This window comes from Blautia sp. MCC269 (genome assembly GCF_018785655.1).
In the GTDB taxonomy this organism is placed as follows: Bacteria; Bacillota; Clostridia; order Lachnospirales; family Lachnospiraceae; genus Blautia_A.
Window position 1 is genome coordinate 1 of the sequence record NZ_WQQE01000016.1, and the last position, 57671, is coordinate 57671.

55 protein-coding genes, 5 pseudogenes and 1 riboswitch (1 of these 61 running past the window's edge) are annotated in these 57671 nt (G+C 42.0%); of the genes and pseudogenes, 47 read left to right on the forward strand and 13 right to left on the reverse strand.

Annotation, left to right across the window (positions count from 1 at the left end; genetic code table 11):
* Both GPK88_RS06165 and GPK88_RS06170 read left to right on the forward strand, forming a co-directional pair.
* On the forward strand, positions 1–5896 hold a 5896-nt coding region (locus tag GPK88_RS06165), incomplete at its 5' end, for a SpaA isopeptide-forming pilin-related protein (RefSeq protein ID WP_215707605.1).
* Between the two features lie 503 nt (positions 5897–6399).
* Positions 6400–6684 carry a hypothetical protein gene (locus GPK88_RS06170; RefSeq protein ID WP_173792511.1) on the forward strand — a complete coding sequence of 95 codons (285 nt, stop codon included), beginning with the start codon at positions 6400–6402 and terminating at the stop codon, positions 6682–6684.
* A 45-nt stretch (positions 6685–6729) separates the two neighbouring features.
* Here the strand turns inward: GPK88_RS06170 and GPK88_RS06175 are convergent, their stop codons facing one another.
* From GPK88_RS06175 to GPK88_RS06200, 6 genes are read right to left on the reverse strand one after another with little or no spacing between them, the layout of a single operon-like run.
* The gene (locus GPK88_RS06175) at positions 6730–7008 is read right to left on the reverse strand and encodes a helix-turn-helix domain-containing protein (RefSeq protein ID WP_092072478.1); all 279 of its coding nucleotides are present in this window, start codon (positions 7006–7008) and stop codon (positions 6730–6732) included.
* A gap of 4 nt (positions 7009–7012) precedes the next feature.
* Complete coding sequence (locus tag GPK88_RS06180; protein WP_173690255.1) at positions 7013–7426, reverse strand: dUTP diphosphatase; 414 nt, start codon at positions 7424–7426, stop codon at positions 7013–7015.
* Positions 7416–8195, reverse strand: a complete 780-nt coding sequence (locus GPK88_RS06185; RefSeq protein WP_173690214.1) for an FAD-dependent thymidylate synthase — start codon at positions 8193–8195, stop codon at positions 7416–7418. Before GPK88_RS06185 ends, GPK88_RS06180 begins: the two co-directional genes overlap by 11 nt.
* Positions 8182–8508 carry a hypothetical protein gene (locus GPK88_RS06190; RefSeq protein WP_029471619.1) on the reverse strand — a complete coding sequence of 109 codons (327 nt, stop codon included), beginning with the start codon at positions 8506–8508 and terminating at the stop codon, positions 8182–8184. Before GPK88_RS06190 ends, GPK88_RS06185 begins: the two co-directional genes overlap by 14 nt.
* A gap of 29 nt (positions 8509–8537) precedes the next feature.
* Positions 8538–10091 (reverse strand): relaxase/mobilization nuclease domain-containing protein, encoded by a 1554-nt coding sequence (locus GPK88_RS06195; RefSeq protein ID WP_215707606.1) that lies wholly within the window; start codon positions 10089–10091, stop codon positions 8538–8540.
* Positions 10069–10455 (reverse strand): plasmid mobilization protein, encoded by a 387-nt coding sequence (locus tag GPK88_RS06200; RefSeq protein WP_173690212.1) that lies wholly within the window; start codon positions 10453–10455, stop codon positions 10069–10071. Before GPK88_RS06200 ends, GPK88_RS06195 begins: the two co-directional genes overlap by 23 nt.
* 627 nt (positions 10456–11082) lie before the next feature.
* Between GPK88_RS06200 and GPK88_RS06205 the strand changes: the two genes are divergently transcribed.
* The 15 genes and pseudogenes from GPK88_RS06205 (at position 11083) to GPK88_RS19580 (ending at position 20719) form a co-directional block, all read left to right on the forward strand.
* Complete coding sequence (locus tag GPK88_RS06205) at positions 11083–11307, forward strand: DUF6462 family protein (protein WP_009245419.1); 225 nt, start codon at positions 11083–11085, stop codon at positions 11305–11307.
* Positions 11308–11397: 90 nt separating this feature from the next.
* Positions 11398–11574 (forward strand): hypothetical protein, encoded by a 177-nt coding sequence (locus GPK88_RS06210; protein ID WP_004843915.1) that lies wholly within the window; start codon positions 11398–11400, stop codon positions 11572–11574.
* A 30-nt stretch (positions 11575–11604) separates the two neighbouring features.
* A complete protein-coding gene (locus GPK88_RS06215; protein WP_173690211.1) occupies positions 11605–12831 on the forward strand; it encodes a site-specific integrase in 1227 nt (408 codons plus the stop codon).
* Between the two features lie 173 nt (positions 12832–13004).
* Positions 13005–13481, forward strand: a pseudogene (locus GPK88_RS06220) (lysine--tRNA ligase); the annotation flags it as partial.
* A gap of 237 nt (positions 13482–13718) precedes the next feature.
* A complete protein-coding gene (locus GPK88_RS06225; RefSeq protein ID WP_195566835.1) occupies positions 13719–13988 on the forward strand; it encodes a DUF6462 family protein in 270 nt (89 codons plus the stop codon).
* Positions 13978–14205, forward strand: coding sequence for a DUF6462 family protein (locus GPK88_RS06230; RefSeq protein WP_195566834.1), 228 nt, complete (start codon positions 13978–13980; stop codon positions 14203–14205). The genes GPK88_RS06225 and GPK88_RS06230 overlap by 11 nt, the downstream gene beginning before the upstream one ends.
* Positions 14206–14219: 14 nt before the next feature.
* A complete protein-coding gene (locus GPK88_RS06235) occupies positions 14220–14570 on the forward strand; it encodes a TnpV protein (protein WP_195566833.1) in 351 nt (116 codons plus the stop codon).
* A gap of 42 nt (positions 14571–14612) precedes the next feature.
* The gene (locus GPK88_RS06240) at positions 14613–14792 is read left to right on the forward strand and encodes a hypothetical protein (RefSeq protein WP_055225720.1); all 180 of its coding nucleotides are present in this window, start codon (positions 14613–14615) and stop codon (positions 14790–14792) included.
* A gap of 48 nt (positions 14793–14840) precedes the next feature.
* Positions 14841–15173, forward strand: coding sequence for a single-stranded DNA-binding protein (locus GPK88_RS06245; protein ID WP_243279001.1), 333 nt, complete (start codon positions 14841–14843; stop codon positions 15171–15173).
* Between the two features lie 176 nt (positions 15174–15349).
* Positions 15350–15526 (forward strand): helix-turn-helix domain-containing protein, encoded by a 177-nt coding sequence (locus GPK88_RS06250; RefSeq protein WP_330418902.1) that lies wholly within the window; start codon positions 15350–15352, stop codon positions 15524–15526.
* Positions 15527–15541: 15 nt separating this feature from the next.
* Complete coding sequence (locus GPK88_RS06255; RefSeq protein ID WP_195566832.1) at positions 15542–18352, forward strand: DNA methyltransferase; 2811 nt, start codon at positions 15542–15544, stop codon at positions 18350–18352.
* 228 nt (positions 18353–18580) lie between these two features.
* Positions 18581–19477 carry a DUF6414 family protein gene (locus GPK88_RS06260; protein WP_059086431.1) on the forward strand — a complete coding sequence of 299 codons (897 nt, stop codon included), beginning with the start codon at positions 18581–18583 and terminating at the stop codon, positions 19475–19477.
* A 7-nt stretch (positions 19478–19484) separates the two neighbouring features.
* A pseudogene (locus GPK88_RS19750) lies at positions 19485–19670 on the forward strand (hypothetical protein); the annotation flags it as partial.
* 405 nt (positions 19671–20075) lie between these two features.
* Positions 20076–20384, forward strand: a complete 309-nt coding sequence (locus GPK88_RS06265) for a type II toxin-antitoxin system RelB/DinJ family antitoxin (protein WP_195566831.1) — start codon at positions 20076–20078, stop codon at positions 20382–20384.
* Positions 20385–20455: 71 nt separating this feature from the next.
* Positions 20456–20719, forward strand: a pseudogene (locus tag GPK88_RS19580) (type II toxin-antitoxin system RelE/ParE family toxin).
* Positions 20720–20912: 193 nt separating this feature from the next.
* Here GPK88_RS19580 and GPK88_RS06275 read toward each other — a convergent pair.
* Both GPK88_RS06275 and GPK88_RS06280 read right to left on the reverse strand, forming a co-directional pair.
* The gene (locus tag GPK88_RS06275) at positions 20913–21494 is read right to left on the reverse strand and encodes a TetR/AcrR family transcriptional regulator (protein WP_195566830.1); all 582 of its coding nucleotides are present in this window, start codon (positions 21492–21494) and stop codon (positions 20913–20915) included.
* The gene (locus GPK88_RS06280) at positions 21491–21964 is read right to left on the reverse strand and encodes a DUF3786 domain-containing protein (RefSeq protein WP_195566829.1); all 474 of its coding nucleotides are present in this window, start codon (positions 21962–21964) and stop codon (positions 21491–21493) included. Before GPK88_RS06280 ends, GPK88_RS06275 begins: the two co-directional genes overlap by 4 nt.
* A gap of 238 nt (positions 21965–22202) precedes the next feature.
* On the opposite strand from GPK88_RS06280, the gene GPK88_RS06285 reads away from it, so the two are divergent.
* The 11 genes from GPK88_RS06285 to GPK88_RS06335 all read left to right on the forward strand — a co-directional run bounded on the left by GPK88_RS06285 (position 22203) and on the right by GPK88_RS06335 (position 32625).
* On the forward strand, positions 22203–22577 hold the full coding sequence (locus tag GPK88_RS06285) for a GntR family transcriptional regulator (protein ID WP_015526677.1): 375 nt from the start codon (positions 22203–22205) through the stop codon (positions 22575–22577).
* A gap of 2 nt (positions 22578–22579) precedes the next feature.
* On the forward strand, positions 22580–23428 hold the full coding sequence (locus GPK88_RS06290) for an ABC transporter ATP-binding protein (RefSeq protein ID WP_044961130.1): 849 nt from the start codon (positions 22580–22582) through the stop codon (positions 23426–23428).
* On the forward strand, positions 23425–24099 hold the full coding sequence (locus GPK88_RS06295) for an ABC-2 transporter permease (protein WP_021650922.1): 675 nt from the start codon (positions 23425–23427) through the stop codon (positions 24097–24099). The genes GPK88_RS06290 and GPK88_RS06295 overlap by 4 nt, the downstream gene beginning before the upstream one ends.
* A 155-nt stretch (positions 24100–24254) precedes the next feature.
* Entirely contained in the window at positions 24255–25613 is a 1359-nt protein-coding gene (locus GPK88_RS06300; protein ID WP_021650923.1) for an MATE family efflux transporter, read from the forward strand.
* Positions 25614–25681: 68 nt separating this feature from the next.
* Positions 25682–25855: riboswitch (cobalamin riboswitch) on the forward strand.
* Positions 25856–25991: 136 nt separating this feature from the next.
* Positions 25992–26921 (forward strand): ABC transporter permease, encoded by a 930-nt coding sequence (locus tag GPK88_RS06305; RefSeq protein WP_195566828.1) that lies wholly within the window; start codon positions 25992–25994, stop codon positions 26919–26921.
* 15 nt (positions 26922–26936) lie between these two features.
* A complete protein-coding gene (gene nikC / locus GPK88_RS06310; protein WP_243279000.1) occupies positions 26937–27800 on the forward strand; it encodes a nickel transporter permease in 864 nt (287 codons plus the stop codon).
* Positions 27781–28572: an ABC transporter ATP-binding protein gene (locus GPK88_RS06315; RefSeq protein ID WP_195566827.1), complete on the forward strand. Its 792-nt coding sequence runs from the start codon at positions 27781–27783 to the stop codon at positions 28570–28572. Before nikC ends, GPK88_RS06315 begins: the two co-directional genes overlap by 20 nt.
* Before the next feature lie 9 nt (positions 28573–28581).
* Positions 28582–29520 carry an oligopeptide/dipeptide ABC transporter ATP-binding protein gene (locus GPK88_RS06320; RefSeq protein ID WP_195566826.1) on the forward strand — a complete coding sequence of 313 codons (939 nt, stop codon included), beginning with the start codon at positions 28582–28584 and terminating at the stop codon, positions 29518–29520.
* A 31-nt stretch (positions 29521–29551) separates the two neighbouring features.
* Entirely contained in the window at positions 29552–31120 is a 1569-nt protein-coding gene (locus GPK88_RS06325) for a nickel ABC transporter substrate-binding protein (RefSeq protein WP_195566825.1), read from the forward strand.
* A gap of 4 nt (positions 31121–31124) precedes the next feature.
* Entirely contained in the window at positions 31125–31877 is a 753-nt protein-coding gene (locus tag GPK88_RS06330) for a class I SAM-dependent methyltransferase (protein ID WP_195566824.1), read from the forward strand.
* Position 31878: 1 nt separating this feature from the next.
* Positions 31879–32625 (forward strand): class I SAM-dependent methyltransferase, encoded by a 747-nt coding sequence (locus GPK88_RS06335; protein ID WP_195566823.1) that lies wholly within the window; start codon positions 31879–31881, stop codon positions 32623–32625.
* 11 nt (positions 32626–32636) lie between these two features.
* Here GPK88_RS06335 and GPK88_RS06340 read toward each other — a convergent pair whose 3' ends face one another.
* The gene (locus GPK88_RS06340; RefSeq protein ID WP_195566822.1) at positions 32637–33410 is read right to left on the reverse strand and encodes an alpha/beta hydrolase; all 774 of its coding nucleotides are present in this window, start codon (positions 33408–33410) and stop codon (positions 32637–32639) included.
* Between the two features lie 134 nt (positions 33411–33544).
* Here GPK88_RS06340 and GPK88_RS06345 point away from each other — a divergent pair, with 134 nt between their 5' ends.
* The 13 genes from GPK88_RS06345 (at position 33545) to GPK88_RS06405 (ending at position 46576) form a co-directional block, all read left to right on the forward strand.
* Positions 33545–33760 (forward strand): hypothetical protein, encoded by a 216-nt coding sequence (locus GPK88_RS06345; RefSeq protein ID WP_195566821.1) that lies wholly within the window; start codon positions 33545–33547, stop codon positions 33758–33760.
* Between the two features lie 183 nt (positions 33761–33943).
* Positions 33944–34645, forward strand: a complete 702-nt coding sequence (locus GPK88_RS06350; RefSeq protein ID WP_173771716.1) for a FadR/GntR family transcriptional regulator — start codon at positions 33944–33946, stop codon at positions 34643–34645.
* Positions 34646–34830: 185 nt separating this feature from the next.
* The gene (locus GPK88_RS06355) at positions 34831–35688 is read left to right on the forward strand and encodes a polysaccharide deacetylase family protein (protein WP_174095823.1); all 858 of its coding nucleotides are present in this window, start codon (positions 34831–34833) and stop codon (positions 35686–35688) included.
* A gap of 2 nt (positions 35689–35690) precedes the next feature.
* A complete protein-coding gene (locus GPK88_RS06360; RefSeq protein WP_174095822.1) occupies positions 35691–36530 on the forward strand; it encodes a polysaccharide deacetylase family protein in 840 nt (279 codons plus the stop codon).
* Between the two features lie 39 nt (positions 36531–36569).
* Complete coding sequence (locus GPK88_RS06365; protein WP_252197696.1) at positions 36570–38123, forward strand: alanine/glycine:cation symporter family protein; 1554 nt, start codon at positions 36570–36572, stop codon at positions 38121–38123.
* Positions 38124–38126: 3 nt separating this feature from the next.
* A complete protein-coding gene (locus GPK88_RS06370) occupies positions 38127–38846 on the forward strand; it encodes an aspartate/glutamate racemase family protein (protein WP_144093952.1) in 720 nt (239 codons plus the stop codon).
* Between the two features lie 142 nt (positions 38847–38988).
* Complete coding sequence (locus tag GPK88_RS06375; RefSeq protein WP_215707607.1) at positions 38989–40518, forward strand: glycerophosphodiester phosphodiesterase family protein; 1530 nt, start codon at positions 38989–38991, stop codon at positions 40516–40518.
* 27 nt (positions 40519–40545) lie between these two features.
* Positions 40546–41271, forward strand: coding sequence for a metallophosphoesterase family protein (locus GPK88_RS06380; RefSeq protein ID WP_215707608.1), 726 nt, complete (start codon positions 40546–40548; stop codon positions 41269–41271).
* A gap of 72 nt (positions 41272–41343) precedes the next feature.
* On the forward strand, positions 41344–42216 hold the full coding sequence (locus tag GPK88_RS06385; protein WP_021975855.1) for a NifB/NifX family molybdenum-iron cluster-binding protein: 873 nt from the start codon (positions 41344–41346) through the stop codon (positions 42214–42216).
* Positions 42217–42302: 86 nt separating this feature from the next.
* Positions 42303–43682 (forward strand): hypothetical protein, encoded by a 1380-nt coding sequence (locus tag GPK88_RS06390; RefSeq protein WP_215707609.1) that lies wholly within the window; start codon positions 42303–42305, stop codon positions 43680–43682.
* Positions 43683–43698: 16 nt separating this feature from the next.
* Positions 43699–44703 carry a U32 family peptidase gene (locus GPK88_RS06395; protein ID WP_195566810.1) on the forward strand — a complete coding sequence of 335 codons (1005 nt, stop codon included), beginning with the start codon at positions 43699–43701 and terminating at the stop codon, positions 44701–44703.
* A gap of 96 nt (positions 44704–44799) precedes the next feature.
* Complete coding sequence (locus GPK88_RS06400; protein WP_195566809.1) at positions 44800–46104, forward strand: MATE family efflux transporter; 1305 nt, start codon at positions 44800–44802, stop codon at positions 46102–46104.
* Positions 46094–46576: a GNAT family N-acetyltransferase gene (locus GPK88_RS06405; RefSeq protein WP_195566807.1), complete on the forward strand. Its 483-nt coding sequence runs from the start codon at positions 46094–46096 to the stop codon at positions 46574–46576. Before GPK88_RS06400 ends, GPK88_RS06405 begins: the two co-directional genes overlap by 11 nt.
* A 131-nt stretch (positions 46577–46707) precedes the next feature.
* On the opposite strand, the gene GPK88_RS06410 is transcribed toward GPK88_RS06405, so the two are convergent.
* A complete protein-coding gene (locus GPK88_RS06410) occupies positions 46708–47727 on the reverse strand; it encodes a LacI family DNA-binding transcriptional regulator (RefSeq protein WP_195566804.1) in 1020 nt (339 codons plus the stop codon).
* Positions 47728–48122: 395 nt separating this feature from the next.
* On the opposite strand from GPK88_RS06410, the gene malQ reads away from it, so the two are divergent.
* Positions 48123–49631, forward strand: a complete 1509-nt coding sequence (gene malQ / locus GPK88_RS06415) for a 4-alpha-glucanotransferase (protein WP_173762910.1) — start codon at positions 48123–48125, stop codon at positions 49629–49631.
* A 193-nt stretch (positions 49632–49824) separates the two neighbouring features.
* On the forward strand, positions 49825–50454 hold the full coding sequence (locus GPK88_RS06420) for a metal-dependent hydrolase (protein ID WP_173762911.1): 630 nt from the start codon (positions 49825–49827) through the stop codon (positions 50452–50454).
* A 121-nt stretch (positions 50455–50575) separates the two neighbouring features.
* Here GPK88_RS06420 and sstT read toward each other — a convergent pair whose 3' ends face one another.
* The 3 genes from sstT to GPK88_RS06435 form a co-directional block, all read right to left on the reverse strand.
* Positions 50576–51784, reverse strand: coding sequence for a serine/threonine transporter SstT (sstT, locus tag GPK88_RS06425; RefSeq protein ID WP_173762912.1), 1209 nt, complete (start codon positions 51782–51784; stop codon positions 50576–50578).
* A gap of 154 nt (positions 51785–51938) precedes the next feature.
* Positions 51939–54458, reverse strand: a complete 2520-nt coding sequence (locus GPK88_RS06430) for a YfhO family protein (RefSeq protein ID WP_215707610.1) — start codon at positions 54456–54458, stop codon at positions 51939–51941.
* Between the two features lie 49 nt (positions 54459–54507).
* On the reverse strand, positions 54508–55863 hold the full coding sequence (locus tag GPK88_RS06435) for an MATE family efflux transporter (RefSeq protein ID WP_173762914.1): 1356 nt from the start codon (positions 55861–55863) through the stop codon (positions 54508–54510).
* A 202-nt stretch (positions 55864–56065) separates the two neighbouring features.
* Here GPK88_RS06435 and GPK88_RS06440 point away from each other — a divergent pair, with 202 nt between their 5' ends.
* The 4 genes and pseudogenes from GPK88_RS06440 to GPK88_RS06450 all read left to right on the forward strand — a co-directional run.
* Positions 56066–57154, forward strand: coding sequence for a hypothetical protein (locus GPK88_RS06440; protein ID WP_174095809.1), 1089 nt, complete (start codon positions 56066–56068; stop codon positions 57152–57154).
* Between the two features lie 127 nt (positions 57155–57281).
* Positions 57282–57338, forward strand: a pseudogene (locus tag GPK88_RS19755) (nucleotidyltransferase domain-containing protein); the annotation flags it as partial.
* 15 nt (positions 57339–57353) lie between these two features.
* Complete coding sequence (locus GPK88_RS06445; protein ID WP_243278999.1) at positions 57354–57542, forward strand: hypothetical protein; 189 nt, start codon at positions 57354–57356, stop codon at positions 57540–57542.
* 31 nt (positions 57543–57573) lie between these two features.
* Positions 57574–57671: pseudogene (locus tag GPK88_RS06450) on the forward strand (FprA family A-type flavoprotein) (its annotated part continues 1057 nt past the right edge of the window); the annotation flags it as partial.

The following is a 57671-nucleotide window of genomic DNA, read 5'->3' on the forward strand; positions in this document are numbered from 1 at the left end:
AGAAGAGACTCCTGGAGAGGAAATCACCCCGCCATTAGAAGAGACTCCTGGAGAGGAAATCACCCCGCCATTAGAAGAGATTCCGGAGGAAGAAATTACTCCATCCCAGGGAGAGCTTTCAGAAGAAGAAAAAGCCTTCGAGGAGCAGATTGCACAAGAGGAATCACCGAAACTTCAGGAGATTTCCGAAGGATTTGATATTGATTTTTATGTCATTATTGATGGAAACAAGGTAAAGCTTCAGCATAATGACATTACCGGCATTGCAACATGGAAAGACGGAAGAACTACCTACTATGGTGTTTCCATCGAGGACCTGCTCCTGATATATGAAGAATTTGGATTTGTGAAAAATGGTGAGAATCAGAATCCGGATGCAAATAATAAGTTTGTATCTGCATACCGGGGAAAAAGCGGGATAGAATACGGAAAAGTTTATACAGACACAGAATCCGGAAAGACATATGTTTCTTACAATTATGGACAGAATAAACAAGGGGAAGCGATAGATGTTTACTACCTTCCAAATGGAAAAGGCGTTGCATTAAATTTAAAAGATTCTGTAAAAAAGGACAACTCGTTTTATTCCGTAGAGGTAAAGGGAGAAGGGCAGGATCGGATTCGTTATGCATTAACAGGAACTGTAGTGGAAGAAGCTGTGGCTGATTTTAATCCCCAATTGTCGGACCAGACAGACCAGATCGAATGGACCTGTATGGGAACAGATGATAAGGTGATAGATGGTATACGGGAATCAGGGAACCAGACGAGGTTCACAATCGGAAAGATCACACAGTCTTATGTGATCCAGAGAGCGGATCAGACAGCCTTTGACATTCAGTTTTATATATATGCAGACAATGAGGTTCGAAAGCTGCCGGCTGATTCTCTGAAAAAGGTGTATAAATGGAACCGTCAGGGCAGATGCTATTTATCTGTCAGTGATCTTGCTGAGATTTATAGAGAGTTCGGCTTGAATGCAGAGGAAACACAGTCCGGAAATTATTTTCCATATACAGTCCGTGGTGAGAAGACATTAGCACAGGCGACAGTGGTAACTTATAAAGGACAGCAATATGTATCTTATAACCTGGACAAGCAGGAAACAACTGTACCAACAGACGTTTATTATATGCCAAAAGGAGCATCTGATGGCGAAAAAATTCCGGATAATTATTCAGACCAGATGAAGCAGAATAAGAACAGTTTCTATTCGGTTACAGTGATCAATCCGGATGGAAATCGAACGGTGAGTTACTATAAGAAAGATTCTGCGGTCACAATTTCCGTTGATCCAGGAGATACGAAGGAAAGCGACTGGCTTTGTGCCAGTGAGGATGAAAATGAAACAATTTTTCCGGTGAAACAGGGCGATAAACTAACCTTTTCTATTGGGAAGATAGAGCAACCATATACGGTTGCATGCAGCACTTTTGCACCAGCAACCTTGAACATTAAATTCTATACTTTTGTAAATTATGAGAGATATAATGTTCTAAACGAAGAAATTCCTGTTATAAAAGATACTACAACAAAGCCGGGAACAGTTTATTATTATATTTCTAATGATGAGTTAAAAAAGCATTTTGAAAAATTTCATTACGATGGTTCTATTCAAAATGGAGCAAAAGAGCATTTTTATTATTCCAAGAGAGATTACGATACAATCCATAATGCAGGGAAATACACGATAGAAGGTCATGAATGTATTTATATAGGAAAGTCCGGAGAGCCGATGGATGTGTATTACCTGCCAGACGGACAGAATATTGCCACAATGAGTGCAAAGACCTTACTCGAACACGACGATGATAGATATAACGGTTTTTACAGTGTGACAGTACAGGATGACGATGGACAGGTTTACAGCCAAACAGCTTTGCGTGATCTTCCGGCAATTGATTTTGTTGCAAGAAAGTCAACACTTACAAGAACAGTTAGTACAAAGCCGCGTGTAGAAGAACAAACGCAGGATATAAACTGGGAATGCAGAGAGGAAGATGGTACTCTTTCAGCAGTTACATGGAGTAAAAATGAAGAAGAGCATACCATGAGCTTTACTATTAAGCCAGATGATGCAGTACGTCCATATGTGATTGTTCCTGATAATACAGAAAAACCGGCAGCAACAAAAGAAGCAAATATCAGTTTTTATGTATTTATCGATGGACATTATAAGCTGATAAAGAACCTCAATGCTGAGCAGCATTACATAATCAAAGCAAACAGTGGCCGAGCCAGTCGTTATTATTTGCGAGCTAAACCAGATGATACGATTTCTAAAATTTACAGTGAGTTTGGTTTCACTCCGAGCAAGCTGGAGCCCGGTGCAGATCAGAAAGAGAAGATTCTGTTTGGTTATGCGACAGACAGCCGTGTGTTTGTACAGCACCCTTATAAGGACAACGATGGTACATGGTATATTCCTGTCCTGAAAAACGGGAAAGATGTATCTGTCTATTATTTCTCACAGCCAAACCCACTGAATCCAGACAGAATCGAAAATTATTTTGATCGTTTGACAGGACTTTCTTCTCAGGTTGGGCTGGCAGGAAGACATTTCAGTGTAGAGGGAAGTTTTCATCTGATTGAAGTGTTGGATCCACTGAACCTGACCAAAAGAGAGGCGATTAAGAGACAGTATGTAGGCCATGGGGAAGCATATACTGTGGAAGTACCAAAGAGGGCAAGTTTAGAAGGTGAGTATTATGGCAAGGAGATTGTCTGGAGTTGTACATCTAATGACAGGGACGAAAATGAGGTTCTTCCGGAACCGTCCGGAGATGATAAGGTAAAATTTGAAATTCCGAATGTTAACTCATCTTATGAGGTGATCGCAGACAAACCGCTGGAGTCTGGGGCAGTCAGGGTTATCTATAATACAACTCGTTATATGAAGAAACTTCCTAAGGAAGCTAAGTTGACCCCTCAGGTTGAGAATAAGACAAGACATACAGATGATTATGAGAATGAAATAGAAGCTGGAAAACATAACGTTAAGTCACCATATCCTCTGGTTTATGATCATGAAGATAATGACAGCAAAGAGTTGGAACAGTATGAATTCGATCATTGGGATTACAGAAACAAAGACGGAAAGTGGCAGGAATGCGGTGCAGGGGATTCTATTTCTGATCTTATAAATAATAATGCAAGACAGCCAATCACCCTCTATGCAGCGTGGCGTAAGGTGAGTAACCAAAATCGAAAACAGGTACAGTTTTATATCTGTAAGTCAGCGATGCCGGAAGATGGTTCGGTAGCATTACCAACCACGAATGTAGACGATTATACAAGTGCGGTTGCCGTGGCAAACTGTAATGTGAAGGCAAGTATATTGCATGATGTTCCAGTTCTTGGAAATAAGAATCCATCTACGTGGGAACAGTATGCGGATGGAAATAAGAGAGTGCAAGAACTTTTGCAGGGAACTAAACCAGATGAGGGATATATTGGAAATGGAGACTATATCTACAAGATAGATAGAATTCCTTCCGATGAAGAGGTATTCCAGACAATTCGTGAAAGCGGACGTATGATTCGTATCGGAGACAGGGAGATTCCGCCATCGAAATTAGATACCGAATTCTTCACCATTTATTGGTATTCTTTCAAAAGTGAAATGTCCGATGGGTGGCATATTGACGGACGTATTGTAGCAAAAAATGGTTACCTGACAGTAAAGAAAGATTTTGTCGGAATGCCGGAAGCAATAGAGAAAGTCAAGAAAGATTATTATATCCAGGTAGATATGGATGAAAAGCTTTTAGATGGAAAACCTCAGCCACCTGCATTTCATGAGCATATGAAACTTGTGCTTCCTTCAGAAGATAGCCAGAAACCGGATGCAGAAGCTCCGCAAGCGGAGGATGCTCCAATAGAAGTTGTAGGTACATGGACAGATGATACACATACAAGCTGTACGTGGATCGTTAAGGCGGACTCATTCTGGAAATACACATTAAAAGAGTACAACTATAAGCCAAAAGATTCGAATGTGAAATTTTCAGGTTGGTACAATGTTCGCAATTCTCATGAACAAGGAGATAATGTAAATTCATGGGAAGCATATCCAGAAAGTGGAATTCAATTCACAGGACGTGGAATTGGACGCGGTGGTGAGACTCTTACTATTGAATTGGAGAACCGTTATCAGAAAGAGGGAATACTCACACTGAACAAATTTGATGAGTCTACCGGACGGGGAATGGAGAAGATCAATTTTGCTGTCAGTAAGAACGGTGTTGAGGAGGAAACGGTAACAACTGATAAATACGGAATCGCACAACTTCACATTCCGTTACAAGATGAAAACAAACAGAACAGAACAGTAACTGAGACGTATTTGTTGCGAGAGACAAACTTACCGACTGGATATGTAGACACAGGAGATATACAGATCACAGTTGAGATTGCCAATGGAGCATTCAAAATCACTGATGCAAAACTGGTGGATAGGGAGGCTAACGAAAATCAGGAGGCTGTTAAGGCACCAGTTGATGGTAAGATAGACGGAAAATCTGTTCTGCTTCAGCGAGGAGATACCAGCCTTAATATCCGAAATTTTGCTAAAACAGGCACTCTGCATATCAAAAAGACATGGGAAAATCCAAATGATGCACTGACGGAAAAACAGGTGAAAATCAGATTGTATCAGAATGGAATTTCTACAGGACAGGAATTCTTGCTGAATGAAGAGAACGGATGGGAACACACAGTCGACAATGTTCCACTATTCCAGGACAGAAATCCGGTGGAATATAAGGTGGAAGAAATCGAGATAGGAAAGACACATTATTCTTCGGACTACGGGGATGGTTTCCTATATTATGAAGTTATTTATCCAGAGATTCAGTATTTCGATTCAAATGGACAACAAATATTCCCGAAGGATGAGAATGAGTTCAAGGATGTTTCCAAGATGGAACTGGAAGTGCAGAATCTGCATTTCAATCTTGCTGAACGAAGTTTCTTAAAGACGGATGATCTTCCAAGAAACCGACTTGCTGGTGCAGGTTTTCTGTTCTACAAAGTACCGTATGATGATGTTACGAAAGAATATGCGGATGATACAGGATATACAGTAGATTATGACAATACACAGAGCAAGGACGATATCGTTCTGAAAAAGGATGGAAAAACGTGTACGACGTATCGTTCCTTAGAAACAGATGAAAATGGAATGCTTCAATTACCGGAGGACTTTGAGAACGGACGATACTGGATGGTAGAATCTGTTACTCCAAACAAAAAGGACAAAGCAGATAAAACCAAAACACAGTATCAGGATAATTTTAATTTATATATGGTCGATGTAGAATCCGATATTTTATTCCTATATGAGAAATCACCGATGACAAATACCTGGAGAACTATTTCGGACAGACATATCGTCAATCATCCGCAAAAAGGCGGGGTGACGGTTGAGATTACAAAGGAAGTCACTGGTCCACTTGGAAACCGCAAGAAGCCATTTGATATGGAAATTCTCTATTGGGAAGATGGTCAAAAGCTGCGTAGCAAGACAATTAGAACTTCTTTGAAACATGGAGATAAAGTTACATTAAAAAATGTAGATATATCTTCGGATATCATAATAACAGAAACTGTTGATACATCAAAATACGCTGTTTCGATTTCTAAAAAAGAAGAGAATGATAAGTATTCAAATCCAGTGCAGGCAACATCGAATGGAAATACAGCTGTCATGAAACAGCGGATTGAGGCTGCACGAGGAGATGTGATCGAGTTAAAAATCACAAACGAAAACACACAATTAATACCGGAAACAGGGGTTCGTCTGGGAACAAGCAGGCATGTATGGCTATTACTCGCTATAAGTATCGTTAGTCTTGGTTTGATTGTAGGATTATATAAAAAGAGAAAAATGAAGTAGCCATTATTTAAAGAAAACTGATCCATTGCGGTGGAATCAGTTTTCTTGTGTTATACGGTTTAAAACGTTTCTGATATTAGTGTTGAAGTGGTGGTGCAACGGTACGATTGATATCGTTGTTTGATATATGAGGAGCATTGAGTAGTACTGTGAAATTCTGCTGGATGATATCTAGTGTTTTCTGTTTTTTCTGCAATTCCTGTTTTTCTCGGACAGTAGCAGCTTGTTCAGATTCAAGATGTTCAATCCGCTTCTGAATTTTATTAGAGCTTGGGATTTTGGTAATACCGAGATCTTGCAGCTCTTTTTTTAGTGAATCGTGGAGCTAGTATTCTGCCTGATGCTTGGTACGGTAAGCTTTTGGATTTTTTGCAGATTTGCAATCTTCAATCACTTTACGGCAGAGCCGGTAAGAATCGCAGTGTTTTTGAATGACTTTCTGTGTACTCAGCTCACTGGTGATTTGAGCTATTCTCTGATCAGTCGCTTTAACAGAAGAAGCAATGAATCCGGAAGAAGATATAACTAATACTATTATGTATAAGGGTAATAGAAATTTTCTGATGCAATTTTTAGTAACAAGTTGCAAAAAAATGAAGGTGTATCATGTTGGTGACTCCCAGAATCGGGAAATGATTTTAGATAAATTCAGATTAGCTCTTTTAAATGAAGAGTATATTATTTCCACGGATATTCAGGAAATATTAGGACGTGGTTCTGTCTTGTCATTCCGGCAATCATTGCTGTATAAATTTTCTAAATCAAAGTTAGAGAAAATGTCTGCATAAAACAAATTCGTTTTACGCAGACGTTTTTTAGCTAGCGGGGAAAAATCAACCCAACTCTGCCCCAAGTTCATACCTCCAATACTCCGCGGCCTCATACTCTCTGGGTTCTGAGAGTACCGGTACGGTAAAGAGTTCAACCGGAACACCGAGTGTTGATGCGAAGAGTTTCATAAGATCCTCTTTCGGTGTTCGGACATCGCTTTCGTACTGAGCAATCCGGACATCGGCACAGCTGTCGGGAAAGCCAACAGCCATGCCAAGTTCTTTCTGAGTAAGATGATTTTTCTGTCTTAAGTGTTTTAATTTTCTTCCAAATGTAATCATAGTATTATTCTCCTGTACTTCCAAATGCCCCAGTTCCTCGTCCTTCACCAAGGTCCAGGACAAAGTCTGCGATCACGACTGGTGTGATTACCAGCTGACCGACGCGTGTGTCTTTATGAATGGTCTGAGAAGATGTGCTCACGTTACTGATAATGGCATGGATCTCACCACGGTAACCGGAGTCAATCGGTGGAAGTTCGCATACCAGTCCTTTTGCTGCCATGCTGCTTCGAGGAAAGACATATCCGGCAAATCCATCCGGGATGATGAGACCGAATCCAAGCGGAATTCTTGCAATCTCACCTGGTTTTAATACGCAATCATAAGGCATGAATACATCAGCACCGGCATCATTTTCATGTGGCCGGAAGGGATGATGATCTGCTTTCAGACCAAAGTCAATCAGTTTAATCTTTATAGCTGCTCACCTCCCTTCTGATGAGCAATGGATAATCTGCTTTTAAGATATCTGATGGCATCCAAAGTTTTGAAATAGGATTCTGGCAGGACATCTGTTTTTCCATGCAACTTCCTCTCTGACAGAATGGACCGGTCAGATCCGGTGCAAAAAGGATCGGGCTTAATTTGTACAATCTTTGCCAGATATAGAGCATCACAATCCTGGTTTCATCCGTATTCCTTCTGCAGGTTCTCTGGCCGATCATATGCTTCCACTGGTAAGGTGTCGCACTGATGATCAGTACGTTTCGAAGTCCCTGAGGTGTAGCATATCCGGCTGAATCATGATCAATGCCTAATTCACAAAGTTCTGCATAGTGATCCAGATCTGACTGACAGCTTTCCTTGTAAATATCCTGGATTTCTTTATCTGCTTTCATGATTCCATATGGAATAGCAAATGCAGCATGACCGGAATAATTGCTGTACTGCAGAGATGCACTCATGTACTTTACTTCGTTTTGATGCCTTGTGATCTGTGCCAGGAAGCGTCTGCTTGCACCAACAACAGCCACGGTAATGACCATGAATTTCTGTACTGTTGGATGGGGAAGTCCTGCAATGTTTTCTACGGTCTTCTGACTGTAGGATTGATGGTAAAGATCCATCAGATCTGCCATGTTCTGGATCGTATGTCCGTGTTGTGTGAGCCTGGCAGCAAAGACCATATTCTGTTCTGCTTCTCGGATCCCATAGCAGTTTAAGATAGCTGTTTCAATGTGATCCATAGGCCTGTTCCTCCTTTACCAGAGCTTTTAAAAGAATCAGATAATTGATGCAGTCTGTGATCTTTTCATCCCACTGTTCCATGTCAAAATGTAACAGAGTGGAATAACACATATCGTAAAGGGATACGACATGTTTCGACATCATACCGGCCAGTGCTGCTTTTGGATCGCAGTTTTGTAAAGCGGCAGCAATCTTGAATGCACTGAGGCGGTCAATATTGTCACCGGTATATTCTTTCTTTTTATGTGCCAGGATATCAGCACATTTCCTCATTTGAAGTTCAAATACAACATTAAATTCTTCTTGTGTCATGTAATAGTTCCTCCTTCGTTTTGTGATAGTTATCGTTCGAGATCTTTGGTTTTTGATCTCTCTGCTTCTGGAATCTGCATCTGAAGAATGGCATCAACATTCTGATCGGCAGTATCCAGATCTTTTAATTTTTCTTTCAAGCTGCTTATTGCTTCTTCTTCGGAAGCTATCTGCTGTTGCAGTTTTTCTTTTTGCAAAGTCAAGGCTTTTAGGCTTGTCATCTTTCCATCCTGATAAAAGGATCTCAGCCAATTTCTGGCTTCTTCATATTTCTGAATTTCCTTCGCATGTTCTTTTCGGTACTTTCCTTTGTACTTTGATTTTGAAAACTGGGAATAAACTTCTTTATTTGCATAGTACTGTCCGGTATAACGGATCTGATCGTTGAGGATCCTTAGATTGGACCGATGCTGAGCAACCTGTGTCTGCATTTCTTTTAGTTCTTGCTTTGATGCAAGCAGTGTGTTTTTCAAATCTGACTGCGTATCAAATCCATGTTCCTGCACATAGATAATGGTATTTGCCATTTGCTGCAGATTAGAAAGTTTTACCCGATGAGCATAAGCCGGGCTCTGCATTGCTTTCACATTTGTCTGAAGATTTACAACCAGGCACAGGTGAGATCTGACGTAGAGAATGGCCAATGGATCCTTGCGTAAGAAGGTCTGTTCCAGGTGTTCTTTTCCATATCGTGTTCCAAGTGCACGTTCAGAAATCCGCTTCTGTCGATCAGGATGAAGATAGCTGTATCTGCCACGATGCTCAATCACAGAGATCTGAAATAGTTCCAGAAGTTTAGATTGGAATTCATCAAAATTACTGGAAGTGACAGCACATTCATCAATCGCTTGTCGCAAATATTCTTTCTGCGTAAGGAATACGGTGGATGTTGGTTTGAGACCATCTTCGATAATTTTCCGATTGATCTCATCTATTGTTTGCTGGCCGTGTTTCTGTGCCATATACTCTTTCTGAGTGATTTTTCTTTCAGCCGGAGCAAGAAGATCTATCTGGTGAAGTCCTTCCTGTAGGCAACGATCCATGACAGTTTTCTTAAAAGTGTTCATGAATTTATCCGTGGAACGATGCTTGTATCCGGCAACTTCTTCATGTGGTTTATCCATATAAGGTTGCCTTTCCACTGCAGTCTTCCTCACACTGTTGATGACGATGTGAGTATGGATATTTCCGGATTCATTGTGGCCATCGGTGTGAGTAACTACCAGTGCCTGATATCCGGGAAACATCTGCTTTGCAAGTTCCAAACTGATTGTCTGTGCTCTCTCACCGGTAAGTCCATTTTCTGTAACATCGGCTGGATCATAGCTGATAATGTAGTGGTGACTTTTGATATCTTCACGTTTCTTGTTTTTGTGAAAATGAGCATTTGTCAGTTCACATTCCTTGTCAAAAGACATCGGATCACAGTTCAGACCATCCATATAAAACTCTTTTCGCAGGATGCTTCGACCGGATTCATCTACAATCTTTTTTCCGGTTTTTTCATCATGTTCAAACAGAAGGTAATTAATAGCAGCCGAGTAATTTGCATTTCTGCTTTTAATGTGTTTTACGATTGCCATTCATACCACCTGCCAGTTTCAGTACCTCTTTTCTCAATAGGAATAAGTCCGTGATACACTGATGGATTTCATTTTCTATAGCACGAGACTGACTGCCACCACTGTTAAAATGCTTGGCAATCTGATTGAGATTCGATCCGATTTTTCCATATTCACTGACCAGTTTTCTGAGATCGTTCATGTCTGCAACAACTTCAATTTGGTGATTGATTTGCTTTTCAAGCAGGAGTTTTCTCACATATTCAGAACGAGAAAGTCCTGTAACGTCAACGGCTTCATTTAATACTGCCAATTCAATATCCGTTAATTTTAATGTGATGATGTTACTCCTCTTGAGATTCTTTTCTTTCTTCTTTGGTGCCATAGTCCTCCTTCTTTTTTGATAAGACATCTTGGATGTGCGATTACACTTTTTAACCGGCTGTCCCTTCCGGTTATATAAAGTGCTGCGACTATCTTTGATAGAGAGCCAACAGATATCTTTGATGTCTGTACGAGGGTATGGGGAATCGGAATCCCCATCAAGAGGTTTACCCGGAGGTATGCCGTAGCCATAAAATGGCGATACGGTAATACCTGGGTGGATCTTGCTCTAATCTACGAACCCTCTTACATATACAAAAGATGGAGGGGGAAAATACAGGGTGTGAGAGAAAAGAATTTTAGAAAAATCAAAATAACTCAAAAACTTGACTTTTAACATCACTAAAGTTAAAACGAAAGTAAATGAGTTAAAAGGAGAACGAGAAATATGTTTACAAGCGTATTCGGGATTTCTATAAAATATGAAGCATGGAATCATCAGGATTCTTTGCCTGTTTATATTGCAGGGAGAAATGAAGAATTACCGTTTCGTGCTACAATTTGAACGATAATACATAAATTTTCTCTAAAGCCAAAAAAATTTCATATTAGAGGCTGTATTTTCACCCTCCTTCTTTTGTATATATGAAAGATATTTTTTTTATGTACGAAGGAAGGAGGTTTTTTCATGCCTAAAGTCAGAAAAGAAATTCCAGAATTGGAAAAGCTGGTGCAGGTCGGAAGAAAGAAATTTGTCCGTTATGAGGAAGGGGCACAATTATATTCTATGGGGTTGCATACATTTCAGGAATTAGCGAAAGATGCGAAAGCAGTCTATCATGTGAAGAGAGTTGTTCTGGTCAATACAGAGATTGTGGATGAATATCTTGAAAATTTCAGAGATGAATTATAAAAAATAAAATGTAATACATGAGGAGCAAAATACGTTTGACTTGTTGTCGGACATAAAGTATAATAGTGTTGTAAGGAAGGAGGAAATAGTATGGCAAAGATGGGAAGACCAAAGAGTGATGATCCCATGAATTATCGTTTCACCATCCGTTTCTCCAATGCTGAGCAGAAGCAATTGGAAGCTTATGCTGAAAAGTACGATCTTACAAAAGGGCAGGTGCTTAAGAAAGGATTGGAACTATTATACCGACAGGATAAGCACAGCTAAGATGCTCCTCACGATTAGTGAGGTGAGAGGATGGCAAAATCAAGAAAAGACAGCCGGGGGTATGTGTTGCGAACCGGTGAGAGTCAGAGAAAAGACGGTCGCTATTCTTATTCTTATACAGATTTAGATAAAAATAGACGAACTGTTTACGCAAAAACATTGGTTGAACTCAGAGCAAAAGAAAGAAAAATCATCCGCGACAAAGAAGATGGACTGAATCCGCAGCTGGCTGACAGGATGACGCTGAATGAACTGTATGATCGGTTTATCGAACAGAAATATGATTTGAAACCATCAACAAAAGTGAATTATCTCTATATGTATAATCACTTTGTCAGACCAACATTTGGAAAAAGACTGATTGGTAAGATCAAATATTCTGATGTGAAAAAATTCTATTATCGTATTATCCTGGATGAAGAAATGAAAGCAAATACGCTGGATAGTATACATACACAGTTGCATCCGGCATTCCAGATGGCTGTAAGGGATGGACTGCTCAGACAAAATCCGACAGACGGATTAATGGCAGAAATCAAAAAGAGCCATATCTGGGAAGATAATCCGAGACATGCGCTTACGATTCCACAGCAGAAAGCTTTTATGGATTACTTAAAAGCCCATCGGGAATATCAAGGATGGGTACCTATTATAACGGTCCTTCTTGGAACAGGAATGCGAATTGGTGAATGCATCGGTCTTCGATGGGATGACCTGGATTTTGAAAAGCGCATTATCAGTGTGAATCATACTTTTATCTACAGACCTGATGAAAACAGAAAATCGGTCAAGCATATTTCTACACCAAAGACGATTTCAGGACGGAGAACCATTCCGATGATCGATGAAGTGTTCAATGCTTTTTTGGATGAGTATGAGATCCAAAAGTGCATTGGCTTTTCCTCAGAAGAGATTGATGGATATTCAAATTTCGTTTTTGTAACGGCAACCGGAACGGTATATTTACCAAATGCAGTTAATCGAGCGATTGAAAGGGCAAGAGTTGCATATAACAAAGAAGAAATAGAAAAAGCAGAGAAAGAGGATAGAGAACCACTCATTATCCCTCATTTTTCAGCCCATCATTTGAGGCACACATTCTGCACAAGACTGTGTGAGAATGAATCGAATTTGAAGGTGATCCAAAGTATCATGGGTCACTCAGATATTACAACAACCATGGATGTTTATGCGGAAGCGACACAGGAGAAAAAGCAGGAAATTGTTGCAAATCTCCAGGGAAAGATTATAATATAAGTAGAGAATTGTCTTGTTACTTGAAGAGACAATCTATATATCAAAACAATTTGTACAACACGAATGACACAGCCGACTTGTGGCTCTATGGACCTCAGTGGAAGACCAAAAAAATCGGTTTTTGGATGTGTACGGTGCCTGACGGAGCTCGGTGGACAAGGGTGGAAGGAATCGTTCAATTAATCCCGACAATGAAGTCACTGGACGCTGATAAGAAATCTGCGAAGTCAGAAAACAGCACTTCCACAGCAGCACCGGAGAAAGAAGAAGTTATCGACTTCTCCAAGGTAAAGGTAGAGCCTTTATTTGAGGAATTTGTTGATTTCGATACTTTCAGCAAGTCAGATTTCAGAGCTGTAAAGGTAAAAGCTTGTGAAGCAGTTAAGAAATCCAAGAAGCTGTTACAGTTTACTCTGGATGACGGAACAGGCACAGATCGTACGATTTTAAGCGGTATTCACGCTTATTACGAACCAGAAGAACTGGTTGGAAAGACGCTTATCGCTATCACTAACCTGCCGCCGAGAGCCATGATGGGAATTGAATCCTGTGGAATGCTTCTCAGTGCAATCCATGAGGAAGAGGGCGAAGAAAAACTTCATCTTCTGATGGTTGATAACCATATTCCGGCTGGTGCAAAGCTGTACTAAAATTAAATATAAAATGTCTAAAACCATGATGTCAGACCGCATTTGACAACAAAATTTGGGAGAATGATGAATCGTTATGAAGCATGACGAATTTCAGGTGAAAGGGCACAGGTTTGGGCAATGAAGTAAGAGCACTTCTTAGAGTTAATCTAAGAGGTGCTTTTTTCGTCCTTGGAAAGTCACATCCCAGCGGTCAGCTTCTGTAAAACAGTAAATCTAATTTTGGAGGAAAACATCATGGGTAAAAGTTATAAACCAATTACAAGTATGAAAGAAGTACCAGAGCAGCTTAGAAAATTACGCCGACAGTATCTGCGCTATCAACAGGCAGAAATCATTTACAGTATCTCCCATAAGAAACTTTTGGAACTTGCAAGTGATGCAGGTGCGATTTACAGAATAGATGGAACGGTACTGATTAACAAGGATATTTTTGATACTTATCTGGAACGATTCCATGAACCGGCGACAGGAAAAGGTAAGGAGGAAATGTCAGATGAGCGGTAATGTATGGATGTTTTCAGATGAGATTGACGACGAAGATCTGGAATTTATGAGCCATGACTATATGACCTACAATATGGCATGTGAATATTACAGGCTGGGAATCAAACCAGTAGTCCGTATGGCACATGAAGCTGGGGCAGTATATAAGATTGGGAAGAAAGTACTGATTCGTAGAAGTATATTTGAAGCGTATCTGCGAGAGCAGAGGAAGATTTGATAGAGGAGAAGAACATGAGTGAACAGAGAAAAATAATACACGATGATAACAATGGACTAGATTATGTGCTGGTAGGAGATTATTACATACCGATGTTAGCCTTGCCGGAGGAAAACCGACCGATTGGTTACTGGGGAATACTTCGGAAACAATATCTGAAAAAACATAAATCAGGGATGTATTCTTATCTTTTGTTGACCGGAAAACTGGATCGCTATCTGGCAGATCTTAACGAACAGGCACAGGAACGGTATGAGCTGATTGAAGCACAAATGAGAATTGCGGATGGAGTTACCGAGAAACTGAAGAGTCAGAATCCTATGGAATGGGTGCGACAGTGTAACAACATCAGGAATCGTGTGTAGGAAATTGTATTGAGTGAATTGGTATATGTATAGGAGGAGCGTATGAGATACAGGATTGAATATGCAGATGGAAGATGCTGCAATTTTGCAAACAGCAGAAAAGATTTACTGGATTGGTTGAAATTGCTGAAAGATGAACAGATTGTTGATATTCGTAAAATATATAAAAGTGGTGTTACTGATTCAGTTCTAGATAGTTACCGGAGTTATCTGAAACAGTGAGATAACATGGAAAGGGCAGGTGTAAATCTATGAAATTGACAGAGGAGATTGAAGAATTATACTCTGGCAGTGAACAGAAGATATAAACGTGACGGAGAACAGGAAGCAGATTTTATTTCGTGTATCACGTTTGGTAAGAGTGCAGAGTTCGCACAGAAATATCTTCACAAAGGAATGAGGATTGTGATTGGCGGTCGTATCAGTACCGATAGTTATAAGGATAAGGACGGGAAAACAATTTATACTACAGATGTGATTGTGGAAGAACATGAATTTGCCCAGAACAAGGACAGCGGTGCTGGGGTAGATTCATCAGAAACATCGAAAACAGATAAGGACGGATTTATGGAAGCATCTGAAGGAGAAATTCCATTTAATTAATTTAGAATAAATGGTTGGAGAGGATGCCTAGACAAAATGCATCCTCTTTTCCATTTTTACAGAAGATATCAAAAACACAGATATTCAACCTAACGAAATCGTGATATAATCAAAATATGTTTGAACGAAAAATACGGAGGTAGCTTATGGGCGTAAGTTATAACAGATTATGGAAAATGCTCATAGATAAAAATATGAAGCGGATAGAAATGCAGTACCTTACTGGGATCAGCGGAAACATTCTTGCACGGATGGGGAAAAACCAATATGTATCAATGGAGACGATTGAGAAAATTTGCAAGAAACTGGACTGCACCGTGGATGAGATGATGGAATTTACAGATGATGAATAATAGGAGGTTGCTGCAATGACAGATACACAACAAAGAGTAGCTGCGAAAGCATTTGCGAAAAACTGGAAAGACCGTGGATATGAAAAAGGCGACAGCCAGATTTTCTGGGTGGAGCTTCTCACAACGGTATTTGGTGTGACGGAAATATCACAGTTTATTTCTTTTGAAGATCAGGTACACCTTGACCATACCAGTTTTATTGACGGGTATATCGAGAAAACCCATGTCATGATTGAACAGAAAAGTATCAACAAGAGCCTGACAGCTGCTATCCGACAGTCCGATGGATCTATGCTGACACCATTTGAACAGGCAAAAAGATATTCTTCTGAATTGCCGTATTCAAAAAGACCAAGATGGATTGTTACCAGTAATTTCCAGTCGTTCTATATTTATGACATGGAAAAGCCGGGCGGTGATCCGGAGATTATCCAGTTGGAGAATCTGGAAAAAGAATATTATCGGTTACAGTTCCTTGTGGACGAGGGAAACACAAATCTTCAGAAAGAAATGGAAGTTTCCATTGCCGCAGGTGAAATTGTAGGGTTGCTGTATGATGCACTGGCAAAACAATATGCCGATCCAACAACAGAGCGTGCAATGAAAAGTCTGAATATCCTTTGTGTTAGGATGGTATTCTGCCTGTATGCAGAGGATGCCGGCATTTTCGGACAGCATGGTATGTTCCATGATTATCTGGAAGAATTTGATGCAAGAAAAATGAGAAAAGCAATGATTGAACTTTTCCAGATCCTTGATACAAAGCCGGAGGATAGAGATCCTTATTTGAAAGATGATAACCCACAGCTTGCAGCTTTTCCGTATGTAAATGGTGGACTTTTTGCAAATGAAGATATTGAGATTCCGCCTTTTACGGATGAAATCAGAAATCTTTTATTAGAAAAAGCATCAGCAGATTTTGACTGGTCAGAAATCAGTCCGACCATATTTGGTGCTGTGTTCGAGAGTACGTTGAATCCAGAGACAAGACGCTCCGGCGGTATGCATTACACCAGCATTGAGAATATTCACAAGGTTATTGATCCACTGTTTCTGGACGATCTGAAAAATGAGTTGAAAGAAATTCAGCAGATAACCGTGCAGAGAACAAAAGATAAAAAGCTGAGAGACTTCCAGACGAAGCTGGCAAGTCTTAGATGGCTTGATCCTGCATCTGGAAGTGGAAATTTCCTTACAGAGACATATATCAGTATCCGGCGATTGGAGAATGAAGTCATAAAAGAATTGCAGAGAGGACAGATTACTTTTGGCTTTGATGAATCTTCCCCGATTCATGTTTCTATTGATCAGTTTTATGGAATTGAGATTAATGATTTTGCTGTTACAGTTGCCAAGACTGCATTGTGGATTGCAGAATCCCAGATGATGAAAGAGACAGAAGATATCGTTCATATGAATCTGGATTTTTTGCCATTGACAACTAATGCGTTTATCGTGGAAGGTAATGCACTTGAATTAGATTGGGAAAGTGTTGTATCAAAGTATGAAGTATCTTATATAATGGGGAATCCACCATTTGTCGGAGCTCGTCTTATGGAGCAAGGGAGTGTACAGAAGAGAGAAGTCCAAAATATTTTCGGAAAAATTAAAGATGTGCAAGATTTAGATTATGTGACATGTTGGTATAAATTAGCGGCAGAGTATATCCAGAATACAAAAATACAAGTATGTTTTGTTTCTACGAACTCTATTTGTCAGGGATCACAAGTTCCAATTTTATGGAATGTTTTATATAAAAATTATCGGATCCATATTAATTTTGCATATCAGACATTTAAATGGAGTAGTGAATCATCAACGCAAGCCGCAGTCCATTGTGTTATTGTTGGCTTCGCTCAATTTAATCGAGAAGAAAAAAGATTGTTTTCAACAGAAATGACGAGTAAGATTGTATCAAATATAAGTCCTTATTTGGTTGAGGGAAGTGATACGTTTGTCATTGCAATGAAAGAGTCTCTTGATGGAATGCCTAAAATGAATTTCGGGAATCAACCACGGGATGGTGGATATTTTGTGATAAAAGAAGAAGAGTATCAAGAGATTATGGAAAAAGAACCAGAACTAAAAAAATGGATTCATCCATATATTGGTGCTGATGAATTTATCAAGGGGAAAAAACGATGGTGCTTGTGGCTGAAACATGCTTCTCCGAAAGAAATCATGGCTAGTAAAATTCTTTCTGAAAAAGTAGAAAAAGTAAGACAATTTCGACTTTCGTCAAAAGCAAAAACAACAAATGGTTATGCGAAAGTTCCACAATTGTTTGCTCAGATAACACAGCCAGATGATGTAGATTTTCTTATTATTCCAAGCGTGTCATCGGAACGTAGAAGATATGTCCCGATTGGTTTTGCAACTCAGGATATTATTTCATCAAATGCAGTGCAGATTGTTCCTAATGCAACTTTGTATCATTTTGGTGTATTAACATCTAACGTTCACATGGCTTGGATGCGTGCTGTTTGCGGAAGACTGAAAAGTGATTATAGATATTCAAAAGAAATTGTATATAATACATTTCCATGGCCAAAACCAACAGAAGAACAAAAAATTAAGATTGAACAGACAGCGCAAATGATTCTTAATGCAAGAGAACAATATTCAGATTGTAGTTTGGCAGATATGTATGGAGAAAAAATGTACTTATTTCCTGAATTAGTCAAAGCACATCAAGATAATGATCGAGCTGTCATGCAAGCATACGGATTTACAAAAGGCAGTGAAGCCTATAAAAGCGAAGCAGCCTGTGTTGCAGAATTGATGAAACTTTATCAGAAGAAAGTAGAAGAACTTGAAAAAAGATAACACGCCGGATACGGCATAATTCTCTTAGCAAAGCTAAGAGCGCACTTCTATACAGGTGATGGGATCTGCCTGTATCGTGCGACCAGCGGTGCTGTTTATGGATTTGAAAAATTTCAATTCAGAAATACAGCAAAATCGTAGATTTCGGATAATGGTGCGTCTTCAGCTGTGCATCATGAATTTTTATTCAAAAAATATGCTATAGATAAATGAAGGAAGGGTAAAATTGTGGAACATAATATAAAATCAGATAGACTTATTATTCCGATATATATAAATGAAAAAATTGTTTTGGATATGCTTGCTATTATGGAAGATGGATTTTCAATGGTGAGTCAAATTAATTATACAGAGCATAAAGAAAATAGTTCTTCACAGAAAATTGATGCGGGAATTTCAACATCTGCCAGTATCTTAAGTAAGTTATTAAAAATTGATGTTTCTGGTGGAATAAGCCATGAAGGAAATAAAGGCGAAAATGAAAGTATTGTTAAAGAAAAGATACATACAAATGTTTCTCTTTTATCAAAGTTTCGAGGATTTTTAGTACAACAAAAGATATTAAAATCTGATTTGGATTTTTTAAAAATGCAAGTAGGTGATTTTATCGAAGTTGAAGGAGAATTACAAAAGAATCCGATAATAAATTATATGGATAGTTTCATTGATTTATTTCGTATGGCAAATATTTTCGCAGAACAACCTCAAGTAGGGGGTAAAACACAGGCAAAAAATCAAAAGAAAAAAGATGATGAAATGGTAAAGCAAATTAAATTATTTGCGGATGAATTAAAACATAGTGGAACAATAGATTTTATATTATCAGATAACAAAGGAACGACTGTCTTGTCAGTCCAAGAACAATATCTTGCGAATGATAATATATCAGAAATCATTGGTGGGCATTTTAAAGTTCTTGGAAAAGTAATATTCATATGCAAAGAGGATACAGAAAACATTGATTTACTCAGAAAAACATCGTTATCGATTTTGCAGGAAGACTTATTAAATGAAATGTTTGCAGAATTTAAAACGGAGGATATGAAACAATTTAATTTGCCGGAATTAAAGACGAAAATAGAAGGACCGGCTGCTATTGTGATCCCAATTGCTATTTATGCATAGGGAAAAAATGTTTTTTAATGGATGTATATTTTATGTGGAGGTTGCAAGAGCAAACCAGACCGATCTTGTGTCTTTTCTGAACGAACAAGGGGAACAGTTGATGAAAAGTGGCAGAGAATACCGTTGGAAAAAGCATGACAGTGTAACGATATCCGGAAATCGATGGTATCGGCATAGTCAGAGTACAATTGGCTAAAGATGATTATAATAAGGCAATAGAGGCGCATGAATCGGGTAGTCATGTCGAAGTGATTGGGGAAATTGAAGATAATGGTAAAAGGAAAAAATTAATGACGGCAGAGTCATTTTCCATTATTGATTAGCGCAAAGTAATTAAATAGTAGGGTACGAGAGACCATTTTTGTAAAAATACAGAAGTGGTCTTTTTGTATCCGAAATATCGGATTAATTAAAAACAAGAAAAGCGTATCAGACTAAAAGATTGATAGTGGCAGAGTGCTTACAAAAATACAGAGTTTTATAGATAACCTCTCTGCCGTCTGCCACCTGCCAGCGTATGAATGATAAATAAGATTGCGAACTGCTTGCAATTTGCAATCAAATGAAATATAATGAACAAAAAAAGGAGGCGATATCTATGGCAAGAACAGCAAATGTATTTGCACGTGTTGAGCCTGAAGTGAAAGAACAGGCAGAGCAGGTGCTTGATCGACTTGGAATTCCAATGTCCAATGCAGTAGGAATGTTTCTGAGACAGATTGTACTCCAGAGAGGAATTCCTTTTGAGATAAAACTTCCAGCTTATGAGGAGCCTGTGGCATATGGCTCTCTGACAAAGAAACAGTTCAATGCAGAAATAGAAAAAGGCATGGAAGATATTAAGGCTGGCAGAGTGTATTCAGCAGATGAAGTTGAAGCAGAAATGAAACAGGAATTTGGTATATGAAATATAAAGTGATGTATACAGCAGGAGCAAAGAAAGATCTGCGAAATATTTTCAGATATATTTCAGAGTAACTGTTAGCTCCGGAGAATGCTGCAGGACAGGCAGAGCGGATTATGACGGCAATTCGGAAGCTGGATACTATGCCGAATAGAAATCGGCTCTATGAGTAAGAACAGTGGCACAGCAGAGGACTTCGATTCTTTCCGGTGGATAATTATCTGGTATTTTACAAAACAGATGATGAAACTGAAATAGTATATGTAGTGCGAATTATGTATGGTGGACGTGATATTCATAAACAGTTAAGCCAAACAGAAGACGTTTCAGTAAATTAAAACAGAATATGGAACAAAAACACGAGCAGTTAGTCTATGAAAAATAGGTTAGCTGCTTTTTTTATGCAAAAAGGGAGGTGCGGTGTATGGGATATGCACGTAAAGATGTAGAGAAAACAAAGAAAATGGCAAAGAAATTTGTATGCTATCAGGAAGGGGCAGAGCTTTACAGCATTGGACTGAAGTTCCTCTCTCAGATTCCATGAAATGCCCGATATTCCCGGTACATTTCAACCATATTTTTTTTTGCATTTTTCAAATAAGAAGTATCATCGCTGATTCGTCCAAGAAGAAAATATCCCTGATAGATAGAAAGCATGCGCTGAGAAAGAATTTTTGCATGATCTGGAGACAATCCGGAGCATAACAATACTTCCTGAAAAATCTGCTCAAATTTTTTCAGTCCTTCCATAAATACAGATGCAACTGCAGGCTTGCTAAGTGCTGTTTCCATGCCCATCACCGCATACGGGCAGCCTGCAAATGTTTGTCCATTTGTCCTTTCAGATAAAAAATCAAAGATTTCTTCAATAAAACTTTCCCAGTCATTTCCCTGAGAACTATTTTGAAATTGTTCCAGTAAGATTTTTTGATAGTATTCCGTTACCGCTGTTGCCAGGTCATCCTTGCTTTTGAAATAAAAATAAAAAGATCCTTTTGGAAGGTCTGTTTGTTTGAGAATTTCGCTGATTCCAGTAGCAGAATACCCATTTTTCCAAAATAATTCAGCAGCACACTCGATCAGGCGTTGTCTGGATTCTTCACCCTTTTTCAATTCGCATTTCCTCCTTCAGTCTGGAAAACAGATCCTTTTTCCAGTTCCTTTCCGGAAAGTGATATACAGGCATTACGCAATTCAACGGTTTTTCCATTAAAAAAGTCAGCGGTATTCTGAAAAAATCCTCTGTTCGGTGAGAGATTTCCTGTTCGGACAGAGGAAAGGCTGTTTATATTTACAAATTCATGTGACAGATGACATCTATCCTTTGAATAACATAAAACATCATAAATAGTCATTGCTTCATTATGATTGGCTTCATGAACTATTTCAAAATCATTATCTGACCACTGAACACTTCCCGTTTTTCGGTTAATACGATAGGTACGGTTAATAAAAGTAATATATAACCAGTCAGAATTGTAATCTAATGAATATTTATGTATCATTGTAGCCTGATCATATTGCAGGAAAACATGTGCCATTGAAATTTTTGTTTTATCATAATTATTGAGAGCTTTCGTCATATATTTCTCCAAGAATATTTTTGTTGTAGTTATTTACAAAATAGACTAATCGGTCTATAAAGTCAATACATTTTGCGTAACAAATAAAAATTAATGATCATGAAAAGTAAATGACTAAGACTTCCCATACCTTCTGATGGCAGATGACAGAATCCCGGCAGTCAACTACTGCAAAACAGTATATAACAGTTGACAACAGTATTACGCTGTTATATACTGTTTGCAGCAGGAGGGACATATGAAGATTATAATCAATAATACATCGATGGTACCAATTTATGAGCAGATCATGGAGCAGATCAAGGCGCAGATCATCTCCGGAGAGTTAAAAGAAAATGATATATTGCCGTCCGTGAGAACAATGGCAAAGGAACTGAAGATCAGTGCACTTACTGTGAAGAAAGCATATGACAATCTGGAAGCAGAGGGCATGACAGTCACAGTTCATGGGAAAGGAACGTATGTAGCGGCTTCGAATACACAGCTGATGGAAGAAGAGCGCAGGAAAGAGGTTGAGGCGGATCTGGAAGCAGCAATTCAGAAGGGAAGGCGCTGCGGAATGAAGGAGGAAGAGATCCGTTCGTTGTTTGAACTCATCATGGAGGATGAATGATTATGTTGGAGATCAAAGGAGTAAAGAAAAGCTACGGTGAATTTCAGTTAGACTGTTCGTTAAATGTAGAAAAAGGAAGAATCACCGGTCTGGTTGGAGAGAACGGAGCCGGTAAGAGTACTTTGTTCAAGGCAATGCTCGGACTCATTTCTTATGATGCCGGTGAGATAAAGATCCTGGGAAAAATACCGGAAGAGTTAAGTGAAAAAGAGAAAGAAGAGCTGGGAGTTGTCCTGGCAGAAACCGGATTCAGTGGATACTTGAAAGGGAAAGATGTTGAGGCAGTCCTTGCCAAATTGTATCCAAAGTTTGAAGCAGAAAAATTTCATCAGATGTGTGAAGAATATCAGATTCCGTTGGATAAATTTATAAAAGAGTACTCAACAGGAATGAAAGCAAAGCTGAATCTGATCATTGCATTGACACATCAGGCAGAATTCCTGATGCTGGATGAGCCGACAGCAGGGCTTGATGTCGGAGCGAGGGAAAGGATGCTGGATATTTTAAGAGAGTATATGGAAGAAGAGCCGGAGAGAAGTATCCTGATCAGTTCACATATTTCTTCGGACTTAGAACATCTGTGTGATGACATTTATGTGATACATAAAGGAAAGATCATACTTCATGAAGCGATGGATACGATTCTTGAAAAATATGCAGTGTTGAAGGTCAGTGAGGAACAATATCAGGCAGTGGATAAAAGGTATCTTTTGAAAGAGAAAAAAGAGTTTTTTGGAGTTGCCTGTCTGACGAACGAGAAGCAGTATTATATAGAAAATTATCCGGAAATCGTAGTAGAGAGCGGATCACTCGATCAGGTGATCCTGATGTTGACAGGGGGCGAAAGATGATGAAAGGAATCAGAGGGCTTTTGGAAAAGGATTTTCGATTGTTTTTTCGACAGGGTGGTAATCTTTTTTTGGTGTTAGTGTTTGTAGCATTGTTTTTTATACTTACAGGAAAAACGGCAGCTGCTTTCATTGCAATGTATATCCCATCTGTTCTGGCGATATATTCAGGTAATACGATCAGTTATGATGAAAATGGCCATGGTTACACATATTTATTTTCTTTACCCGTAAATAAAAAAATATATGTCAGAGAAAAATATATTTTTTCCTTTATCATGACAGCATGTGGATGGTGCATTGGAATGATCTGTGCAGGAATTATGGTACTCATAAATCCTGAAGAGGTGTTTGATCTGGAAATGCTGGCAATGGAGTTGATCACATTTTTTGTGTTTCAGGCAATTGCGGGAATTATGATCGCGATCAGGATAAGGTTCGAAGGAGAGAAAGGGCGAATTGTGCTGCCAATCGCAATTTTAATTATTTTTGCGATTTGTTATACAATTAGATCTTTTGTGAAGACTAACTTGGGATTAAAAGAAAGTATTCTGCATATGATAGGGGGAATAGGGGATTTTGAAATCGGGATTGCCCTCATTGTGCTAAGTCTGCTTATATGGTTTGCTTCGTATAAGTATAGTATGAGCACCATGAAGAAGAAAGAGTTTTAAGATAGGCGTGGCAAAAATGATCCATTAAAAATAATGATTATAAAGATGTAATAGCTACCAAAAATATGAGAAAAACTTTGTGAAAAAATAGGCTTGTGTTTCGTAAGAGTCCCTTGTAAAATAGCGGACAAGGATGAAAAGAAAAGGAGATTCTTATGGGAACCAATGAAAAAGATATGACTGCCGGATCTCCCGGAAAACTGATCATAACTTTTGCCATACCAATGATGCTTGGAAATATTTTTCAGCAGTTTTATACAATGGCAGACACCATGATTGTCGGACAAGTGGTAGGAGTTGAAGCACTGGCGGCAGTAGGTGCCGGAGATTGGCTGGTATGGCTGGTGTTGGGGATCATGACAGGTATCACACAGGGTTTTTCTATTCTTGTATCTCAGTATTATGGAGCAAGGGAAAAGGAAAATCTGAAATGTGCAGTAGCGAAAAGCTATATCATGACAGCATTACTGTCTGTGGTCGTACTCGCAGTAAGTGAAGGTACAGTTTATCATGTTCTTTTATTTTTACAGACACCGGATAATGTCATTGATCTGACAATGCTATATTTGCGGCTGATCTTTGCGGGAATCCCGATCATAGCTGCTTATAATATATTTGCAGCGATCCTTCGGGCACTTGGAAACAGCAGATCTCCGTTGATCGCAATGACAGTGGCAGCAGTGATCAATGTGGGACTGGATCTGTTGTTTGTGGCGGTTTTTGGCTGGGGTATAGCCGGAGCAGCAGTGGCGACTGTTATCGCGCAGGGATTTTCTGCCTTGTACTGTTTGATCGTATTACGTAAAATCCCGGATATCCGCCTGGAAAAGAAGGACTTTTACAGGCAGCCCTCTATGAGTTTGCGGCTTTTGGAACTGGCGGTTCCTCTTGCAATACAGAATGTGATCATCTCCGTGGGAGGACTTGTGGTACAGTATGTGATCAATGGATTTGGTTTTCTGTTTGTGGCGGGATTTACGGCATCGAACAAGCTGTATGGGGTTTTGGAGATGGCTGCCGTTTCATATGGATATGCTATTACAACCTATGTGGGCCAGAATCTTGGTGCAAAAAAATACCAGAGGATTCGAAAAGGCGTGCGCAGCGGCACTTATATGGCAGTGCTCACTTCGGCTTTCATTTCCGGCATGATAGTACTGTTTGGACGTAATGTACTGTCCTTGTTTGTATCCGGTGAACCGGATCAGACCCGACAGGTATTGGATATAGCATATAAGTATTTGTTTATTATGGCTGTCTTTTTGTGGGTGCTGTATCTGCTGTATGTATATCGTTCCGCTATCCAGGGCCTGGGTAATACTTTGATTCCGCTTGCCAGTGGCATTGCAGAATTTATAATGCGTGTCAGTGTTGCGCTGCTGCTGCCAAAACTGATCGGTGAAGATGGAATATACTATGCAGAGATCTGTGCATGGAGCAGTGCAGCTGTTTTATTATTCGTAAGTTATATGATCATTATACGGAAATATAAAGAAGTCACCGTTCATACATAATGTTATATTTGACAAAAAACTATTTATATAAAAAGAAAAGTATGATATTATGATACTTACAACTATGAAAATTGAATAGTCAGAAGGGTGTACAAAGTACTTAATAAGGAATCTGGTGAAATGCCAGAACAGCCACCGCTACTGTGACAGGGACGAAAACCAAAATATCACTGGAGAGATCCGGGAAGATGGTAAGTAGGAAGAACTGGAGTCAGGAGACTTGCCTTTTTGACAGAAGAATTCTGATTCGGATGGGATACAGAAGGAATAAGCTCTGCCTGAGGTAGAGGTTTGTTTTTTGTGCTGATATGATGCTGGATCATATCAGCTTTTTTTATTTTAACCGAATAAACAGATGAAAAATGAGGAGAAATGAAAATGGGAAAAGTAATTGCAAAGCGTTTTATATTTATGATTCCGGTAGTTCTGGCGGTTACATTTATTATTTTTATGCTGAGTTTTATATCGGCAGGTGATGCTGCCAGAGTTCTGGCGGAGAAAAAATACGAGCATCCGTCACCGGAACAGGTAGAAGAAGTACGGCATGAGGAAGGACTGGATCAGCCGGTGCTGGTACAATACGGGAAATGGCTGGATCAGGCACTTCATGGCGATTTTGGAAAATCATATTCTACCAGAAAACCGGCTTTTGATGAATTAAAAAAATATTTTCCACAGACATTTAAACTGGCAGTTACTTCGTTTTTATTGTTGATGATCGTATCAGTCCCTCTTGGGATTTTGTCAGCAATTTATGAAAACAGAGTTCTGGATAAAGTCATTCGTATTTTGTCGTCCCTCAGTGTATCTATGCCGTCTTTCTGGATCGGTCTGATGCTGCTCTATATATTTGGAGTAAAGCTAAAAGTGATCTCCGTGATCGGAGGAGATGCCGGAGGCATTCCGATCCTTGCGGCATTTGCCATGGATATCAGTTTCTTTGGAATTATGACGAGATTGATCCGTACCAATATGATACAGGTGCTGAAGCAGGATTACATACGTGCCAGCAGAGCTAAGGGATTGTCATCTGTAAATGTAATTTTGCGTCATGGTCTGAAAAATATCCTGATTCCTGTGCTTACACGTCTGGTATCAATTGTGATCGGTTTTTTCTGTGGCTCAGCTGTGATAGAAAGTATTTTTTCAATTCAGGGAATCGGAAATCTGGCATTGAAATCCGTGATCTCAAAAGACACTCCGGTGCTGCAATGTTTTATCTTTATTCTGGCTGTTGGCATTGTAGTATTAAATTTTCTTGTGGATATCGCCTATTCTGCGATTGACCGGCGAATCCAGTTAAAGTAAAGGAGAGATCATAGAATGGGAAGCAGAAGAAAGCAGAAAACAGAAAAAAGCATGATCCAGAATCTGTACTGGAAACAGGTATTCCGGTCACCGAAAACAAAAATAGGATTGATGGTGGTCATAATTTTTGCATTGGCAGCTATTTTTGCACCTGTACTGGCGCCGCATGATCCACTGCTTGTGGATGTTTCGATAAAATTAAAGAATCCGTCGGCGGCATATCCTTTAGGTACTGATCAGCTGGGACGATGTATTTTATCAAGACTTCTCTGGGGCAGCCGGTATTCACTGAGCTACAGCTTTACGGTGCTTCTGATCACTGTATGTGTCGGGGTGCCGATCGGACTGTTTGCCGGATATGTAGGTGGAAAAATCGATTCCATGATTATGAGGATCATTGATGTATTTATGGCTATGCCGGTCTTTATCGTGGCACTTGCCATTGCAGGAACCGTGGGAGCCAGCGGCGCTCATCTGATCCTGTCCCTGTCGGTCGTATCCTGGGCAGAATATGCAAGGCTTGCCCGTGCATTGACACTTCAAGAAAAAAATAAAAATTATATGACCGCACTGAAGGCCGGTGGCTGCGGCCACGCAAGGATCATATTCAGGCATGTATTGAGAAATATCCTGCCATCTGTGATCGCACTGGCAACAATGGAAATCGGTTCGATCATTCTGTCAATCGCCGGGTTTTCCTTTATCGGACTTGGTGTGCAGGCGCCGACACCGGAATGGGGGATCATGCTCAGCGACAGCAAAAGCTATATCCAGACTTATCCAAGGCTGATGTTTTATCCGGGCATACTGATCATGATCATTGTCCTGGCATTTAATTATCTGGGGGAGGGAATACAGAATGGAACAGCCAAAAAATGATGTTCTAAAGGTAAAAAGATTACATGTGGAGTTTCAGACCTCTCACGGAATGGTACATGCAGTAAAAGATGTCAGTCTGGAAGTAAGGAGAGGAAGGATCCATGCACTGGTGGGAGAAAGCGGAAGCGGCAAGTCAGTTACCTCTCTGACGATCATGAATCTGCTTGCAGGAAACGGAAAGGTGATATCCGGAGATGTGACACTGAACGAAAAGAGTCTTCTGAAGTTATCAGGAAAAGAAAAGCGACAGCTATACGGAGACAGGATCGGAATGATCTTTCAGGATCCGACAGCTGCTCTCGATCCGCTTTTTACAGTTGAACAACTGCTTCTGGAAGGATTGAGAAAACATCGCAGAATGAGCAAAAAACAGGCAAGGGAAGTAGCACTGGAAAGTCTGCGGATGATGAATCTGCGTGATCCGGAAGAACTGATGAAGAAAAAACCTTACGAATTGTCAGGTGGTATGTGTCAGCGTGTTATGATCGCCATTGCCATGTCTATGAAACCGGATTATCTGATCGCAGATGAGCCGACGACGGCGTTGGATGTAACAGTACAGAAGCAGATCCTGGAAGAAATCTATCAGCTATCCAGGAAAGAAAATCTGGGCGTGTTATTTATCACGCATGACCTGGGTGTGGTGGCAGAGATCGCAGATGATGTTTCGATCATGAAAGACGGCGAAATAGTAGAAAACGGAACAGTTGAAGATATCTTTTACCATCCGCAGCATTCATATACAAAAAAACTGTTGGATGCAGTTTTATAGGGGAAAAGTATGAGTACGTTACTAAAGACAGAACATTTAAAAAAATATTATGGCAAGAAAAAAATTGTGAAGGCAGTGGATGATGTAAGTCTGGAAATCCATGCAGGGTCATCCATGGCTCTGATCGGTGAAAGTGGAAGTGGCAAAACTACATTCGGAAAGCTGATCGCCGGTCTGGAGAAACCTACAGATGGAAAATTCTGGTTTCAGGGGCAGGAAATGCAGGGTTTGTCTGAAAAGCAGTTCCGTCCATATCGCAAGAACCTTCAGATGGTCTTTCAAAGCAGCAGCGGAGTATTTGATCCCGGGTATACCATTGGAGAAAATATCCTGGAAATTCTGAAATTACATGAAAAACTGCAAGAGGGAGAGTATGAAGAACGGGTAAAGGAAGCTTTGATCCAGACGGGCCTGGATCCGGATATTCGAAACCGTTATGTTGGACAGATTTCAGGAGGCCAGTGTCAGAGAGCTAATATTGCGAGGGCGTTGGTATTAAGACCGGAGCTTGTGATCTGTGATGAACCGGTATCCAGTCTGGATTATTCCATACGAAAGCAGATCCTGCATCTGTTAAATGAACTGCAGGAAAAATATGAGATGACATATTTACTGATCACTCACGATCTGTCCAACGTTCCATATCTCTGCAAAGAGGTGGCTATTATGTATCAGGGACGCGTGGTTGAGTTTATCGATCATACGGACAGCTTAAAAGAGACTGCAGTACATCCTTATACAAAAGATCTGTTTGATTCCATTCCGGTAAAAGAACCGAAAATGCGAAGAATCGGATCACAGGAAAAGAAAATATTTTCAGATACAATTCCGGAACAGGGCTGTCCATATCAGAACCGGTGCAGAAGATGTACAAATATATGCAAGGAGCATATACCGGAATTGACAGAAATTGCGACAGGACATTTTGCGGCATGTCATATGCTGTAAAATATAAAACAAACACAAAGGAGAGGAAGAAATGAAGAAAAAACGTGTAGCAAAACTGTTAGCATTGAGTATGGTGGCGGCAACCTTGCTGACAGGTGTCAATGTACAGGCAAAAGAGGAAAAAGTAGTTACGGCAATGACATCCATTGATCTGACTCCTGAACTTTGTGACCCAATAAAAAGTGGTCCGGACTTTCGTCTTTATGAAATGATCTATGATCCGCTGGTACGTTATGGAGAAAATGGAGAAATCGAACCTGCATTGGCAGAATCCTGGGATATCAGCGAAGATGGCACAACCTATACGTTTCATTTAAGAAAAGATGTGAAATTCTCAGACGGTACAGCGTTTAATGCAGATAATGTGATGTGGAATTATAACAGATGGGTAGAACAGGATGTGACCGGTAACTTTTCAGCCAAACTGGAAAATGTTACAAAGGTAGATGATTATACTGTAGAATTTAAGTTCGCAGAACCATGCTATACGCTGCTGATCGAATTCAGCTATCCAAGACCATTCCGTTTCACCTGTGAGAGTGCATTGGATGAAGATGGAGAATTTTGTCAGGAAGTGGGTACCGGAATGTGGATGATCGACAGTTATGAAAGCGGTCAGGAGGTTGTCCTGGTACCAAATCCTAATTATTACGGTGAGAAACCAAATATTGATAAAGTAGTTCTGAAACAGGTGGTAGACGGTGATGCCAGAGTGATGGCGCTTCAGAGTGGAGAGGCAGATCTGAATCTTCAGGATATTCCATCCGAAAGCTTCAGTATTATCCAGGCAGATAAAAATTTATCGACAGAACAGCAGGTTTCCACACTTTCTTACTATCTGATCGAAAATTATGATACACCGGCGCTTCAGGATATAAACGTACGTCAGGCACTGAATTATGCAACAAATAAAGAAAGCATTGTAAATGATCTGCTGGATGGTTACGGCAATCCGGCAACCGGACTTATGTCTCCGACAGTTCCTTATGTAACAGAAGAAAACAGCAAGGGCTATCCATATGATCCGGATAAAGCAAAGGAACTGTTAAAGGAAGCAGGATATGAGGATACAGACGGAGATGGTATTGTAGAAAAAGACGGAGAACCACTGAGCCTCAGACTGGTATTCCAGACTGAAGAATATGCTTCCTGGAAGTCACTGTGTGAATACCTGAAATCTGAATATGAGAAGGTTGGTGTGGGTATTGAACTGGTAGAAAAAGAATCTGCAGCTTACTATGATGAAATCTGGAACACCAGAGACTACGATCTGTGTATTTACCGCAGCTATGAAGACTCCTGGATGCCTCATGGTTTCCTGAAATCAATGTTCTATGCGGAAGATGGAGCAAAGGCAGTAAACTGGTACGATGAGGAGCTGAACAAAGATCTCGGAGAAGTATTAAAAACACAGGATGAAGAAAAACGTACGGAATTATACGATAAGATCCTTACACGTATCAATGATCAGGCAGTAACAGTGCCGCTGTATTATCCGAACCGTGATTATATCTATAACAATACAAGACTGACCAATGTAGAGCTTGCACCGACTGCCTATGAAGGCATTAACTGGGCAACACTGGATGTAGTGGAGTAAAAAAATGTTTGAAAAAATCGAGAATAAATGGACAGAAGATTCCGGTGATTATGATGATATGATCCAAAAACAATTGAGTAACAAAAGAACGGTATCTCACTGGACAAAAGAATTGAAAAGATTGCTTGGACCTGAGCCCCTTCGTATTTTAGAAGTGGGCTGCGGCCCGGGTTTTATGAGCATCATAGCAGCGCGTCTGGGACATGATGTAAAAGCGATCGATGGTTCATCAGGAATGGTAGAAAAAGCCAGAAGGAATATGCAACAGTATCATCAACAGGTGGAAATCTGTGAGGAAGATGGTGTAACTTTGCCATTGGAACAGGAACAAAGCTATGATGTGATACTTTCCAGAGATGCGGTGTGGACATTATATGATCCGGAAAAAGCTTTCAGACGCTGGAAGGCTGTATTAAAACCAGGCGGAAGGATCATTTATTTTGATGGGGATTATCGTACCGTCGAACCCACATTAAAAAATAAGATCCATATGAAAATTGCTGATTTTCTTATTTATGTTACAGAAAGAAAAATATATGGATCTGACGTGAAGGAAAACAGCGGAATTTATGAAAAGCTGCCATTTACATCACAGAAGCGTCCGGAAGCGGACTTTCGGATATTAAAAAAGGTACGCTTTGCCAGGATCCAGATCAGAGAGAACCGCTGGCTAAACAGACCATGGACGATGGATTTCTGGAAATACGGATATCAGGGAAAAAAATTTATTGTAGTAGCCACAAAGAAGGAGAAGTGACATGCCAAACGATAAGATCAAAGAGTACTGGGAAGGAGAAGCCGGCATTTACAGCGAAGGGATCAAGGCAGAACTGAAAAGTGAAACAGCAGAAAACTGGAAGAATCTGATTCTGGAGTATGCGCCGGAAAAAGAACATCTGGAAGTACTGGACGTAGGCTGCGGGCCGGGATTTTTTGAAATTATGCTGGGAAAAGAAGGACATCATGTGACCGGGATCGATATTACTGAAAATATGATCCATGAAGCAAAGGAAAATGTAAAGGCAGCAGGTTTATCCGCAGATCTGATGACTATGGACTGCCACAATCTGAATTTCTCGGATGAGACATTTGATATGGTTATCTGCAGAAATATCACATGGACGCTGGACGATCCACAGAAGGCTTACAAGGAGTGGCTGCGTGTACTGAAAAAAGGCGGACGTCTTTTGGTATCGGACGCCTGCTGGTATCTGCATCTTTATGATGAAGAAAAGAAAAAGATTTACGAGGCACATGATGCTGCTATGTGGGAAAAATATGGAAGAGGTATCCATGCTCATGAAGATGCGGAAACAGGGAAAGAGCTCAGCAGTAAGCTGTTTATGAGTGATAAAAAGCGTCCGGCATGGGATCTGGATTACATGATGGAGATCGGCTTTTCCAAAGTGTTTGCCCTGAAGGACATCAGTGATATTTCCAGAACTTCCATGGAACGTGAGCTGAATAAGCTGACACCTCAGTTTTTAGTGGGTGGAGAAAAATAAGCGGACCGGCGTTAAATAAAACGCTGGACCCGCTCCATTGTGGTTTTTAGAATAAAGATATCCGTCAGTACATCACCGGTTTCCAGAGAATGGTTGGCATTTTGGGTGAGAAAGAGAGGTACATCTTTCTGCGCTGCCAGTTTCCGGATGGAATCAGTTTCGGCCCAGGGATCTGCGGTGCCGTGGAAGGCGATGCTTCCGGCCAGTGGGAAGGAAAAGGTCTCTGCCAGAGGTGTGAACAGGATGTTTTTTACAGCCAGGTCATGTCTGGAAGCATAGGCGGAAGAGATAGCCGTACCAATGCTTTTGGAAATGAACAGAATGCTTCCATAGGAATTCCAGTCGATCTGACTTAAAGCCTGTTCTGCTTGTTCCAGGGCAAGGTCAAAAGCCTGTTTCATTTTCTCCGGATCACCTTTTACATTTTCCGGGAGGGAACCGTAAGATACGGTCTGGATCTGATAACCGTGTTTCCTGGCAAGACGGCTGGTATAGTACAGAAGGGGCTTGTCGGCGGTGTATCCGATGCCTGGAAAAATAACCGCCAGTTTCGGGGCATTTTTATCTGCTTCAGGTATATGTGCGGAGGTTTTTGCATAGAGCATCTGCAGATGGATTTTTTCCTGAAGTTCTCTTAAAGTAATAGAGATTGTGCAGGAGTCAGATGGAAGGTAATCGTAATCGGTGATAATACTGTCTTCTTCCATGGCATAAACCATATGTGAGGAACCCATGAGTTCCATATCTTCTTCAATATCGGAAAGTAATTCTTCGTATGATTTCATTTTCTTTTTCTCCTTATATGAAGTTTTTCAACATATAAATCGTTTATTTTTACAGATGGTCCTATTATAATGGATTTATTGCAAGACAACAAGGGTTTCACACCAGTGAACAGAACTGGAGAAAAGGAGAAATTATGTTGACGTTGATATTTATGATATGTATGTTTGGAGTTTTTGGAAAATTATTTTGCTTCGGCGTAAAAGCAGCCTGGGGAATCTCAAAATTCGTACTGACAATTGTGTTCCTGCCGTTGATCCTGCTTGTAATGGTGGCAGGAGGACTGATCTCCATAGCATTGCCGGTACTTCTTGTTATTGGAGTTGTCGGACTGATCGCATCGAAAGCATAAGCAGAGAAAAAGCAGTTAACCTGTAAAAACGGGTTAGCTGTTTTTTTATGAAAAAATGGATGCTTTTGGGACAAAAATCCTGTTGCACAACCATAAGAAATACAATTATAATAAAATCTTATAGGGCAGCAAAATATACCGCAGGTTTCCCAAACCATAAAGATCAACAGATTGGAGAAATATATGAGATTAAGAAGTCAATCCGCACGGACTTTATTATACGAAGAAGTAGTAGAAGAACTTTACAGGCTGATCGACGAGAAGCATATCCAGCCAGGCGGGAAGCTTCCGCCGGAAAGAGAGCTGATCGAACAGTTGAAAGTCAGCCGGAATGTTCTGCGAGAAGCTTTTCACGTTCTGGAAACCAGAGGCGTGATCGTTTCCCACCAGGGAAAAGGAAGATTCTTAAGAGAACAGCCAGGCCATGGCTCAGAGAAACGTACAGAAAGTCTCAGCAAAAATCTGGAACGTTATTCCATGCTGGAAGCGTATGAAGTACGTCAGGTTCTGGAAGTAAAAGGTGTAGAGCTGATCATCCGCAACGCTTCAGAAGAGGATATTGATGATCTGGAAAAAGCCTACAAAAAAGTGGAACACACCTACGAAACAACCGGAACTACAACCGGAGAATTTGAATTGCACAAACTCTATGCAGAAAAAACAGGCAGCATGTTTATGACCCAGACCCTGGAGCTGGTGCTGAATGCCATTCTGGATATGATGTACGGGCAGTTTTATGACGTGCTGGAAGCTACATCGGAGAAGCAGGAGCTGGAATCCCACCGACAGATCATCGACGCGATCCGCAGGCGGGATACCGAGGCAGCACAGAGACTGATGCATGAGCATCTTCAGGTTACGATGGATATGCTGAAAGAAAATTGATTAAATATGCATTCAGGCAAAGCTGAAAAATAATTAAAAATTAAAAAACCGTTGACGAAAAGCACCTTCGGGTGCTATTCTTTATAAACAAGTGGGTGACCAAGTGAACAAATATTAATTCAAAAAGAATGAATATGTATTCAGACGATAATTCACAATCCAGAAAGAACAGAAAGGAATACACAATGGGAAATTTGAAATGGCCGGAAGGTAAAAAATGTGCGGTAATGTTTACCTTCGACGTAGACGGAGATACCACCTGGGAAAACGGAAACCGTGGACTTCCAAATGGTGAGAAATACATCAAATCCTTATCCGTAGGCCAGTACGGACCGAAGCGCTGCGTGGACCGTATCCTGGATATGCTGGAGAGTTACGGTGTAAAAGCTACATTTTTTGTACCGGGATTAACAGCAGAGCGTTATCCGGAAGTGATCATGAGGATCGCAGAGGCAGGACATGAGATCGGACATCATGGATATGCACATGAGAGATTTGCGGGAAAAACAACAGAGGAGCAGATCGAGATCATTGAGAAGACTCAGGCAATCTTTAAAAAGCTTATCGGTCATGAAGTAACAGGCTTCCGTACTCCATCCGGTGACTGGGCAAAGATCACACCGCAGCTTCTGTATGAGAGAGGCTTCCGTTATTCAAGCTCCATGCGTGGTGACGACAGACCATATCGTACGATCATAAACGGTGAGAAAACAGATTTTATCGAGATCCCTACGAAATGGGAAGTAGATGATTACGTAGCTATGGCATATAACATGTATCCGGCAGAACCGGCAGGACAGGACAGGATTTCCAGCTATCGTCTGGTAGAAGACAATTTTATGAGAGAGTTCCGCGGACATTACAGAGAGGGGCTTTGCATTTCTTATATGAGTCATCCCCAGGTAATTGGTTCCCCTGGAAGGATCCAGATCCTGAAACATATGCTGGAGCAGATCACATCCAAAGAGGATGTCTGGGTGGCAACAGGAACGGAAGTATCAGACTGGTATCGAAGCCATTCACAAGAACAGGAGGAGAAATAAGGATGAAACTGGAAAGACCAAAGTGGCCGGAAAACAAAAAATGCAGCGCCATGATCACCATCAACCTGAATGCGGAACTGTTCTGGCTGCAGTTAGATCCCACCTGCAAGGATATGCCGAAAACACTGTCTCTTGGACAGTACGGAATGACAAGAGGCGTGGACCGTATCTTAAAAATACTGGAAGAACGGGGCATCCGCGCAACATTTTTTACTCCTGGATGGGTGGCAGAGCAGTATCCGGATAAACTGAAAGCCATTGTTGAAAAAGGCCACGAAATTGCGGCGCTGGGATATCACCATGAACATATGGCACTGTTATCCGAAGAAGAGCAGGAAAGCGCCATCAAAAAAGGAATCCAGGCCATCGAAAAAGTATGTGGCGTTACACCGAAGGGATTCCGTTCCCCGGAAGGCGAGCTGACACTGGATACTTTACGGATCGCAAAGAAAAACGGGCTGGTGTATTCCAGCAATCTCTGCGATGATGACAGACCATACTGGAAAGACCTGGGAGAGGATAAGATCCTGGAGATTCCTATTCACTGGGTTAATTATGATCTTCCGTATTTTGCATTCAACTATCATCCGGCATTTCCGGCAGGACAGGGCAGGATCGCGAATTATACAGGAGTTCTGAATAACTGGAAAGATGAATTTTTCGGATGTCATGAATATGGCCTCTGCTATGTTCTGCAGCTGGATCCGGCAGCCATCGGTGCACCGGGCAGGATCGGACTTCTGGAAGAACTTCTGGATTATATTGAAACTTTTGATGGTGTATGGTGGACAACCGGTGAGAAAATGTATGAATACTGTCTGAAAAGCAGTCAGGATCGGTAAGAGGGCATACATATAACGGGAAAAGAAGGGAGAGCATTCATGGCTCATATATTTGAACTGGTAAATCAGCTTTTTGCACAGGTAGTTCCGGTGGCGGATTTTCTCTGGGACTTTCCGACAAACATTGATGCATACGCAAACATTCCGATCCTGGGGCAGCTGTCCATTGCATTTCTGCTTCTTCTTGGCGGAAGTTTGTATTTTACTTTACGGTTTGGTTTTGTGCAGGTAAAAGAATTTAAGACAGGAATCCGTCTTCTGACTTCCAAACAGCAGGCAAAGGTTGGAACTTCCCAGCTTGCGGCATTTCTGGTCAGTATGGGCGGCCGTGTGGGAGCCGGAAATATTGTCGGCGTAACCGGAGCGGTAACTATTGGAGGACCGGGAGCGATCTTCTGGATGTGGGTTTCCGCATTCCTGGGGATGGCAACCTCTTTCTGTGAGGCAACACTGGCACAGATCTTCAAAGAGAGAAAAGACAACGAATACGTAGGAGGTTTTACCTTCTATATCCAGAAGATCTGGAAAAACAAAGCATGGATCGGTGCTGCAATGTGTATCATGTATCTGATCTACAACATGCTGAGTATTCCGGTACATACGTTCCATGTATTTACAGCAGTAAGCTCCATTGCAGATGAAGTAACGGGAAAAACAACGCAGGTAACAGATCCGCTGTATTATGTCATTGCTATCGCGATCATCGTGATTATCGCTGTGATCACCTTTGGTGGAATCAAAAGCGTAACAAAATTTTCCGATGCGGTTGTACCGGTGATGGCAGGTTTATATGTTCTGATCGTGCTGGTACTGATCGTTCTGAATATCGGAAAAGTGCCGGGATTTTTTGCAGCTGTATTTGTGGGAGCATTTAAACCAAGTGCTATTTTCGGCGGAGCATTTGGTGTGGCTATGGCGCAGGGACTGAAACGAGGACTTTTATCCAATGAGGCTGGTATGGGTACTGCGACACAGGCTTCCTCTATTGCAGATGCCAATCATCCATGCGAGCAGGGATTCATTCAGTCCATCGGTGTATTTGTAGATACGATCGTGATCTGTTCCCTGGCTGGTTTTGTGGTAACTGCAGGTGCCATCTGGAATAATCCGTCTATTGACTGGGATGTGATGAAAGCCAACAAGATCGGAACTTTCCTGACTTCAGTCAAGGAACTGGTACCAGGTGACGGAATCCTGGATGTGATCGTATTTATCATCGTGGTTGTTGCATTTGGATTGTTTGCGTTTACAACACTTCTCTGTGACCTGACTTACACAGAGATTGCGGCAAACAAGATTTCCAAGAATAAGAAATTCATCTACTTTACAAGATGCCTTGGCGCGCTGATCTTTGTTCCTCTTGGAACTCTGACTGTACTGTCCGGACTTCAGCTGGATAACCTGTGGTATGTATCTGACCTGATTAATGTAATTTTGATCTTTGTGAACATCCCTACACTTCTGGTTGGAAGAAAACTGGTTACCAAAGCATACGAAAATTACAAGAAAAATCCAGGCAAGCGTTTTATTGCGTCTGAGATTGGTGTAGAATCGGATGTATGGACTGTTGAAGCAGCAAAAGAAAGCAGGTAAAAAATGAAAATAAAAGTGATCATGTCGGATAAGGCCATGAGCCGGGAAACCATGGATGCAAGGGAGCGTATGTTGAAAGCGGCACTTTCTTCCGATGCGGAAGTTTCTGTGGACTGTATCAAAAAAGGCCCGGATGAACTGGACTGTAATACAGACGAAGCTTTTGCGGCAGCGGAAATGGTGAAGGAGAGTATCCGTGCGGAAAAAGAAGGATACGATGCCATTGTGATCTACTGTTTCAGCGATGTGGGGATTGATGCCATCCGTGAAAATGTAAGAATTCCGGTGATTGGTCCCGGAGAAACCAGCCTGGCTGCGGCAAGTATGATCTGTAACCGTTTTACGGTGCTGACTTCGGAGAGTATCAATATTCCGAGAACCTACCGTCGTCTGATGCGAAACGGCATTGCCAGGGAAAAGATGGCAGCGGTCCGGGCGCTAGATATTCCAATCGGGGAGCTGCGCTCCAATCCGGAAGTAACGGAAAAATATCTGAAAGCGGTCTGCAAAAAAGCGGTGGAAGAAGATCATTCCGACGGGATTATACTTGGCTGTCTTGGAATGGCAGGATACGGAGAAAAACTGGAAAAAGAACTTCCGGTGAAGATCATCGATCCGGCATTTCTGGCTGTTGCGTATGCGGAATTGTGCGTAAGAGTTGGAATGAGACACATACCGGCAGTTTATCCGGTTTTTACAAACAGCAGTAACGTAGAATTATAAACAGAAAAATAACAAGGCAGAAACACTTTCCGGCTTAGACCCGGAAGGTGTTTTTTTGCATATAAAACAGAGATATGAAACTTGTAAATACCCGATCTTTACGGCATAATAATTCTATGGAATGTTTTGAGGAGGAATGAGTATGAGGAAAAAGATCAAAGGTCTGATCATGATGGCAGTTCTGTTAATCTGCTTTTCAGTTCCGGCAGCAGCGGCAACAGAAAGTTTTCATTTTGAGCAGAAAACGGATTCTGTGCAGGTAGGAAAAACCAAAGAGCTGACAGTTTACAATCATGGAAAAAAAGTAGATCCAAAGAAGGTTCAGTGGAAAAGCAGTAATCCAAAGCTGGCAGCCATATCCAATGGAAAAGTTACCGCAAAAAGCTGGGGAAATGTTCAGATTTCTGCTGTTTATGGTGGGAAAAAAATTTCCTGTAAAGTGTATACATATAATCAGATTATATACACAGATTTTACCGGATATAAAACAACCCCGATAAAAACAAAAAAGGGAAGAACAGTACAGCTGAAGCCGGAAAAACATGGAAGCACAGTGTTTTATAAATCTTCGAACACGAAAATCGCAACCGTTTCATCCAGTGGTGTTGTAACACCAAAAACAACAGGAACTGTAAAGATAACCTGTATATCTTTTGGAAAAAACAGATATATCGCATCTGCAAAAGTTGTGGTTGGAGCAGAACTGAAATCCATTTCGACTTCTTCAGAAATTGTAATGAATAAGGGGGAACAGAAAACGCTGAAAGTGACTGTTCATCCAGCAAATGCATATGTAAGAACAATAACTTATGCCACATCCAACAGCGCTGTTACAGTATCCAAGACAGGAAAAATCACAGCAAAAGCTCCCGGCCTTGTGAAGATTACAGTGACGGCAGATGGTGGAAAAAAGATAAAGAATACCATACAGGTATACGTCCAGGACAAAAAGACAGGCACATCCAATACACCTCTGAATGGAAATACCGGTATGATTCTGCACAGAGGATTAAGTCTGGAAGCACCGGAAAATACACTTCCTGCGTTCAGCCTTGCAGGGCAGAGAGGCGCGGAGTATGTAGAAACGGATGTACGACAGCTGAAAGACGGGACATTTGTGATTTTCCATGATTCTAATCTGCTTCGTATGTGTGGCGTTGATAAGAAAATTGAAAATCTCACATATCAGGAAGTAAAGAAGTATCCGGTTATTGCGGGAACAAATGCTTCTGCATATAAAAATAATACGATTCCTACACTGGAACAGTATCTGCAGTGCTGTAATAAATATTCCATGACGCCCGTGATCGAAATCAAATCAAATCTGAATCAGAACGGTGTTGCAAAGTTCAATCAGATCATAAAAAAATCCAGAAAAAGTCCAGTTGTGATCTCGTTTAAGGAAGAACCACTGATCATGCTCAGGCAGATAAACAGAACTGTAAGCATACAGTGGATACTCCGGGATCAGATTACCAGTGCAGCGCTGAATGAATGTGTCAGATATAAATTTGACATAAGTGCCCAGTATGGATGTACCTACAGAAATATAATAGCCAAAGCACATTCGAAAAATATTAAAGTCGCATTGTGGCTGTTTACAGATTCCAGTATTGCAGACTGTTATAAAAACTGGGGTGCAGATTACCTTACCTGTGAGAGAATGATGTAAGAGGCATTAGGGAGGAGTTGAAACGGTATGGAAACAGAAATATCAGGAAGATTGCTTATTACCGGAGATCTACATGGTGACACTGCGGCATTAACGATGCTTGCCAGACAGCTTCGAGAGGGAGATGCATTATTTGTTGCCGGAGATTTTGGATTTGTATTTTGGGATAATAAGGATGAGCATGTATTTTTGGATGATGTAGACCGGTTTCTTCAGAAAATAAACGGATATGTTATTTTTGCGGATGGAAATCATGAGAATCACCGTGCGCTGAATAAATTTCCCGTTGAACAATGGAATAACGCCAGAGTTCATATGATCCGAAGCAGGATCATTCATGTGCTTCGAGGAGAAGTCCTCTGTCTGAAAAAGAAACGGATATTCTGTTTTGGAGGAGCTTTTTCCATAGACAGGGCATATCGTACTCTGAACAAAAGTTACTGGAAGGAAGAAGTTCCCTCTGAGGAAGATTATGAGAACGGAAACAAAAATCTTAAGGCCTGTGACTATAAGGTAGATTATGTGATCACACATACCTGTCCATTAAATCTTATACCTTCACTTGGGGGATATCACTCGGCGATGGAAGAACGGCAATTGCAGAATTATCTGCAGTATGTAAATGAGACGGTATATGATTCACTGACCCGGTGGTACTTTGGGCACTGGCACAGAGATCAGGAATTTGGCGAAAAGTTCCGGGTGATCTATCTGGATCTTGTAGATATGGAAACGGGAAAAAAGATCTGGTGATTATCCTTGCTTTTATACTGGTATCGGGCTATACTAATGAGACATATATCTGATTAATGGAGGGTTTTACAAATGAAAATTGCAGCAACATACGACAACGGAAATATTTTCCAGCATTTTGGAAAAACGGAGTTTTTCAAGGTGTACGAGGTAGAGGATAACAAGGTTGTTTCCAGTGAAGTGATCGGTTCCAATGGTACCGGACATGGTGCACTTGCAGGACTTCTTGCAGAGCAGGGAATCAGCGTTCTGATCTGTGGAGGAATCGGCGGTGGAGCACAGAGTGCACTTGCTGAGGCTGGTATTGAGTTATGTTCCGGAGCACAGGGTGATGCAGATGCGGCTGTAGAGGCTTATCTGAAAGGTGAGCTGGTATCTACCGGTGTGAACTGTGATCATCATCATGAGGAGGGACATTCCTGCGGAAGCCATGAAGATGGACACTCCTGCGGCGGTCATGAGGAAGGACATTCCTGTGGAAACTGTGGCGGCGGATGTGGTTCCCAGCCGGCGATCACAGGTCCTAACGTTGGAAAAACCTGCCGTACCCATTACAGAGGAACCTTTAACGATGGAACACAGTTCGATTCTTCTTATGACCGTGGCGAGCCGCTGGAATTCATCTGCGGAGCCGGTCAGATGATCAAAGGCTTTGACGCAGCAGTTGCAAACATGGAAGTAGGACAGGTGGTAGATGTTCACCTGATGCCAGAAGAAGCTTACGGAATGCCGAATCCGGATGCCATCTTTACTCTTGAGATCGCACAGCTTCCAGGTTCTGAGGATCTTACTGTAGGACAGCAGGTATATCTCTCCAACCAGTACGGACAGCCGTTCCCGGTTAAAGTAAACGCAAAAGATGAAAAGACCATTACTTTCGATGCCAACCATGAGATGGCAGGTAAAGAGCTGAATTTCAGAATTGAATTAGTAGAAGTAAAATAATCAGAAACAGTGGGAGGTGCTGTATGGGAGCATATGGCATCTCTCTTTTTGTCTGAAGGAAGGTGGGTTTTCCGGTGAGGATTTCTATGATACCATTTGGACTGCTGTCCGGTTTTATGGACAGTAAAGAAATACGGATCACAGAGCTGGGAGAAAATGGATTTCGGTTTCGGCTTGCAGAGGAATGTCCGGAGCCGGAGCGGTTTCTGATCTGTTTTTATGATATGAAAAAAGCCGGGTATCGGAAGGTGGAGATCCGGAAGTTTGAAATGAACGCAGTGGCGGGGACTTCGGCAGCGGAAGAGTGGTGCGTACAGGAAAATGATGGCTCTTTTTTCAGGGAATATTCTGTGAGAGTAGAACAGAAAGACTATATGGAAGAAGTTCAGCGTCTGGCCGGAGAGTACAATAGATATATTCGCCTGAAACTGGAGGGCGATGATGGAGAGCTGGCGAAGGCACTGACCGGTTATCCTGCGGAACTGGATGAGGTGCATTGTGAGAGCCTGGAAGAGCAGAGGAAGCTGTGGTTTGGAGAGAATTCCAGTTCTATAAGACAAAATCCGGATGCAGATCAGAGTGTAGAAGAATCATTTTTGGACAAAGAAACAGAGTTTGCCCTGGAACTGAACAATACTTCTCTGTATGAAGAATATCTGCGTCAGCTGTTAAAGGATTTTCTGGCGTCTTACTGGCAAAAGAATTATCTCACTCACAGCTGGCTTGCAGGCCGGACACCGGAGAGATTTTATATTGGAAATCAGTTTTGCCATAACCTGTTTCCCACAGAAGAACAGCTTTTTTCTATTATGGATAAAATGCGATCGGAAGGACTGGAGATCACGCTGGCATTTTCTTATATCCGGGAATTTATGCTTCCTTCTGTGGGAAAACTTCTGGAAAAAGTGGATAACTGGTGCTGTATTCATGGGATGAATGTGGAAATCGTAGTTAATGACTGGGCCGTGGCGGAAATGCTTCATGGAAAAACATCTCATTTGTGTCCTGTTTTTGGGACACTGCTCAATAAACGGAAAAAAGATCCGCGGATGAAATATAAATCCGGTGATATCTCATTGTTTCAGCAGAACAGTCTGAATGCGGAGTTTTACCGGGATTTTCTGGCGGAAGAGTTTCATATCCACAGATATGAATGGGAATCCTGCGGTTATCCACAGGAGTTTCCTCCTGGGAAAAACAGCCTTCATCTGCCTTTTTATCAGACAAATACTTCCCAGTATTGTCCGCTGTATGCCCTGTGCACTACAGGGGACCGTGGCACGCAGCAGCTTGCAGAACACTGTCCGAAATTCTGCGAAAAATACGCACTGCTTTACCCGGAACATTTACACATGATGGGACGGTATAACTCTCTGTTCGGTGTGGATAAAACATTTCTGGAGTCACCGGAAATGTGGAAAAAAATAAAGGGCATAAAACCGGACCGCATTGTTGTGAATCTGTGACGGGGAGGAAAGAACTATGAAAATCACAGCTGGATTAGGCTCCATAGATGAATATGAACGTTTCGTGCAGGCAGGAGCAGATGAATTTTTCTGTGGCTATGTTCCGTTTTCCTGGGCGGAAAAATATGGCACGGTAATGCCGTTAAACCGCAGGGAAGTTCTCTGTTACAATGTGCAGCTTGGCGCATACAGTGAGCTGGAGATTCTTTCCCATATGGTGAAAAAATATAAAAAACCGGTACATCTTACTTTCAATTCCCTGTATTATCTTCCGAAGCAGTATCCGGAGATCGGGGATATCATAGAGCAGTGCATGAAACTGGGATTTCGAAGTTATATCATTGCAGATCCGGCGCTTTTTGCTTATCTGAAAAAAAGGGGGATTTCCTGCGAGATCCATCTCAGCGGAGAGACAGGGGAAGTGAACAGTGAGATGGTAAAAATGTTCCGGCGTTTTCCACTGAAGCGGATAATTTTTCACCGGAAAAATACATTCCAGGATATGCAGTCCGTGATCGCAGCAGAGAGAGAGGCGGAAAAACAGTCAGGCATCCGGCCGGAAAAAGGGATGGAATTCGAAGCTTTCGTGCTCAATGAAATGTGCCAGTTTACGGGAGCATTCTGCAATTCTCTGCATTGTGATGAGATGGGATATCTTTGCAGGGTGCCTTACTGGCTGGGTACTGTGCGGGATGACGATGTTATTCCCGAAAAGATGCGGGATCTTCAGGCGCAGGTCTGGGAGCGGGAACCAGATCCATCTGCTTATGATGACATAGGCTATCTTTGCGGAGAAACAGGCTGTGGTTTATGTGCTCTGTACAGGATGAAGCAGGCGGGGATTACCCATCTCAAGCTGGTCGGCCGTGGAAATTATGTGGATCACATGGAAAAAGATATCCGGAATTTGCGAAAGGCGCTGAACATTCTGGAAACAGCAGAAAATGAGGAAGAATTTCAGTGTACGATAAAATGTACAGTATTTCCCAATGGGTGCAGCGGAAGGTGTTATTATCGATAACAGAGTGTGATAGTTTTCGGTTGAAGTTGCAGTTTTGGGCGGGGTATTATAATATTAAATACTAGTACAGGATCAGGGAAAGGACATTACGAATTTATGCTGAAACAGTTTTTTAAATATATTTTTCAGAGTATTGCAGGTATGATCGGGATATCGGTTTATATTCTGGCGGATACTTTTTTTATATCGGTTCATTCGGGAGCGGACGGGCTGGCAGTTCTGAATCTGATCCTTCCGGTGTATGGCGTAGTCTATGCCATTGGAGCGATGATCGGTATCGGCTCAGCTACCAGATTCGGGATCAACAGAGCCAAGGGTGAGGACACGGATCATTATTTTCTCCAGTCCGTTTTCTGGAGCGTTCTGTGCAGCGTGCCTTTTATTATCACAGGTATTTTTGCACCAGAGAAATTTCTGCATCTTCTTGGCGCAGATGCGGGTCTGACTGCCCTTGGAAAAAGCTATCTCCGGATCATGCTGATCACTACACCATTGTTTATGACAAATTATACGTTTACCGCGTTTGCCCGAAACGATCAGGGAACGTCCACAGCCATGACCGGCGCAATTTCTGCCAGTTTGTTTAATATTGTGTTTGATTACATTTTTATGTTCCCTATGAAGCTGGGACTTGCGGGAGCGGCACTGGCGACAGCCATTAGCCCTGCGATCACCATGGCCATCTGTACCACCCATTACCTGGGGAAAAAGAATCACGTGGGATTCCGGTGGGTACGGCCTTCCATCCGTCATCTGGTTTCCTGCTGTCAGCTTGGAATTTCGGCTTTTGTGGGAGAGCTTTCCTCAGCGATTATTACGATCATTTTTAACATGCTGCTTCTTGGAATTGCGGGAAATGTAAGCGTGGCAGCTTATGGAGTGGTGGCCAATCTTTCTCTTGTTGCAATGTCCATCTTTAACGGACTGGCACAGGGAGCACAGCCTCTTATCAGCAAAAGCTACGGAGAAGGACAGCGTGACCATGTAAAAAGCCTGCTTCGCTGGAGCCTGATCGCCAGTGCAGTGCTGGAAGCGGTGACGATTCTGGTGGTGTGGGGATTTACAGACAACCTGATCGCTGTTTTTAACAGTGAAAATAATCAGCAGCTTCTGGATTATGCTCATGTGGGACTGCGGATTTATTTCCTGGGCTTCCTGTTTGCAGGGATCAACATTATGCTGGTAGCGTATTTTTCGGCAGTGGACCGTGCTGTTCCTGCGATCACCGGATCTCTTATGCGAGGAGTGATCGCCATTGCCATCAGTGCGGTGATCCTTTCCAGACTGTTTGGGATCAACGGAGTGTGGAGTTCATTTTTGAGCTCGGAGATCATTACCTTTGTCGTACTTCTTGTGCTGGCGAAGGCAGGGGAGAAAAGAGGATTAAAAAATGAAATTTGATCGTGTAAGAAAAGAAGAGGCAGATACCGTTTTAAAATTATATCGTTCGTTGCTGGGAACGCCCTACTGTGTGTGGACAGAAGACTACCCGACAGAAAAAGAGGTGGAATTTGATTTTTCCAGAGATGCCCTGTTCTGTATGCGTGACGATGACGGGAATATCATAGGTGTGATTTCCATTGATGATGATCCAAACGTGGAATGTCTCACATGCTGGTCGAAAACCATGGTGCCGTCGGCGGAAGTCTCTCGGGTGGGAGTATACCAGGAATTTCAGAACCAGGGAATTGCTCGGGAACTTCTGGCGGGCGTGATGGAAGAACTGAAGAACCGGGGATATCAGGCCGTGCATCTCCTTGTTGCAAAAGATAATGTAAAAGCGCTCCGTTCTTACGATAAGCTGAATTTTGAGAGCGTGGGAGAGTGCGAACTCTGGGGACATATGTACTGGTGTTATGAGAAAGAATTATAGAAAGAATTGAAAAAAATATGCACTTTTCAGACTGGGTATTGATGAACAACCAGTAAGGGAGGTGCATATTTTTGTATAAATCGCAAGTGCTTCGATCATGTTTAAGATAATGTATCCGCCGACAGAGGCATTTAAATCCTCCGGCAGCTGTCCCTCTCAATTAGATGATGGGGCACAATAATCTTCGTAGCCGGAAGGTTCGGATTTTCGATATGGCTGATCATCTGCGTAGCTGCTTCCATTCCAAGTTGCCCGGAATTGATATCAATGGAAGTCAGCTGAGGGGAAGTCAGTCTGGCAAACAGAGAGTTATTAAAGGAAAGGATGGACAGATCTTCCGGTATGGAAATCCCCGCCTCCATACAGATCCGCTCCAGAGAAAGTGCCAGGATGTCATCACTGACCAGCATGGCGGTAGGACGATCCTCGCTGGTAAGCAGCTTCCGAAGCTCCTGAAATTCATTCTGGGATGCCCCCGGAACTTCAATACAGTATTCCGGCTGTACCGTCAGTCCGTGGTTCAGAAGAGCCGCCATATAGCCTGTTTTTCGGTCTGCGGAAAAGACCAGGGAATTATCGACACCCAGATATGCGATCTTCCGGTGGCCCAGTGCATAGAGATATTCGGTGGCTTCCTGACCAGCCAGAAGGTTGTCGTTATCAATATAGATGGTGTGGTTCGTGTACTGTGCCGGTTTTCCGATGAGGATATAGAGAAGTCCCTCACTGAAAAGAAAATCAATGACAGGGTCGTTCACACGGGAATAAAGAACAATAAATCCATCCACCTTACCGCTTCTGGACATGGAACGGACCGCAGTCAGGATTTCCTCTTCATTCTGACCGGTGACGATAGTGCTGATATACTGATGGGCGTTGCAGTAGTGGCTGATTCCACGGATCGCCTCCAGATAAAAAGAGTTCTCATAAGTTTCTTTCGGTGACGGAGGCAGGATAATACCGATGGAACGGGAAATCTGAGCGGCCAGATTGCTGGCCTGGAAATTCGGCTCATAGCCAAGCTCTGCCATGGCTTTTCGTACACGTTCCTTGGTTTCCTCACTGATGGATGGATTATTCTTGCAGGTTCTGGAAACAGTGGAAGGGGACACCCCGGCCAGAGCTGCCACATCTTTGATGGTTACTGCCATAAAATTTGCCTCCTTATGGATATGCCGGATCAAAGCGGAAGTATGCCTCTGATCCGGCTTTTTTATCTCAGTCTGATAGAGATATTGTAGTTCATAACAAGGATACTGTCAAACATATTGCACGTAAAATTGCATGAAATTGCGTAAAAACAGATGCACAGAGAATCAGGTAGTGAGATGCAGACAGATTTCTGCTTGGCATGATGAAAAACTGCACAAAATCAGGATGTAAAAATTGTAAGAAAGGTAGAAAAGAAAAAAATGCATTGCACTTCATGCAAAATGGACGTATAATTTACGCAAACGGTTGCGTAAATTATATGAATATGCATCCGTGAGAGGATAATAGATAAGATGCTCTGAGATGCAGGGCTCAACATAAGGAGAGAAAAGATATGGATAAAAGAGCAGCCGGCATTCTGATGCCGATCACAAGCCTGCCGTCAGAGTACGGTATTGGATGTTTTTCAAAAAGTGCCTATGATTTTGTGGATTGGCTGAAGGAAGCAGGACAGAGCTACTGGCAGATCCTTCCGCTGGGCCCTACAAGCTACGGAGATTCTCCGTATCAGTCCTTCTCTACCTTTGCGGGAAATCCGTATTTTATCAGTCTGAAGGCACTGGTGGAGGAAGGCGTTCTTACAAAAGAGGACTGCGAGAAAGTTAACTGGGGAAAAAGAGCGGACAGCGTAGACTACGAGAAGATTTATAAAGGACGTTACAAACTTCTCCGCAAAGCTTACGAGAACAGCAACATCAGCGAAAATCAGGATTATCAGAGATTCGTGGCAGAGAATAAATGGTGGCTTTCCGACTATGCACTTTTTATGGCTGTGAAAGATCAGTTCGGCGGTGTGGAGTGGACCAAATGGGCGGAGGATATCCGTCTCCGCTGGGGAAATGCCATGGATTACTATCGCAGAGAACTGTATTTTGATATTGAATTCCAGCAGTATATGCAGTTTAAATTCTATGAACAGTGGATGAAACTGAAAAAATATGCCAACGAAAAAGGCATCCAGATCATTGGTGATATTCCGATCTATGTAGCTATGGACAGTGCGGATACCTGGGCTCATCCGGAGCTTTTCCAGCTGGATGAGGAGAATGTACCGACAGCGGTAGCCGGATGCCCGCCAGATGGATTTTCCGCAACCGGACAGCTCTGGGGAAATCCTCTGTACCGCTGGGATTATCACAGAAATACCGGATATCAGTGGTGGCTTTCCAGACTGAGCTATGTATTCCGTCTTTATGATGTGGTAAGAATTGACCATTTCCGTGGTTTTGATGAGTATTTTTCTATTCCGTACGGTGCGGAAAATGCCATTGGCGGCCACTGGGAAAAAGGTCCTGGGATCGATCTGTTCCGCAAAGTGGAGCAGGTCCTTGGCTGGAAGCAGGTCATTGCGGAGGATCTTGGCTATGTAACAGATTCCGTTCGCCAGCTTGTCCATGACAGCGGTTTCCCGGGAATGAAAGTCCTGGAGTTTGCTTTTGACTCCAGAGATTCCGGATGTGCCAACGATTACCTTCCGCATAACTATCCGGAGAACAGCGTGGCATACACAGGAACCCACGATAATGAGACCATTGCCGGATGGTGGAAGAGTATTACGGTAAAAGAGCGCAAGCTTGCCAGAGATTATCTCTGTGATAACTGGACACCGGATAAAGATCTGTACAAATGTTTTATCAGTATGGTTATGCGAAGTAGTGCAAAACTCTGTGTGATCCCCATGCAGGATTACATGGGGCTGGATAACAGCTGCAGAATGAACCAGCCGTCCACAGTAGGAAAGAACTGGAAGTGGAGAATACGTAAGAGAGAGCTGACGATCAAACTTCAGAAGGAGATACATGGAATGACACTTCGTTATGGACGGATGAACTGGTCCGATTAAAAGGAACGTTCATGAAGTATATTCCGTTTAAACGGGACGTGGAAGAGAGTGGAAAGATTTTAGATAGAATCGTAGTTTTTTGTGTGATATAATGCTGTTTCGTGGAGGCAGCTGTCAGTAAAGGGGAGGCTGACAGCTGTCTTATTTTAACCGAATGCGGATGATTTTATCCGCTTACAGCAAGGGGAGAATTATGACAGGAAAAACACACGCGGCAGTCGGACTTGGAACGGTACTGGCAGTTACACAGCCCTCCACAGTTTCCGGTCTGGTACTTGCCGCAGGAACAGGAATGCTTGGAGCGCTGATCAGTGACATTGACGTGGGAACTTCCAAGTCCCATAAAGATGCGGACCGGATTACGCTGATCGCGGTACTGCTTGTGGCAGCAGAGATCGCACTGAATTATTTTTATGATTTTTCCATCTGGGAAAAGATCCGAAATGACCAGTCCATGGCACCGGTAGCTATGGGGGTTATTATTTTTATTGCAGTCTGTGCCTTTGGAAAAAATCAACCGCACCGGTCGTTTATGCATTCCATTATGGCCATGGCCATTTTAAGCGGAGCGCTTTCCATGGTATCTGTACAGCTGGTACCCTACTTTGTGACAGGCTTTGCGTCCCATCTGATACTGGACTGTTTTAACCGGAAACGGGTCCGGATTCTGTATCCGCTGCCAGGAGGAATTGCGCTGGATTTCTGCAAGGCAGGGGGCTTTGTTGACTCACTGCTTTTCAAACTGGGATCTGTGGCGGTGATCTTTGAGATCGTGTATCTGGCTGTGCGGATGGGTGAGAGCTGGAAGTTTTTTCAGATGTAGAGGATATCTTATTTACCGAGTGCAGATATTGCAGGAATTGAAGGTTGAGACAAAAAAGGAGCAGATTTTCCAATTGTGGAAGATCTGCTCTTTTTTTACAAATTAACATATGTAAGTGTGATTATTTTTTCTTTCTGATCTTGCAGGCGCATGCTGTATAAAGTACGTCTGTGGAAGAGTTCAGTGCTGTCTCGCAGGAATCCTGGATAACACCTACGATGAAACCAACACCAACTACCTGCATGGCAACATCATTGGGGATTCCAAAAAGGCTGCAGGCCATGGGGATCAGAAGCAGAGAACCACCGGCAACTCCGGAAGCACCTGCCGCACTTGCAGCAGCCAAGATGCAGAGGATCAGAGCGGTGGGGAAGTCTACGCTGATACCAAGTGTATGTGCAGCTGCCAGAGCCATGATGGAAATGGTAATCGCAGCACCCCCCATGTTGATGGTTGCACCAAGAGGGATGGAGATGGAATAGGTATCCTCATCAAGTCCAAGGTCTTTGCAGAGCTCCATGTTTACCGGAATGTTGGCAGCAGAGCTTCTTGTGAAAAATGCTGTGAGTCCACTGTCTTTCAGACAGCGAAGAACCAGCGGATATGGATTCTGACGTGTGCAGATGAAAGTAACGACCGGATTGATCACCAGTGCAACAAAGAGCATGGTTCCAACCAGTACACAGATCAGACGGCCATAGCTTAAAAGTACGCCAAGTCCCTGCTCGGAGATGGTTGTGAAGATCAGGCCCATGATACCGAATGGAGCAAGACTGATGATCCATCTGACTGCTGTGGAAGTTGCATCGGAAATGTTTTCGATGACAGTCTTGGTGGTTTCACTTGCGGCCTTCAGTGCGATACCGAAAATGATAGCCCATGCAAGGATACCGATATAGTTTGCGTTCACAAGTGCGTCAACCGGGTTGGAAACAATGTTCATCAGAAGATTTTTGAGGACTTCTGCAACACCGCTTGGTGGAGTGACATCGGAAGTATTTGTATTCTCGGAAAAAGTCAGCATGATCGGGAACAGACGGCTGGAGATAACAGCTGCCAGTGCTGAAAGTATATTTCCAAGAAGGTAAAGTACAACGACGAATTTCATGTTTGTTTTCTGGCCTTTTCCCATGTGGCACAGAGAGCTCATTACCAGGAAGAACACCAGAAGTGGAGCAATTCCACGGAGAGCACCGACGAACAGGTCACCGAGAATGGAGATCACAGACGCCTGCGGGATGGCAAGGCCGAGGATGATACCAACGATCAGACCGCAGATGATACGTTTGATCAGATTGATGCTGTTCCATTTTTGAATCAGGTTTTTCATAACTACTTTTCCTCTTTCCTATTGTGTGAGAATGCTTTTTTGCTGTTTCGAGATGTAATACTAATACTGCATCACGTAAAAGCACAATGTAATGATTATATACAATTTTGTCCGTCTTGTAAAGACAAATGTACAACAATCACGAAAAAAGTAATTATATATCAATGTTTTTTTTGTTTCGTGACAGTGACAGGAAGGAAAAAAGTCCAAGAGCCAGAACACTGGAAAAAATACCTGCACGTAATCCAGGTGCATGGTAACGCAGCTGGATGGTATTATGGCCTTTGGAAACCGGAACAGCGATAAAGGTATTTTCTGCCTGATATTTTGTGGATTTTTTTCCGTTGATATAAAGATCCCATCCGTTTTCGTCAGGAACAGTAAGCAGGAGTGTTTCCTCATCAGCGGCATCATATTCTGCCAGCACTTCTCCCTTTTCCATTTTCTGTATGGTACAGGAACGGCTGCGTAAAAGATCGGTTACATTTTTCAGAACCTGAGTATTCAGAGTTGCCGCACATAATCCGTAGTCGTCTTTGTAATTGCCTTCATCATTGAGAAGACGGATGGTTACCGTATCGCCGGATTTGTATTCTCCCAGATAGAGAATGGGATTTTCATACCAGGGATTGGTTTTGAAATACTGGCCGTTGACCTCAATATTTGTATTATTGGCTTCATTGGAAAAATAACAGTAAAAGGCGCCATCAGCAGGAACTTTAAGTTCCCAGGAGGTCCATGAATTTCCATCGGTATCCTGAGACTGGATTTCGGCACTGGTGTAGAGACCGTCTCCCTGTCCGGACAGGTGTTTGCACAGGAGGGTCTGATTTTCAAATACATTTGTACCATAATCCTCAGCTGTTTCCAGATTGTTTACGGCATAACCAAGAGGAAGTGCGTAAGGGTTGCGGTAAAGACGGATGCCGTCCAGAATGTCCTGACGGATTTGTTCACAGCCGGTAATGGGTTCTCTGGAATAAATGTATTTTACACCAAGGAGAGAATCTATAACCAGATTGGCAGTGTAGGGAACCAGGGTGGTATCGTTGGTGTATCCCATTTTTCTGAGAAAAACGGCTTCTTTTACATTGTTGGTAGAAGTATAGTTGGAAACGGAACTGTATCCCAGTGCCAGAGATTCATTGGCTCCACGCATGGGAGTTCTGGAAAAGTTTTTGTCAACACGGTACAGAGACTGGTCACTGTCCATCAGATCCGCAAGCTCCTCTTTCATTGTGGCAGTATAGGAGCGGTACCATTGTACATTTTCTGTATGATCTGAAAAAATCATCTGCATTTTTGAGGAAAACTCATAAGTGGTACAGAGAAGAAGCAGGCAGACAGAAAGCAGTGCAGCGATTCTGCGGGGCTTTTTCTTTATAATAATAAGACCGATTCCGGTTATCAGTGCGGCAAAGCAGCTGAAATACAGACGGTTCTGGTTTCCATAAGGCCGTATCATGTCAAAGATCATTCCGGTGCCTGCAATGATCAGTGCGGCAAAAATCAGATATTTCTGACGGATATAACGGATTTCACTGGCACACATTCCTGCAATGGCAATCATAAAGAGACCGTATATAAATGCATAACGATAGGTGTGCGAAGTAGGAATACGAAATGCCGTAAAAATATAATTCAGCGGGCGAAATGCAAAAATCAGGATAAATCCGAAAAAATAAGCAGCAGCCAGTTTTTTGCGAAATGCGCTGGGGCCTTTTGCAACAAGAAAAAGGACTGTCAGAAAAAGGACAAATGATCCGATGTATACAGGTGGGATATACTCATTCCATGTGAGAACATCCGGTTCCAGAAAGAAATCCCGGAATCCTTCCAGATAGGAAAAACCAAATGCCGGCTTAAATATGGAAAGATCAAATCCTTCTCCGTCTTCCAGCATATGAATGGCCTGGGGAATAAACAGAATTCCGGAAGCCATGAGGCTGAGAATGGAGGTGGAGATAAAAACACCGGTTGTCTTAAGGAGCTGCCGGAATACCGGAGATTTTTTTTCATAATGAAAAAACATTTCAAATAAAAAATACAGAACCGCAAAAAGACAGAGCATATATCCGGTGTACCAGCAGGTAAGAATTCCATAAAAAAGGGAGAAAAAATAAAGGCTTCGTCTGTTCCCGGAAATCAGCCGGTAAATTCCAAGTGCAATGACAGGTGCGGCAATTACTCCGTCCAGCCACATGATATTGCTGCACTGAAGAATGTTGTAACCCATCAGTGCGTAGGATACGGAAATAAGAATCCGAAATAAAGGCGCAGGCTGAAAACGGCGGCTGATATAAATATATGAAGTAACGCTGCACAGGAGCAGTTTCAGGCAGATCAGGAGAGTAAGAAACTCTCCGATGTGTGCGGAGTCAACAAAATATACCAGCAGGTTCAACGGGGAAGCGAGATAATAGGCAAAAAGGGCTAGAGTACTTCCGCCGAGACCGGAATGAAAAGAATAAATCAGGGAATCTTTTCCGTGAAGGACATTAGAAAACCATAAAAAGAAATCCGTATACTGATATTGCATGTCGTTGTATACGAGGAGATTTTCCCCAAAGGGATAAATGTGGCTTCGAATCAGTGCGACTGTAATAATAAAGGCAGTAAAAAGTACTGCTGCAGCAGGGTGCAGCAGTCTCTTTATATGATGTTTGTGTTTCATACGTTTTCTCCTTCAGATAGTTTTGAAATCAGTAAAAGTAAGGCAGTGTTCATGTCCGGATTTTTCTGAAACTGAAAGCAAAGAACAGAACTTCCGCAAAGCCTGTAATTCCCCATGAGAAAATATACAGAAGATACAGAGCGGAAATGGTCTGGAAGTGTGCGAATACCGTATAAATCCAGATAATACGGAATACGCAGGAACCCAGGATAACAATGATGGTAGGCGGAATGCTTTTTCCAATGCCACGGGAAGCTGCGATACTGCTATCCATAAAACAGCTGAAAGCATAACAGAAGCCCATGATCCGGATTCTCTGCATACCGGCATCAATAACAGCCGGTTCTGTGGCAAACAGTGACAGAAACTGCGGCCCGAAAACAAGAAGCAGTCCACCAAGGATCGCGCCTGCGATGAAGGCATAGGTAAGGCTGACGCCATAGGATTTCAGCATACGCTTTTTGTTTCCGGCGCCCCAGTTCTGGCCGATGAAGCTTGCACATGCCGTGTAAAAAGAAAACATGACATTGTAGATCAGGGCATCGGCATTTGCGGCAGCTGCGTTTCCGGAAACCATTACCGCATCAAAGGAATTGACACCGGTCTGTACGAACAGGTTTGCAATGGCAAAGATTCCGTTCTGCAGACCTGTAGGAATACCAAGGAGCAGTACAGATTTACAGGCCTTCGGGTGAAGACGGAGCTTACGCAGGGATACCTGACATTCATCTTTTCGCCGGAGGAGGTGGATCATTACCAGAGACGCGGACACATACAGGGAGAGCGCGCTGGCAGTTGCAACACCTGCAGCAGCCATATGGCAGACGATAACAAAAAACAGGTTCAGAAGAACGTTGATCACTCCGGCAATGGAAAGATAGATCAGTGGTCGTTTCGTATCGCCGCGGGCGCTTAAAACGCCGTTACCGAAATTGTATACAGCCATGGCAGGCATACCCAGAGCGTAAATCTTCATATATAAAATAGCCTGGTCGATCAGTTCCGGTTTCGTGTTCATCATGGCCAGCATCTGCCCGGAAAACAGAAGACAGATGATACAGACCAGAAGGCCTGCGATGGCGCAGAGAAGAAGCGAGGTATGGACGGTTTCTTCCGTACCTTTTTTATTTTCGGCGCCAAGTTCGTGGGCTACGCGGACGTTGACACCTGCTCCCATGCCGATCAGGATTCCGGTAAACAAAGTGACCAGAAGCGTTGTGGAACCCACAGCTCCAAGTGCCAGGTAGTCCGCAAACCGTCCCACAACCGCAACATCACTTAAGTTAAAAAGAACCTCCAACACCTGGGACCCCATCAGGGGAAGGCTGAAGAGAAGGATATTTTTCCAGAGAGAACCGGAAGTCATCTCTATGGAATGAGATTTCTTTTTTTTATTTTCACACATAAAATTACCTCATAAAAAGTATATAAAATTCCTTCATCCAGGTTATACAATACTCTGTTGAAAAAGGTTTGTAAAGAGGGGAAAACCCCGTAAAATAAATAATTTTCAGGCAGAATATACTTGACATATCCGATGGTTCATCATAAGCTGTTGAGAGATATGGAAAAATCGAAAAGTCTTTGAAAAAAGGGGAAAAATACACATGAACAACTGGGACAATGTACGTCTGGTACCGGAGTTTAATGAGCAGGGTGTTGCCTGCTATCGTCTTGATGGCGGAGATTATGTAAACGAGTATTATATCACTTCAGAGGCAGAGACAAGAAAGCTTCTGAACACACCGGAAGTGGTTGGATATGAGGTTTATAACTGTCTGATCCCGTCTACCTGCCAGATGCTTTATTATCTGAAGGAGCAGAAGAAGGTTACCACTGCAAATATTCTTTCTATTTTAAGAGGTGCACTGAATTATCCTCTTGAGGAGGCTTGTTATAAAGAGCATATCCGTGTCCATGATATTAGCTTCCTTTCCAGCGAGCGTGTTTTTGCGGAAGATGAAATGACCGGACTTGAGATCAAGTACAGCAAACTGACTATGGTTCCGGACAGTACGCTGATGATCGGTGATATCATCGCAAGTGGTGAAACTCTGATCCATTGTCTCCGTTATGTGACTGATTTTTACAGAGAGCACGGAACAAAACTTCGTAATATTATCATCTTTACCATTGGTGGAACCAAGGGAATCGATATTCTTGAGAACCTGACAAAAGAGATCCGTGAGTTCTGGCCGGAGTTTGAAGGATTTATCACGGTATTTTATGAGGGGATTTTTGCCACCTATCAGGATAAAGGTGTTTCCGGGATCAATCTTCCGGATGTTGACTTCTACTGGAAGGGCGGAATCGTTGCACCGGAATTTCGAAGAGAGACACTTTCCATGTGCAGCCCTCTTTTTGAGAAATGTATTATCTACGATGGCGGCGCAAGACGTTATGAGATCCATGAGCATGTAGAGGAAGTACTGAAATTCTGGGAGGGAATCCTGGAGCGTGCGGACAAGATCGATTTCAAGGAGCTTCTGGACGAGAAACTTGGCTATCCGACACCGATCAGCTACGAAGACTGGCTGGCTCACAACCACTACCAGGAAATCCGCCCAGCCGACACCAAATGGCTCTACCGCCAGGAGCAGGGGTATATCGAGAGCATGAAGAACATCACACTGAAAGAACTTGCCGAGCAGAGGATCGGAGAGTTTCGAAGTGCGTTACGGAAATATATTCTGTAACAGTTTAGAGTATAAGACGTAAGTAAAAACAGCCTAGAGCAAGCTTGCTTGTGGAAGGCTGTTTTTATTTACATAACAGGTATAAAAATGGTAAAATCGGGATAGAAAAAAGGCAGGGGGGAGGAAGATTTTTGGCTCCCGTGCCAAAGGAGATTTTAAGCGAACCAGCGATATTGATATTGGGAGGGGATCATACTGTATGAAAAAGTATGAGAATTTTTGTGCATCGCTTGTAAATATGAAGACCTATGGCTTCGGGCTTTGCAGGCGAGAAATAAAACGGAATAATGAACTGGATAATTATGGATTGAACGTTGCTTTCAGTATGAACAATGGTATAATAAATGATAGCAATGAGACAGTATTTTCAGAAATAATGAAAATATAAAATACAGCAGACCAAGGAGGATCCTGTAACAATGAAAATCGGAAATGATATTTATTATGTAGGTGTAAATGACCATCAGGTAGACCTGTTTGAGGGACAGTACGTAGTACCAAACGGAATGTCCTATAA

Excerpts from the sequence above, each read along its gene's own strand:
- GPK88_RS06380 (WP_215707608.1), top strand. The coding sequence starts at position 40,546 with ATGGAAACAGAAATATCAGGAAGATTGCTTATTACCGGAGATCTACAT.
- GPK88_RS06255 (WP_195566832.1), top strand. The coding sequence starts at position 15,542 with ATGACAGATACACAACAAAGAGTAGCTGCGAAAGCATTTGCGAAAAAC.
- GPK88_RS06400 (WP_195566809.1), top strand. The coding sequence starts at position 44,800 with ATGCTGAAACAGTTTTTTAAATATATTTTTCAGAGTATTGCAGGTATG.
- sstT (WP_173762912.1), bottom strand. The coding sequence starts at position 51,784 with ATGAAAAACCTGATTCAAAAATGGAACAGCATCAATCTGATCAAACGT.
- GPK88_RS06230 (WP_195566834.1), top strand. The coding sequence starts at position 13,978 with ATGAGCGGTAATGTATGGATGTTTTCAGATGAGATTGACGACGAAGAT.
- GPK88_RS06215 (WP_173690211.1), top strand. The coding sequence starts at position 11,605 with ATGGCAAAATCAAGAAAAGACAGCCGGGGGTATGTGTTGCGAACCGGT.
- GPK88_RS06385 (WP_021975855.1), top strand. The coding sequence starts at position 41,344 with ATGAAAATTGCAGCAACATACGACAACGGAAATATTTTCCAGCATTTT.
- GPK88_RS06340 (WP_195566822.1), bottom strand. The coding sequence starts at position 33,410 with ATGAAATCATACGAAGAATTACTTTCCGATATTGAAGAAGATATGGAA.
- GPK88_RS06285 (WP_015526677.1), top strand. The coding sequence starts at position 22,203 with ATGAAGATTATAATCAATAATACATCGATGGTACCAATTTATGAGCAG.
- GPK88_RS06305 (WP_195566828.1), top strand. The coding sequence starts at position 25,992 with ATGGGAAAAGTAATTGCAAAGCGTTTTATATTTATGATTCCGGTAGTT.
- GPK88_RS06335 (WP_195566823.1), top strand. The coding sequence starts at position 31,879 with ATGCCAAACGATAAGATCAAAGAGTACTGGGAAGGAGAAGCCGGCATT.
- GPK88_RS06170 (WP_173792511.1), top strand. The coding sequence starts at position 6,400 with ATGAATCCGGAAGAAGATATAACTAATACTATTATGTATAAGGGTAAT.
- GPK88_RS06280 (WP_195566829.1), bottom strand. The coding sequence starts at position 21,964 with ATGACGAAAGCTCTCAATAATTATGATAAAACAAAAATTTCAATGGCA.
- GPK88_RS06205 (WP_009245419.1), top strand. The coding sequence starts at position 11,083 with ATGCCTAAAGTCAGAAAAGAAATTCCAGAATTGGAAAAGCTGGTGCAG.
- GPK88_RS06345 (WP_195566821.1), top strand. The coding sequence starts at position 33,545 with ATGTTGACGTTGATATTTATGATATGTATGTTTGGAGTTTTTGGAAAA.
- GPK88_RS06315 (WP_195566827.1), top strand. The coding sequence starts at position 27,781 with ATGGAACAGCCAAAAAATGATGTTCTAAAGGTAAAAAGATTACATGTG.
- GPK88_RS06320 (WP_195566826.1), top strand. The coding sequence starts at position 28,582 with ATGAGTACGTTACTAAAGACAGAACATTTAAAAAAATATTATGGCAAG.
- GPK88_RS06185 (WP_173690214.1), bottom strand. The coding sequence starts at position 8,195 with ATGGATCACATTGAAACAGCTATCTTAAACTGCTATGGGATCCGAGAA.
- GPK88_RS06195 (WP_215707606.1), bottom strand. The coding sequence starts at position 10,091 with ATGGCAATCGTAAAACACATTAAAAGCAGAAATGCAAATTACTCGGCT.
- GPK88_RS06405 (WP_195566807.1), top strand. The coding sequence starts at position 46,094 with ATGAAATTTGATCGTGTAAGAAAAGAAGAGGCAGATACCGTTTTAAAA.
- GPK88_RS06365 (WP_252197696.1), top strand. The coding sequence starts at position 36,570 with ATGGCTCATATATTTGAACTGGTAAATCAGCTTTTTGCACAGGTAGTT.
- GPK88_RS06225 (WP_195566835.1), top strand. The coding sequence starts at position 13,719 with ATGGGTAAAAGTTATAAACCAATTACAAGTATGAAAGAAGTACCAGAG.
- GPK88_RS06435 (WP_173762914.1), bottom strand. The coding sequence starts at position 55,863 with ATGTGTGAAAATAAAAAAAAGAAATCTCATTCCATAGAGATGACTTCC.
- GPK88_RS06290 (WP_044961130.1), top strand. The coding sequence starts at position 22,580 with ATGTTGGAGATCAAAGGAGTAAAGAAAAGCTACGGTGAATTTCAGTTA.
- GPK88_RS06360 (WP_174095822.1), top strand. The coding sequence starts at position 35,691 with ATGAAACTGGAAAGACCAAAGTGGCCGGAAAACAAAAAATGCAGCGCC.
- GPK88_RS06430 (WP_215707610.1), bottom strand. The coding sequence starts at position 54,458 with ATGAAACACAAACATCATATAAAGAGACTGCTGCACCCTGCTGCAGCA.
- GPK88_RS06200 (WP_173690212.1), bottom strand. The coding sequence starts at position 10,455 with ATGGCACCAAAGAAGAAAGAAAAGAATCTCAAGAGGAGTAACATCATC.
- GPK88_RS06445 (WP_243278999.1), top strand. The coding sequence starts at position 57,354 with ATGAAAAAGTATGAGAATTTTTGTGCATCGCTTGTAAATATGAAGACC.
- GPK88_RS06355 (WP_174095823.1), top strand. The coding sequence starts at position 34,831 with ATGGGAAATTTGAAATGGCCGGAAGGTAAAAAATGTGCGGTAATGTTT.
- GPK88_RS06370 (WP_144093952.1), top strand. The coding sequence starts at position 38,127 with ATGAAAATAAAAGTGATCATGTCGGATAAGGCCATGAGCCGGGAAACC.
- GPK88_RS06235 (WP_195566833.1), top strand. The coding sequence starts at position 14,220 with ATGAGTGAACAGAGAAAAATAATACACGATGATAACAATGGACTAGAT.
- GPK88_RS06250 (WP_330418902.1), top strand. The coding sequence starts at position 15,350 with ATGCTCATAGATAAAAATATGAAGCGGATAGAAATGCAGTACCTTACT.
- GPK88_RS06390 (WP_215707609.1), top strand. The coding sequence starts at position 42,303 with ATGATACCATTTGGACTGCTGTCCGGTTTTATGGACAGTAAAGAAATA.
- GPK88_RS06375 (WP_215707607.1), top strand. The coding sequence starts at position 38,989 with ATGAGGAAAAAGATCAAAGGTCTGATCATGATGGCAGTTCTGTTAATC.
- GPK88_RS06175 (WP_092072478.1), bottom strand. The coding sequence starts at position 7,008 with ATGATTACATTTGGAAGAAAATTAAAACACTTAAGACAGAAAAATCAT.
- GPK88_RS06240 (WP_055225720.1), top strand. The coding sequence starts at position 14,613 with ATGAGATACAGGATTGAATATGCAGATGGAAGATGCTGCAATTTTGCA.
- GPK88_RS06395 (WP_195566810.1), top strand. The coding sequence starts at position 43,699 with ATGAAAATCACAGCTGGATTAGGCTCCATAGATGAATATGAACGTTTC.
- GPK88_RS06420 (WP_173762911.1), top strand. The coding sequence starts at position 49,825 with ATGACAGGAAAAACACACGCGGCAGTCGGACTTGGAACGGTACTGGCA.
- GPK88_RS06210 (WP_004843915.1), top strand. The coding sequence starts at position 11,398 with ATGGCAAAGATGGGAAGACCAAAGAGTGATGATCCCATGAATTATCGT.
- GPK88_RS06295 (WP_021650922.1), top strand. The coding sequence starts at position 23,425 with ATGATGAAAGGAATCAGAGGGCTTTTGGAAAAGGATTTTCGATTGTTT.
- nikC (WP_243279000.1), top strand. The coding sequence starts at position 26,937 with ATGGGAAGCAGAAGAAAGCAGAAAACAGAAAAAAGCATGATCCAGAAT.
- GPK88_RS06440 (WP_174095809.1), top strand. The coding sequence starts at position 56,066 with ATGAACAACTGGGACAATGTACGTCTGGTACCGGAGTTTAATGAGCAG.
- GPK88_RS06190 (WP_029471619.1), bottom strand. The coding sequence starts at position 8,508 with ATGACACAAGAAGAATTTAATGTTGTATTTGAACTTCAAATGAGGAAA.
- GPK88_RS06325 (WP_195566825.1), top strand. The coding sequence starts at position 29,552 with ATGAAGAAAAAACGTGTAGCAAAACTGTTAGCATTGAGTATGGTGGCG.
- GPK88_RS06330 (WP_195566824.1), top strand. The coding sequence starts at position 31,125 with ATGTTTGAAAAAATCGAGAATAAATGGACAGAAGATTCCGGTGATTAT.
- GPK88_RS06265 (WP_195566831.1), top strand. The coding sequence starts at position 20,076 with ATGGCAAGAACAGCAAATGTATTTGCACGTGTTGAGCCTGAAGTGAAA.
- malQ (WP_173762910.1), top strand. The coding sequence starts at position 48,123 with ATGGATAAAAGAGCAGCCGGCATTCTGATGCCGATCACAAGCCTGCCG.
- GPK88_RS06410 (WP_195566804.1), bottom strand. The coding sequence starts at position 47,727 with ATGGCAGTAACCATCAAAGATGTGGCAGCTCTGGCCGGGGTGTCCCCT.
- GPK88_RS06350 (WP_173771716.1), top strand. The coding sequence starts at position 33,944 with ATGAGATTAAGAAGTCAATCCGCACGGACTTTATTATACGAAGAAGTA.
- GPK88_RS06300 (WP_021650923.1), top strand. The coding sequence starts at position 24,255 with ATGGGAACCAATGAAAAAGATATGACTGCCGGATCTCCCGGAAAACTG.